The 56,632-nt window shown below is 68.2% G+C and carries 51 protein-coding genes (1 of these 51 cut by a window edge); 29 read left to right on the plus strand and 22 right to left on the minus strand.

The window, feature by feature from the left end:
- Positions 1-142: 142 nt before the first annotated feature.
- Positions 143-826 carry a hypothetical protein gene (locus ACH34W_RS13155; RefSeq protein ID WP_395961085.1) on the minus strand — a complete coding sequence of 228 codons (684 nt, stop codon included), beginning with the start codon at positions 824-826 and terminating at the stop codon, positions 143-145.
- A 238-nt stretch (positions 827-1,064) separates the two neighbouring features.
- On the opposite strand from ACH34W_RS13155, the gene ACH34W_RS13160 reads away from it, so the two are divergent.
- The 3 genes from ACH34W_RS13160 to ACH34W_RS13170 all read left to right on the plus strand — a co-directional run bounded on the left by ACH34W_RS13160 (position 1,065) and on the right by ACH34W_RS13170 (position 5,925).
- Positions 1,065-1,859, plus strand: a complete 795-nt coding sequence (locus ACH34W_RS13160) for a helix-turn-helix domain-containing protein (protein ID WP_395961086.1) — start codon at positions 1,065-1,067, stop codon at positions 1,857-1,859.
- A gap of 196 nt (positions 1,860-2,055) precedes the next feature.
- A complete protein-coding gene (locus tag ACH34W_RS13165; RefSeq protein WP_395961087.1) occupies positions 2,056-4,836 on the plus strand; it encodes an ATP-binding protein in 2,781 nt (926 codons plus the stop codon).
- Positions 4,837-5,001: 165 nt separating this feature from the next.
- Positions 5,002-5,925 (plus strand): phosphotransferase, encoded by a 924-nt coding sequence (locus ACH34W_RS13170; RefSeq protein WP_395961088.1) that lies wholly within the window; start codon positions 5,002-5,004, stop codon positions 5,923-5,925.
- Positions 5,926-5,938: 13 nt separating this feature from the next.
- Here ACH34W_RS13170 and ACH34W_RS13175 read toward each other — a convergent pair whose 3' ends face one another.
- Entirely contained in the window at positions 5,939-7,084 is a 1,146-nt protein-coding gene (locus ACH34W_RS13175) for a Crp/Fnr family transcriptional regulator (RefSeq protein ID WP_395961089.1), read from the minus strand.
- An 857-nt stretch (positions 7,085-7,941) separates the two neighbouring features.
- Between ACH34W_RS13175 and ACH34W_RS13180 the strand changes: the two genes are divergently transcribed.
- Positions 7,942-8,259 (plus strand): hypothetical protein, encoded by a 318-nt coding sequence (locus ACH34W_RS13180; protein ID WP_395961090.1) that lies wholly within the window; start codon positions 7,942-7,944, stop codon positions 8,257-8,259.
- A 101-nt stretch (positions 8,260-8,360) separates the two neighbouring features.
- Here the strand turns inward: ACH34W_RS13180 and ACH34W_RS13185 are convergent, their stop codons facing one another.
- Complete coding sequence (locus tag ACH34W_RS13185) at positions 8,361-8,621, minus strand: hypothetical protein (RefSeq protein ID WP_395961091.1); 261 nt, start codon at positions 8,619-8,621, stop codon at positions 8,361-8,363.
- A gap of 610 nt (positions 8,622-9,231) precedes the next feature.
- Here ACH34W_RS13185 and pfkB point away from each other — a divergent pair.
- The 8 genes from pfkB to ACH34W_RS13225 all read left to right on the plus strand — a co-directional run bounded on the left by pfkB (position 9,232) and on the right by ACH34W_RS13225 (position 16,055).
- Positions 9,232-10,170 (plus strand): 1-phosphofructokinase, encoded by a 939-nt coding sequence (gene pfkB / locus ACH34W_RS13190; RefSeq protein ID WP_395961092.1) that lies wholly within the window; start codon positions 9,232-9,234, stop codon positions 10,168-10,170.
- A 51-nt stretch (positions 10,171-10,221) separates the two neighbouring features.
- The gene (mtlA, locus tag ACH34W_RS13195) at positions 10,222-11,367 is read left to right on the plus strand and encodes a mannitol-specific PTS transporter subunit IIC (protein ID WP_395961093.1); all 1,146 of its coding nucleotides are present in this window, start codon (positions 10,222-10,224) and stop codon (positions 11,365-11,367) included.
- A 31-nt stretch (positions 11,368-11,398) separates the two neighbouring features.
- The gene (locus tag ACH34W_RS13200; protein WP_395961094.1) at positions 11,399-11,710 is read left to right on the plus strand and encodes a PTS lactose transporter subunit IIB; all 312 of its coding nucleotides are present in this window, start codon (positions 11,399-11,401) and stop codon (positions 11,708-11,710) included.
- Positions 11,703-12,185, plus strand: coding sequence for a PTS sugar transporter subunit IIA (locus ACH34W_RS13205; RefSeq protein ID WP_395961095.1), 483 nt, complete (start codon positions 11,703-11,705; stop codon positions 12,183-12,185). The genes ACH34W_RS13200 and ACH34W_RS13205 overlap by 8 nt, the downstream gene beginning before the upstream one ends.
- On the plus strand, positions 12,182-13,219 hold the full coding sequence (locus ACH34W_RS13210) for a zinc-dependent dehydrogenase (protein WP_395961096.1): 1,038 nt from the start codon (positions 12,182-12,184) through the stop codon (positions 13,217-13,219). The genes ACH34W_RS13205 and ACH34W_RS13210 overlap by 4 nt, the downstream gene beginning before the upstream one ends.
- Positions 13,220-13,230: 11 nt before the next feature.
- A complete protein-coding gene (locus ACH34W_RS13215; RefSeq protein ID WP_395961097.1) occupies positions 13,231-13,518 on the plus strand; it encodes an HPr family phosphocarrier protein in 288 nt (95 codons plus the stop codon).
- A complete protein-coding gene (ptsP, locus tag ACH34W_RS13220) occupies positions 13,511-15,196 on the plus strand; it encodes a phosphoenolpyruvate--protein phosphotransferase (protein ID WP_395961098.1) in 1,686 nt (561 codons plus the stop codon). The genes ACH34W_RS13215 and ptsP overlap by 8 nt, the downstream gene beginning before the upstream one ends.
- Before the next feature lie 97 nt (positions 15,197-15,293).
- The gene (locus tag ACH34W_RS13225) at positions 15,294-16,055 is read left to right on the plus strand and encodes a DeoR/GlpR family DNA-binding transcription regulator (protein ID WP_395961099.1); all 762 of its coding nucleotides are present in this window, start codon (positions 15,294-15,296) and stop codon (positions 16,053-16,055) included.
- Between the two features lie 19 nt (positions 16,056-16,074).
- Here ACH34W_RS13225 and ACH34W_RS13230 read toward each other — a convergent pair whose 3' ends face one another.
- Positions 16,075-17,553: a GntP family permease gene (locus ACH34W_RS13230; protein WP_395961100.1), complete on the minus strand. Its 1,479-nt coding sequence runs from the start codon at positions 17,551-17,553 to the stop codon at positions 16,075-16,077.
- Positions 17,550-18,098: a gluconokinase gene (locus tag ACH34W_RS13235; RefSeq protein WP_395961101.1), complete on the minus strand. Its 549-nt coding sequence runs from the start codon at positions 18,096-18,098 to the stop codon at positions 17,550-17,552. Before ACH34W_RS13235 ends, ACH34W_RS13230 begins: the two co-directional genes overlap by 4 nt.
- 136 nt (positions 18,099-18,234) lie before the next feature.
- Between ACH34W_RS13235 and ACH34W_RS13240 the strand changes: the two genes are divergently transcribed.
- From ACH34W_RS13240 to ACH34W_RS13255, 4 genes are all read left to right on the plus strand, one after another.
- Positions 18,235-18,957 (plus strand): FadR/GntR family transcriptional regulator, encoded by a 723-nt coding sequence (locus ACH34W_RS13240; protein ID WP_395961102.1) that lies wholly within the window; start codon positions 18,235-18,237, stop codon positions 18,955-18,957.
- 285 nt (positions 18,958-19,242) lie between these two features.
- Positions 19,243-19,485: a hypothetical protein gene (locus ACH34W_RS13245; RefSeq protein WP_395961103.1), complete on the plus strand. Its 243-nt coding sequence runs from the start codon at positions 19,243-19,245 to the stop codon at positions 19,483-19,485.
- Between the two features lie 179 nt (positions 19,486-19,664).
- Complete coding sequence (locus tag ACH34W_RS13250; protein ID WP_395961104.1) at positions 19,665-20,159, plus strand: hypothetical protein; 495 nt, start codon at positions 19,665-19,667, stop codon at positions 20,157-20,159.
- A 613-nt stretch (positions 20,160-20,772) separates the two neighbouring features.
- The gene (locus ACH34W_RS13255) at positions 20,773-21,615 is read left to right on the plus strand and encodes a hypothetical protein (protein ID WP_395961105.1); all 843 of its coding nucleotides are present in this window, start codon (positions 20,773-20,775) and stop codon (positions 21,613-21,615) included.
- 57 nt (positions 21,616-21,672) lie between these two features.
- On the opposite strand, the gene ACH34W_RS13260 is transcribed toward ACH34W_RS13255, so the two are convergent.
- The gene (locus ACH34W_RS13260; protein ID WP_395961106.1) at positions 21,673-22,557 is read right to left on the minus strand and encodes a helix-turn-helix domain-containing protein; all 885 of its coding nucleotides are present in this window, start codon (positions 22,555-22,557) and stop codon (positions 21,673-21,675) included.
- 246 nt (positions 22,558-22,803) lie between these two features.
- Here ACH34W_RS13260 and ACH34W_RS13265 point away from each other — a divergent pair, with 246 nt between their 5' ends.
- From ACH34W_RS13265 to ACH34W_RS13275, 3 genes are all read left to right on the plus strand, one after another.
- On the plus strand, positions 22,804-23,868 hold the full coding sequence (locus ACH34W_RS13265; protein ID WP_395961107.1) for a hypothetical protein: 1,065 nt from the start codon (positions 22,804-22,806) through the stop codon (positions 23,866-23,868).
- Between the two features lie 237 nt (positions 23,869-24,105).
- On the plus strand, positions 24,106-24,558 hold the full coding sequence (locus tag ACH34W_RS13270; RefSeq protein ID WP_395961108.1) for a hypothetical protein: 453 nt from the start codon (positions 24,106-24,108) through the stop codon (positions 24,556-24,558).
- 85 nt (positions 24,559-24,643) lie between these two features.
- Positions 24,644-25,552, plus strand: a complete 909-nt coding sequence (locus ACH34W_RS13275) for a helix-hairpin-helix domain-containing protein (protein WP_395961109.1) — start codon at positions 24,644-24,646, stop codon at positions 25,550-25,552.
- 3 nt (positions 25,553-25,555) lie between these two features.
- Here the strand turns inward: ACH34W_RS13275 and ACH34W_RS13280 are convergent, their stop codons facing one another.
- The 3 genes from ACH34W_RS13280 to ACH34W_RS13290 form a co-directional block, all read right to left on the minus strand.
- Positions 25,556-25,831 carry a hypothetical protein gene (locus ACH34W_RS13280; RefSeq protein WP_395961110.1) on the minus strand — a complete coding sequence of 92 codons (276 nt, stop codon included), beginning with the start codon at positions 25,829-25,831 and terminating at the stop codon, positions 25,556-25,558.
- Positions 25,832-25,935: 104 nt separating this feature from the next.
- Complete coding sequence (locus ACH34W_RS13285; RefSeq protein ID WP_395961111.1) at positions 25,936-28,596, minus strand: BTAD domain-containing putative transcriptional regulator; 2,661 nt, start codon at positions 28,594-28,596, stop codon at positions 25,936-25,938.
- A 447-nt stretch (positions 28,597-29,043) separates the two neighbouring features.
- Positions 29,044-29,808 (minus strand): DUF6081 family protein, encoded by a 765-nt coding sequence (locus ACH34W_RS13290; RefSeq protein ID WP_395961112.1) that lies wholly within the window; start codon positions 29,806-29,808, stop codon positions 29,044-29,046.
- 154 nt (positions 29,809-29,962) lie between these two features.
- Here ACH34W_RS13290 and ACH34W_RS13295 point away from each other — a divergent pair, with 154 nt between their 5' ends.
- Positions 29,963-32,140 carry a glycoside hydrolase family 15 protein gene (locus ACH34W_RS13295; RefSeq protein ID WP_395961113.1) on the plus strand — a complete coding sequence of 726 codons (2,178 nt, stop codon included), beginning with the start codon at positions 29,963-29,965 and terminating at the stop codon, positions 32,138-32,140.
- Positions 32,141-32,258: 118 nt separating this feature from the next.
- On the opposite strand, the gene ACH34W_RS13300 is transcribed toward ACH34W_RS13295, so the two are convergent.
- The 6 genes from ACH34W_RS13300 to ACH34W_RS13325 form a co-directional block, all read right to left on the minus strand.
- Positions 32,259-32,930: a cutinase family protein gene (locus tag ACH34W_RS13300; RefSeq protein ID WP_395961114.1), complete on the minus strand. Its 672-nt coding sequence runs from the start codon at positions 32,928-32,930 to the stop codon at positions 32,259-32,261.
- A 198-nt stretch (positions 32,931-33,128) separates the two neighbouring features.
- Complete coding sequence (locus tag ACH34W_RS13305; RefSeq protein ID WP_395961115.1) at positions 33,129-34,460, minus strand: alpha/beta fold hydrolase; 1,332 nt, start codon at positions 34,458-34,460, stop codon at positions 33,129-33,131.
- 115 nt (positions 34,461-34,575) lie between these two features.
- The gene (locus ACH34W_RS13310; protein ID WP_395961116.1) at positions 34,576-35,796 is read right to left on the minus strand and encodes a PucR family transcriptional regulator; all 1,221 of its coding nucleotides are present in this window, start codon (positions 35,794-35,796) and stop codon (positions 34,576-34,578) included.
- 85 nt (positions 35,797-35,881) lie between these two features.
- Positions 35,882-37,147 (minus strand): PucR family transcriptional regulator, encoded by a 1,266-nt coding sequence (locus tag ACH34W_RS13315; protein WP_395961117.1) that lies wholly within the window; start codon positions 37,145-37,147, stop codon positions 35,882-35,884.
- 177 nt (positions 37,148-37,324) lie between these two features.
- The gene (locus ACH34W_RS13320; RefSeq protein ID WP_395961118.1) at positions 37,325-39,199 is read right to left on the minus strand and encodes a class I SAM-dependent methyltransferase; all 1,875 of its coding nucleotides are present in this window, start codon (positions 39,197-39,199) and stop codon (positions 37,325-37,327) included.
- Positions 39,200-39,633: 434 nt separating this feature from the next.
- Positions 39,634-41,496, minus strand: a complete 1,863-nt coding sequence (locus ACH34W_RS13325; protein ID WP_395961119.1) for a cellulase family glycosylhydrolase — start codon at positions 41,494-41,496, stop codon at positions 39,634-39,636.
- 103 nt (positions 41,497-41,599) lie between these two features.
- Between ACH34W_RS13325 and ACH34W_RS13330 the strand changes: the two genes are divergently transcribed.
- Positions 41,600-42,238, plus strand: a complete 639-nt coding sequence (locus ACH34W_RS13330) for a TetR/AcrR family transcriptional regulator (protein WP_395961120.1) — start codon at positions 41,600-41,602, stop codon at positions 42,236-42,238.
- Between the two features lie 21 nt (positions 42,239-42,259).
- Here the strand turns inward: ACH34W_RS13330 and ACH34W_RS13335 are convergent, their stop codons facing one another.
- Positions 42,260-43,174: an oxidoreductase gene (locus ACH34W_RS13335; protein ID WP_395961121.1), complete on the minus strand. Its 915-nt coding sequence runs from the start codon at positions 43,172-43,174 to the stop codon at positions 42,260-42,262.
- 80 nt (positions 43,175-43,254) lie between these two features.
- On the opposite strand from ACH34W_RS13335, the gene ACH34W_RS13340 reads away from it, so the two are divergent.
- Entirely contained in the window at positions 43,255-43,854 is a 600-nt protein-coding gene (locus ACH34W_RS13340; RefSeq protein ID WP_395961122.1) for a TetR/AcrR family transcriptional regulator, read from the plus strand.
- A 41-nt stretch (positions 43,855-43,895) separates the two neighbouring features.
- Here ACH34W_RS13340 and ACH34W_RS13345 read toward each other — a convergent pair whose 3' ends face one another.
- Both ACH34W_RS13345 and ACH34W_RS13350 read right to left on the minus strand, forming a co-directional pair.
- On the minus strand, positions 43,896-44,933 hold the full coding sequence (locus ACH34W_RS13345) for a zinc-dependent alcohol dehydrogenase family protein (protein ID WP_395961123.1): 1,038 nt from the start codon (positions 44,931-44,933) through the stop codon (positions 43,896-43,898).
- Entirely contained in the window at positions 44,930-46,177 is a 1,248-nt protein-coding gene (locus tag ACH34W_RS13350; protein WP_395961124.1) for an MFS transporter, read from the minus strand. The genes ACH34W_RS13345 and ACH34W_RS13350 overlap by 4 nt, the downstream gene beginning before the upstream one ends.
- Positions 46,178-46,361: 184 nt before the next feature.
- Between ACH34W_RS13350 and ACH34W_RS13355 the strand changes: the two genes are divergently transcribed.
- On the plus strand, positions 46,362-46,955 hold the full coding sequence (locus ACH34W_RS13355) for an AAA family ATPase (protein ID WP_395961125.1): 594 nt from the start codon (positions 46,362-46,364) through the stop codon (positions 46,953-46,955).
- Positions 46,956-47,013: 58 nt separating this feature from the next.
- Here the strand turns inward: ACH34W_RS13355 and ACH34W_RS13360 are convergent, their stop codons facing one another.
- Positions 47,014-48,267: a hypothetical protein gene (locus ACH34W_RS13360; RefSeq protein WP_395961126.1), complete on the minus strand. Its 1,254-nt coding sequence runs from the start codon at positions 48,265-48,267 to the stop codon at positions 47,014-47,016.
- 231 nt (positions 48,268-48,498) lie between these two features.
- Here ACH34W_RS13360 and ACH34W_RS13365 point away from each other — a divergent pair, with 231 nt between their 5' ends.
- The 3 genes from ACH34W_RS13365 (at position 48,499) to ACH34W_RS13375 (ending at position 51,124) form a co-directional block, all read left to right on the plus strand.
- On the plus strand, positions 48,499-49,584 hold the full coding sequence (locus tag ACH34W_RS13365) for an S-(hydroxymethyl)mycothiol dehydrogenase (RefSeq protein ID WP_395961127.1): 1,086 nt from the start codon (positions 48,499-48,501) through the stop codon (positions 49,582-49,584).
- Positions 49,584-50,219, plus strand: coding sequence for an MBL fold metallo-hydrolase (locus ACH34W_RS13370; protein WP_395961128.1), 636 nt, complete (start codon positions 49,584-49,586; stop codon positions 50,217-50,219). The genes ACH34W_RS13365 and ACH34W_RS13370 overlap by 1 nt, the downstream gene beginning before the upstream one ends.
- 119 nt (positions 50,220-50,338) lie before the next feature.
- On the plus strand, positions 50,339-51,124 hold the full coding sequence (locus tag ACH34W_RS13375) for a hypothetical protein (protein WP_395961129.1): 786 nt from the start codon (positions 50,339-50,341) through the stop codon (positions 51,122-51,124).
- A gap of 44 nt (positions 51,125-51,168) precedes the next feature.
- Here ACH34W_RS13375 and ACH34W_RS13380 read toward each other — a convergent pair whose 3' ends face one another.
- Positions 51,169-52,752, minus strand: a complete 1,584-nt coding sequence (locus ACH34W_RS13380) for an adenylate/guanylate cyclase domain-containing protein (protein WP_395961130.1) — start codon at positions 52,750-52,752, stop codon at positions 51,169-51,171.
- Between the two features lie 180 nt (positions 52,753-52,932).
- On the opposite strand from ACH34W_RS13380, the gene ACH34W_RS13385 reads away from it, so the two are divergent.
- Both ACH34W_RS13385 and ACH34W_RS13390 read left to right on the plus strand, forming a co-directional pair.
- Entirely contained in the window at positions 52,933-53,265 is a 333-nt protein-coding gene (locus ACH34W_RS13385; protein WP_395961131.1) for an SPW repeat protein, read from the plus strand.
- Between the two features lie 70 nt (positions 53,266-53,335).
- Positions 53,336-53,911, plus strand: a complete 576-nt coding sequence (locus ACH34W_RS13390) for a TetR/AcrR family transcriptional regulator (RefSeq protein WP_395961132.1) — start codon at positions 53,336-53,338, stop codon at positions 53,909-53,911.
- A gap of 65 nt (positions 53,912-53,976) precedes the next feature.
- On the opposite strand, the gene ACH34W_RS13395 is transcribed toward ACH34W_RS13390, so the two are convergent.
- A complete protein-coding gene (locus ACH34W_RS13395; protein ID WP_395961133.1) occupies positions 53,977-54,471 on the minus strand; it encodes a winged helix-turn-helix transcriptional regulator in 495 nt (164 codons plus the stop codon).
- Between the two features lie 107 nt (positions 54,472-54,578).
- On the opposite strand from ACH34W_RS13395, the gene ACH34W_RS13400 reads away from it, so the two are divergent.
- The gene (locus tag ACH34W_RS13400; RefSeq protein ID WP_395961134.1) at positions 54,579-55,988 is read left to right on the plus strand and encodes an MFS transporter; all 1,410 of its coding nucleotides are present in this window, start codon (positions 54,579-54,581) and stop codon (positions 55,986-55,988) included.
- Here the strand turns inward: ACH34W_RS13400 and ACH34W_RS13405 are convergent.
- Positions 55,976-56,632, minus strand: partial view of a hypothetical protein gene (locus ACH34W_RS13405; protein ID WP_395961135.1) — the 3' portion only. It continues 198 nt past the right edge of the window; the window shows 657 of its 855 coding nt (coding positions 199-855); its start codon lies off the right edge, out of view; the stop codon is at positions 55,976-55,978. The two genes, ACH34W_RS13400 and ACH34W_RS13405, sit on opposite strands and share 13 nt — an antisense overlap.

The following is a 56,632-nucleotide window of genomic DNA, read 5'->3' on the forward strand; positions in this document are numbered from 1 at the left end:
ATCCATGCCTGACGTCACATGCCCCAGCCGTGGAAGGCACATCGCCAGCATCAAAAGGGGTCGCCGATCTTGAGTGAGCCGATCGGGCCGTTGGTGCTTCGCGGCCGATCGGGATCTGCATGGGAACGCGACCGCTTTATGGTCATTCGGAGCACGGTTGTGGCGTAAATTTCCCGGGTGAAAGCCACACCCGAGCCAGTGCCCGTGTTTCCTTACAGTTGATTCGCAGAGTTTGGTAAGAACCAGGGTTGACGAAGCCCCCATAATTTACTGCGTCAGTGTAGAGCCGTTCGGCAACTATGAGACCAAAATCCGCGTCGGCGTCGGCGTCGGCGATGGACTGCTTGAATTCAGCTGCTTCCAACAGTCGGAACAGATGGATGAGCGGGCGACCTGCAAACCCGTGGTCGTCGCGATAGACGTAGCCGAAGTTGACGGCCAGGCGAAGTTGGAGGCGTGCGGCCGCTGAGGCGAGTCGATTGTATCGACGTAGTACCGCAGTCAGGTGGTGTGCCAGTGGGTCGAGAAGGTACTCGGCGGGTACGTTCGATGGTGCGACGATGAGAGCGCCGTCGCCACGGTCTTCCAGGTAGCACTCCTGCCACGGGATCTGTGTGATCTCGAACGCCTCGGCCATATGCTCGTACATCTCACGACGCTGGTGCAGCTGGATATAGTCGTCGCCTTTGCCGAAGGAACAGATATCGACCGCAGCCAGGGTGGCGAGCAGCGGAGAGGGTGGCACGCGTGTTCGGAGCTCGGGCCCTGTTTCCGACTGAGGGCGTTCCTCAGTCCGGATCAGGCGCAGATTAGGGGCAGCAGACATGACGTTTTGGGTCCATCCTCTTCTAGGGGCGCGCGTCTCCTGCTGAGTCTCCAGCCGATCTCCCCCACAGACTCAAAGCGTTGACAAGGACGTATGGCTGCCTCGCAAGGACGTACGTCGACGGATCTCGGCAAACTCTTACGACAAGCCTTGACGATCGCTGACAATGACGGGCAAAGACGCTGTCGTCGCGGAGGCCCGAGTGATGCCCCAACGTCCACGCCGCTTGGACCCTGCGGTGCCCACCGAACGCTTCGCACTCGCGTTGCGCGAGCTCCACCGTGATGCCGGTAAGCCCAAACAGCAACTGCTGGCCGCTGCGATGCACTGCAGCCATGCCACCGTCTCGGCCATACTCAATGGCCGCCGGTTTCCTTCCTGGGCGCAGACAGAAGCCTTCATACGGGCCTGCAGCGGGGACATCCGAACTTGGAGGTCCAAGTGGACGGAAGTGGATAGGGAAATCAACGCCGAGCTGCCACTGCCAACGGTTCGGGAAATGTTGCCAACGCTTCCGGACTCGCCCGTCTACCACCTTACTGGTCGCGAACTCTATACTTCCTTGGTCACGCAGGTACGGCAGTCCAAAAACCGGATTCTCACAACTTACATGCGGGTGACTCCACCCCCGTACCTTGAAGGATTCACGGACCAAGAAACTGGGCGAGCAGCATCCGAGTATTTTAAGGAGGTCCTCGCCTGGGCGGCCCGGCCAGGAGCTCATTCGGCGCGTCGCGTGATCTGTCTCCCCAATGACGAAATGCTTGAATGGGCAAAAACCTTCTACACGCATACCAGGAACATATCCAGATACGAAGTGCGTGTCTTAAATTGGCAGATCACTACTGACGCCATAAACATAGCTATTTTCGATGATGTGACAACTTTTCTCACCTTCGACGCCGGGAGCTCTCTGGAAATGGGTGGATTTCGGATCGACGATCGAGATTTCGTTCGGGCTTCGATCGGATACTTCGGTCGACTCTGGTCCAGTAGCACCCGCCTGTCCGACCACCTCCAGCCGCCCGTCTAGACCCGTCTCTCCTCTCAGCGTTCAGGCAGCTGGACGATCGCTGCCTGCCGCAAAAGGCCAGTACATGTCCGGCTTGGCGACTAGCCCGTCGACGGCCGGTGGCTCGGGACGCCAGCCAAGTGTGTCGCGCTACACGGTTCCAGTGACGGGAGCGCGGTAGGTTCTCGGCAAACCAACGGGCAGGCGAGGGTCTCAGGTGGCGGCCTATCCGGGCAAAGCCAGGTTTGCGGGCGATTCGGTCGCCCGCGACAAGATCATCCACGTTGGCGGTTTGGCGTGCGGACCTTCGCAGCCGCCCCCACGGCAACTCCCGCTCGACATCCACGGGTTCTCGGGGCGAGCCGAGGTCCTCGCCAAACTGAACGCCCTGATCGAGATGCAACAGCACTCGCTCTCGCCGCTCATCATCGCCATCACCGGGATGCCAGGTGTCGGAAAGACGACGCTGGCCGTGCACTGGGCCCATCTCATGGCCGACCGCTTCCCGGACGGGAACATCTTCATCAACTTGCGGGGCTACTCGGATCGGGCCTCGCTCTCCTCACGCGAGGCACTCGGGCAGGTGCTCCGTGCGCTGAACGTCCCTGCCAGCAGGATTCCCGTTGACGAAGACGAACTCACGGCTCTCTACCGGTCACAGCTTGCGAAGAAGGACTTGCTCATCGTCTTGGACGACGCGGCGGGTTCCCAGCAGGTGTACCCGCTGCTTCCCGGCAGTTCATCGTGCGTCGTCGTCGTGACCGCGCGCGACGACCTCGCCGGTCTCGTCGCACGTGGGCATGCCCGGATGATTCCGCTGGATCTGATGCCCCCGAGCGAGGCGGTCGAACTCGTTCGCACGGTCGCCGGGCACGAGCGGATGGACGCCGAACCCGAGGCGACCACCGAACTGGTCCGGATCTGCGCCCGGCTGCCCTTGGCACTGAGCGTGGCCGCGGCAAATCTCGCGACGAGGCCGCAGCAGTCGGTGGCCGACACCGTGGTGGCGCTGACGAAGGGAGACCGGCTCTCCAACCTCACCCTGGGCCAGGACCTGGACGACGCCGTCGGAGCCGCTTTCGACCTGTCGTATCGCGGGCTCAAACCAGACCTCGTCGCGACGTTCAGGCTGCTGGGCCTGATCGAGGGCCCGACCTTTACTCCTGAGGCGATCGGGGCTCTGTGTGCGGTCACCCCGGACGCCGCCCTCCACATGCTCAACGGCTTGGAGGCCTCGAACCTCGTCCAGGCCATTTCCTCAGGCCGCTACCAGCTCCACGAGCTGCTCCGGGAATACGCGCGGGGACGCGCAGAGGCGGAGGACGATCGTCTGATCCGTGAGGCAGCCCTCCAGCGCCTGGCCACGTGGTACCTGACCCGGGCCCAGCAGGCGGGTCGCTTCCTGGACCGGTACAGGCGAACCATCGGCCAGGAACTGACTGCACCGCCGGTGGACGCCGCCCCGGCCGAACGCACCCGCCAACTGGAGTGGTTCAATGCCGAGTACCGCAATCTCGTCGAGATCGTCCGCCAGACCTCGCAGCTGCGGTGGGACGAGCTCACGATCGGGCTGGCCGACGCTGTCTACGACTACTTCGAGCTGCGCAGATACGGTCACGAGAACATCGAGGTGCATCGCCTTGGGCTCGAGGGGGCCGAACGGCGCGGACACGTTCCGTCCCAGTTCTTCATGCATCATCACCTCGCAGTGGCCTACCGCGAGATGGGCCAGGTGCGGGCGGCGTTCGCTGAGGCGGATGTGGCATGTCGGCTCAGCCGCCAGGTCCGCGACCGCTACGGCGAGGGCGTCGCCCTTGACAACATCGCACGCATCCACCTGCACCTCAGTGAATACCGCGAGGCTCTCGCCGTTACGCGGGTCGCGCTGGCGATCCGCCAGAAGATCGAAGACCGGCATGGCGAGGCCACGACCCTCGACACCATGGCGCGCGGTTACCAGGGGTTGAGCGAATACGAAGAGGCCTACCTCAAGGCCAAGTCCGCGCTGAAGATCAGACGCAGGATCGGAGATGTACGCGGCGAGGCCGAAACTCTCGACAACATCGCCCACATCTACCACGCCTGGGGTCGCGCCTCACCGGCTCTCGACTACGCTCAGCAGGCTTTGAGACTCCGCCATGAGATCGGTGATCGTCATGGCGAAGGGGAGACCCTCGCCTTCATCGGCCACCTCCACATGTGGCTGGGAAAACACGAGCAGGCGCGCGACTTCGTCGAGAGCGCCCTGCAAATTCGCCGGTCAATTGCCGATCGCCATGGGGAGGGGCAGGCCCTCGTCTACCTGTCGACCATCCTGCGCAGGATCGGCCACGAGGGTGAGGCGGTTTGGGCCGGTTTGGAAGCCCTCGACATCCTCCAAGAGCTGGGCGACCGTCACGGCGAGGCAGAGGCGCTCACGAGCCTGAGCCGCAGTTACCGTCGGTTGCAGACGTACGACCCAGCCGGTGAGGACGCGGTACGAGCCCTAAAGATCAGCCGCTCGATCGGCGACCGTTTCGGTGAAGCCGCAGCACTCAGAGCTCTCGCCCTCGTCGAACGCGATCTCGGCGATCTGAACGCGGCGAGGAAGGGCGCGACACGCTCCATGCGCCTCTGCCGGCAAATCGGGGACAGGCGCGGTGAAGCCGATTCTCTCGACGTTCTCTGCAAGCTCTTCCACCGTCTCGGACTGCTGGAGAAGGCCCATCGGACCGCAGTCCGATCTTGCGCCATTGCCGCAGAGGTCAACGACGGCCACGGCAGAATGGCGACGATGGTGGCATTGGCCCAGATCCTCCGCGACATGGGAAACCTGAAGGACGCCGCATCTCACATAGACGAGGTCCTACGGCTCGGTGAGGAACTCGGCCAGCAGCGCCGCCGGCACGAGGCGTGGAGGCTCTGTGGCGAGATCCGCGCCCAGCAGGGAGACAAAGAGGCCGCCGAGAAGGCATTCGCCAAGGCCGTCCTTCTTGAGGAGGGCCATGGCGGCGATTGATCGCGGACGCCTTACGCCGGCTTGACCGAAACCTGCCGCAGGCCCAGTAGACACTGTGTTCTCATAGACCCCACTCATGGGCGGCCAACGCCCAAGGTCCAACTGCCTTGCGCCTCGACAGACGACTGACGACCGGTGGCAGGCACCTGCCGCCGGAGATGCAGCTTGGTCGAACGATCGTGGCTAGAGGTTCTGGCGTCTCACTACGACCACCATCCCGCCCCCGCCTCCACTGACCGGCTGAGATGCCACAGCCTCCACTTCATTTATCGTTGGCTGGGTCGCAAATACGTACTCTCGAAGGTCCAGAAGGACGACCGGAGAGTTCCATTCCACTATCAGTTCGCGCTCATTGCGTTCCTGAGCGAGCAGACCCGTACGGTCAAACCCGCGCATGCTCCGGTCGGCCGCGATAAGACTCCTTGGATCGAGCATCGCTCGCACTACTGGTTCGTAAGGCCGTTTGCCGACCATGCCCCTTCACCTGACTGGCGTGACCCGCAGCTCATCGAGGACTGGGCCACGAAGCTGGCCGAAATCCATACGATCGCGCAAGGCCACCGTCACCCGACCCAAGTGTCACCCGAAAGCCTCGCGCCCTACCATTGGCCACTCCTGGCGGTCCTGACCAGGCGCGACGAGTTCGTGGCCGACATGACGGCCCGGCTGCGGGTGGAGCAGGACGCGGCGGTCGTGCGGGTGGGGCTCGAACAGCTGGCCAAGGAGGCGAGCCATCTTGACCTCGGCCCGGTCGGGATCACACACCAAGACCTGAGCCCTGGAAACATCCTGGTCAAGGACCGTGAGGTGGTCGCGGTCATCGACTGGGACCGGGCACAAGAAGACCGCCTGCTCTACGACGCCGTTCTCGCGGCGCTGCACTTGGCCAGGCACCAGCCCGCCAACGACCGCTTCGGCGCCGCGGATCGGTTCATCAAGACCTACCAGCGCACGTGGGACGTGGATGACCAGGCAGTCGGATGGATGTTCCGCTATGCAGTGCTGCGAAATCTTGCGGTGAGCCGTTCCCCAGAGAAATGGCGGGCGATCCAGTCAGAGGTGGAACGTCACTGGGGCGCCGAATACTGAGCGGCACTGGCGCTCAATCGCGGATAATGATCTTGTTCCCCATGACCAGGTCACCCTCGACCCTCAGATCGCCCTCGAAGAACGGGCCATTGGAAGTCGGAGGCTTCGCGGAGGGTCGTGCGCGCAGGTCGGGTGTGCGCTTTCCCATTTCGGCGCTGAGGTAGATCCACGCTCTGGTCTTGGTCTCCTTCACACGGACCTTGACGCGGCGGTAGGCGAGCGGATCCACCGGACCAGGGGCATGCTTGACCACCGAGTCATAGACGAAGTCCGAGACGACGAACCCGAGATCAGCTCCAGTTCGGGCCATCTCGGACTTGAGGATGGGCGCGTCGAGCAGCCGCGCGGCCTGGCTGACGGCCTCACCTGAGACCCCCTCCCCGTCGCTCGTCACCGGGCCGACGTGGAGGGCGGCTCGCAGTTGGAGCCGGACGACGTCGCCAGCCCGGCGGTTGTGCGACCTCAGCCGTACAGCCAACTTTGAAACGAGCGGATCGACCAGCCGGGTGGTCGGGACGGTCGGCGGGACGACCAGCAGCGCTCCGTCGCCGCGGTCCTCGCGGTGGCAGCCAGACCAGTGCACTTCCGACTCCGCAAACGCATCCCTGAGCACTTCGTACATCACTCGCTTCACGATCCGCCTGTCCTCGTCAGTGCGGCCTGGATCGTTGAACGAGGCGATGTCGGTGTAGAAGATCGAGCAATTCTGTCCCGCCCATTCGGCGTCTTGGGGACCGATTCGTTCGAGCGGGCCGGAGACGCGGTTCTCGTTAAGCCGACCGTAGAGTTGCTGCTCGAGCAGGGCGGCAGCCCTCGGGCGTTCCTCAAGGAACGCGGCGAACCCTTCGGCCGGCACAACCAGGGTCTCCACCGTGTCGTGCGTGACGACCGTGGCCGAGCGGGAACGAACCATCAAGGCGGCGCGCTCCCCGATGAGGTCCCCCGGGCCGCGCAGGGCGACGATCCGTTCCTCAGAGCCTGTGCCGCTGCACACCTGCGCCCAGCCGGACAGGATCACTATGACATCGGTCGCGGACGCGTCCTCACGGCACAGGACCGTTCCCGGTGGATGGCTTGCCCGTTGGCCCAGCTCCAGAAGTTCTTGCTGCTCGACCTCGCTCAGCGAATGCCAGAACCTCCCATCCGCGGTTCGCTTCACCGGATCCCCCTAACAGGGTCGTCCGTCATCGCCCGGTTCATGACTACCAGTCGCGCGATGCCGGAACCGCGGCGCACGACACATGATTGGTTCGCGACGAGGCGTGGACGGGATCCGCGCGGGCCAGGGAAGGTGTTCGGTCGGTGCGTTGGCTGATCCGATACAGCGGGGCCGGGTGCTGGTCTACCACTTCTTCGGAACGCAGGTTCGTTGGGGACGCTGCGCCGACCGAGGGAATCTGTGCTCTGACCAGGGCGATTGCCACGTTGTGCTGGCGTCGGCGGGTGCCTCTGCCGTCGCTGGTAGGGGATTTGCACTGCGGAAGCGTTCGAACGGTGAGCCTTTGGACCGGTCGGAGCCGTTCTATCTAAAGGAGGTGAATCAGGTGGCTTCGGCGGCCTGATGAGGCAGAAGGGGCGATCGGCACCGTGAGAGGTCGGCATCAGGGCAAGGGACCGTTCCAGCGCACTCTCGATCGTTCCGGCAGGTTCCTCGGAGCCGCCGCTCGGCAACCACCGGGGCGGCAAGTGCTCGCAGTGGGGGTCGCCATCGCTGTGGTGCTGGCTGCGGCGACCATGGCGCAGGCCCGTTTTCGCGCTGATGGACGACCGTCCGCTGCGCCTGTTTCGCCAAAGGCGAGGGAGAGCGGTTACCGCTCTCCCACTCCGATGGGGTCGATGTCCTCGCCCGCACGGCCGACACCCACTCGGTCCAGTCCTCCTGCGCGTTCCAGTCCGTCCACGCGCGCCCGGCCAAAAACCACTGCGCTTTATGAGGTCGTCGGCAGGGTTGACGCAGCCGGCCCCTCGGGCGTGCGGCGGACAGCGACTCTTGCGGGACGCAGGTCTACGAGCAGCATGAGCTTCTGGGTGGGCTGCCAGAAGGCGCCTGCCGTCACCACGTTCAGGCTGGGACGGGCCTTTACGCGCCTATCCACGGCGCTGATGCTCGACTCGGCAACCCCGGCTGCACTGAAGGTTCGTGTCGTTCTGCGAGGGGACGGGGTGGTGCTCGAACGGCGGGTGGTGACATCGCGGACGGCGACCGCGATGCTGGTCCGGGTCACCGGGGTGCGGACTCTTGCACTGGAGGCGACCGCGATCGCGGGCAGGTGCGGGACGGCCCCGGTGGGATACGGCATCGCGTACGAACCCACCCTCCAGTCAGGCGCATGAGCCTGAGGCCGGGCGCCATCGAGTCGGAGGGCAAGGCTGCTCGCCATGGCGGCCACTCACCCGCTACTCCATCTCGGCTGAACTGAATCCCGTGCCCTGGGTCAGCGGCACTCGTACTTGTTGACGGCGTCGAAAGCGGCTCGGTTCCGGTCTCCGTACAAGGGGTCGACCACCTTTCGCGTGCTGCCGCCCTGCTTGAGCCCGCGCGCTGAGGTGGCGATCGCATCCAGGACGGTCTTGAAGTGCTCGGCGATGTCCGGCGGTGCGCTGGCCTGCATCCGCTTGCCGGTGAGAGCGATGAGAGCCGCCCTCTTGCGCAGGTCGGAGAAGTCCAATGGCTGGCCTCTGATCGCCTTGCCCACATCGGCACGGAAGACAGTGACCCCAACCTGGAAGGTCGAAAGGTCCAGGCAGAACGCCGAAGTGTTCTGGGGGGACGGCGTGGATGGAGTGGTGGAGTGCGCCGAAGAGGGCGAAGCCGAAGCGGATGTGGAGCCCGACTCTGAACAGCCGGTTGCGGCAAGTGAGGCAGTGAGGGCGCTCGCAACCACGAGCGTGTGCCTGAAGGGAGCGGTCACAGGGGGACTGTACGTACCTACTGTACGTATTTCCATGATTTTTTACCGCTGAATCCGGGCGAGTTCGAGACAGGTACGGCGCTGGCTGCCGGCTTGGCGGCCCCGTTGCCCTGTGGTTCGGCGTGGACGTCCACAGGTCAGCGCACGGCCTGATCGTGACAGGTTTCGGCGGTGCATACACCCAGGTCCGCGTTCTGTGGCGCTTCCGGTCCTCGCGCCCTCCCTGGTCGATGACCTGCGTCGAACTATGTTTTGGTCCCGGGAGAACCGTTGACAATCCAACCAAACGGGCGTAAACAAATGTAAAACAACATGAAGCGGAGGGAATCAACATGAACGTGCGGGATCGGCGAGGCGAGGTCCTCCTTACGGGCCAGGCCCGGACGGGCCCGGCATGATCGTGACCCTGACGCTGAATCCCAGCCTGGACCGGACCGTCGAGGTGGACGCGCTGACCCGCGGCGCCGTCATCCGCACCCGGTCGGCACGCCTCGATCCGGGTGGCAAGGGCGTGAACGTCTCGCGCGCCTTGCTGGCCAACGGGGTGGCCTCCACGGCGGTGATCCCGGTCGGCGGTCCGGACGGCGACCAGCTGCACCGGATGTTGCTGGCCGAGGGCCTGACCGCGCACGCGGTACCGGTGGCCGGGCGCACCCGTTCCAACGTGACCATCGCCGAGCCCGGCGGCGTGGTCACCAAGCTGAACGAGCCCGGCGGGCCGCTGTCACGCGCCGAGCTGGACGCCGTCGCCGAGGTCGTGGTGACCGAGGCCGAACGGGCCAGCTGGGTGGTCGCCTGCGGCAGCCTTCCGCCCGGCGTCCCGGACGGCCTGTACGCCAAGCTGTGCAGGGCCTTCTCTCCGGACGGGATCCGGGTGGCCGTCGACACCAGCGGCCCCGCGCTCATGGCGGCCGTCGCCGCGGGACCCGACCTGATCAAACCGAACCGGGAGGAGCTGACCGAGGCGGTCGGCCGGCCGCTCGACCGGCTGTCCGACGTGGTCGAGGCCGCGGAGAAACTGCGTGCGCTCGGCGCCAAGGCCGTCCTGGTCAGCCTGGGTGCCGACGGGGCGTTGCTCGTCGACGACGACGGGGTCATCGCGGGCACGGCCCCGGTGCACAGGCCGAGGGGCTCGGTGGGCGCGGGCGATGCCCTGCTCGCGGGTTTCCTCTCCGCGGGTGCCCGTGGACCGGACGCGCTGGCCGAGGGCCTGGCATGGGGCGCCGCCGCCGTCCGGCTGCCCGCCAGCCGCATGCCGGGCCCTTCCGACATCAAACGCGACGACGTACGACTCCACCCGACACCGGACCTGGACCGTCCCCTGCTCACCTAGGCCATTCCTATCCCAGGCTCCCGACCACACCCCGATCGACAGGAGGCCACGATGGCCACTGCGTACACCCCCAAAGTCACCGGTGACGGCCTACGGGCGCGCATCCAGCGCATGGGCGGCTACCTGGCAGGCATGGTGATGCCCAACATCGGCGCGTTCATCGCCTGGGGCCTGATCACCGCGCTGTTCATCCCGTCCGGCTGGCTGCCGAACAAGGAGCTCGCCGAGCTCGTCGAACCGATGATCAAGTACCTGCTGCCGCTGCTGATCGGCTACACCGGCGGCCGGATGGTGCACGGCCAGCGCGGCGCGGTCGTCGGCGCGGTCGCCACGGTCGGCGTCGTGGTCGGTGCCGACGCGCCGATGTTCCTGGGCGCGATGATCATCGGCCCGCTGACCGCGTACCTGCTCAAGTTGTTCGACGGGCTCCTGGAGGACCGGGTGCGGCCCGGCTTCGAGATGCTGGTCGACAACTTCTCCGCAGGCATCCTCGCCGGCGCGATGGCGGTGGTGGGCCGGCTCGGGATCGGCCCGGTCATGCGGACCGTCACCGACTGGGCGGGCGAAGCGGTGGGCTGGCTGATCGACCACGACGTGCTCCCGGCGGCCTCGCTCCTGATCGAGCCGGCCAAGGTGTTGTTCCTCAACAACGCCATCAACCACGGCGTCCTCGGGCCGCTGGGCGTCCAGCAGGCCGCCGAGCACGGCAAGTCCATCCTGTTCACCCTGGAGTCGAACCCCGGCCCCGGCCTCGGTGTGCTGCTGGCCTACCTGTTCTTCGGCCCGCGCCGGCTGCGTCCCACGACGCCGGCCGCAATGATCATTCACTTCTTCGGCGGCATCCACGAGATCTACTTCCCGTACATCCTGATGAAGCCCCGGATGATCCTGGCCGCGATCGCCGGCGGCGCCACCGGAGTGGCGATCTTCCTGGCGTTCGACACCGGCCTGGTCGCCACGCCCTCGCCCGGCAGCATCTTCGCCTACCTCGCGCAGACCCCCAAGGGCGTGTCCAACTGGATCGGCATCTACACCGGCGTGATCGCCTCGACCGCCGTCTCGTTCGGCGTCGGCGCCGCACTGCTCGGCTTCGGCAAGCTCGCCGAGCCGAGCGAGGACGGCGACGCACCCACCAGCGAAGGGAAGGACACCGGCGAAGGCAAGAGCGAGCCGGCGTCGCAGCCGACCGCGTCCTAGACACCTCCTCCCCCACCTTGGAGATCCGATCATGGTGACCAGCATCAACGGCAAGGACATCCACAAGCTCGTCATCGCCTGCGACGCCGGCATGGGCAGCAGCGTCATGCTCGCCGGCCAGCTGCGCAGGGCACTGAAGAAGCAGCCGGTCACGGTGGAGCACACCCCCGTCGACTCCATCCCCGCCGACGCCGACGTGGTGGTCTGCCACACCGGACTGGCCGACCGCGCCCGCCATGGCGCACCGGACACCCTCATCGTCCCGTTCGAGGTCTACATCGGCGACCCCGCGGTCAACAACGTGATCACCGCGATCAAGGACGGCGGCGATCTGAGTGTCTGAGCCCGCAGCCGTGCTGCTCCACCCGCGCGCCGTCTGGCTCGACGCCGTGGCCACGGACCGCGACGACGCCGTCCGCCAGTGCGGCCGGCTCCTCGCCGAGGTCGGCGCCGTGACCAGCGCGTACACCGACAGCATGCTGGAACGGGAACGGTCGATCTCCACCCACCTCGGCGAGGGTGTGGCGATCCCGCACGGCACGGCATCCGGCAAGGACGCGGTACGCCGGGACGCGCTCGCCGTCCTGCGGTTCCCGAACGAGGTCGACTGGGACGGCCACCCCGTCACGCTCGCGATCGCCATCGCCGCCCGGGGCGACGGGCACATGGCGATCCTCGCCGAGCTCGCGCAGATCCTGCTCGACCCCGACCGGGCCCGGGGCCTGCGCGAGGCCACCACCGCCGACCAGATCATCCGGCTCCTCCAGCCCGCCGAAGAACTGGACAAAGAACCCGAGGAAGAAGGTTCCGCACTGTGAAGGTCGCTCGTTTCTACGCCCCCGGCGACATCCGCCTGGAGGACTCCGCCGAGCCGGAGCCCGGCCCCGGCGAGCTCAAGCTCCGCATCCGCAACTGCTCGACCTGTGGCACGGACGTCAAGATCTCCCGGTTCGGGCATCACCACATCGCGCCGCCGCGCGTGATGGGCCACGAGATCGCCGGCGAGATCGTCGCCGGGGACGCGCCGGGCTGGGAACCCGGCGACCGCGTCCAGGTCATCGCGGCCGTTCCCTGCGGGGAGTGCTCCGAATGCCGGCGCGGCCGGATGACCGTGTGCGCGCGGCAGGAGTCGATGGGCTACCACTACGACGGCGCGTTCGCCGAGTACATGATCGTGCCCGCCAAGGTCCTGGCCGTCGACGGGGTGAACCGCGTTCCCGACAACGTCTCGTTCGCCGAGGCGTCCGTGGCCGAGCCACTGGCCTGCGTGCTGAACGGGCAGGAGCTCGCGAACGTCCGCGACGGCGATGACGTCGTCGTCTTCGGCTCCGGCCCGGTCGGCTGCCTGCACGTGCGGGTGGCTCGCGCCCGCGGCGCCGCCCGGGTGTTCCTGATCGACGTCAACCGGGACCGGCTCGACCAGGCCGCCGCCATCGTCAAGCCCGACGCCGCGATCTGGGCCACCGAGGACACCGACGTGGTCGAGGCCGTCCGCGACCTCACCGAGGGCCGCGGCAGCGACGTGGCCATCACCGCAGCCGCCTCCGGCGCCGCCCAGCTCACGGCGATCGAGATGTCCGCGCCGGGGGGCCGGATCAGTTTCTTCGGCGGCCTGCCCAAGGACGACCCGATCATCGCGTGCGACTCCAACCGGGTGCACTACCGCGAGCTGACCCTCGTCGGCGCCAACGGCTCCAGCCCGTCCCACAACGCCCGTGCCCTGGAGATGATCGGGTCCGGCCGTGTCCCGGTGGAGGACCTCATCACCCACCGTCTTCCGCTGACCGCCGTACACGACGCGCTGGAGCTCGTCGCCCGCGGTGAAGCGATCAAAGTGACCATCGAGCCCTGACGGAGGTCCTCGTGCCCGAACGGACCGTCACCATCGCCTCGGCCCAGGGCCTGCACGCCCGGCCGGCCAAGATCTTCGTCGAGGCAGCCGCGCGGCAGCCCGTCGCCGTGTCCATCGGCGTCGGCGACCGCGCGCCCGTCCCCGCCGCCAGCATGCTGAGCGTGCTGACTCTCGGAGCCACCCAGGGCACGCAGGTCACCCTGCGGGCCGAGGGCGACCAGGCCGACGCCGCCCTGGACGAGCTCGCCGACCTCCTCTCCCGCGATCTGGATGCGGAAGAGGAACCCGACCATGCCTGAATCCCTCCGGGGCCTCGGCGTCAGCCCCGGCCTCGCGGCCGGTCCCGTCCTGCCGATGGGCCGCCCGCCCGACCTCCCGTCCCCACGCCCGGTCACCGATCCCGACCGCGAGGTGTCGGCAGCCGTACGCGCCCTTGATGAGGTGCGCGCCGACCTCGAGCAACGTGCCGCCGCCGCATCCGGCACCGCCCGCGACATCCTCGACGCACTGGCGATGATCGTGGCTGATCCCACGCTCCCGTCCGATGTCGGCGCCCGCGTCAAGGACGGCGCGGACGCCGTCCACGCGCTGCGCGGCGCCTTCGACGCGCATCGGGAGCTGCTGCTGGCCGCCGGACCTCGCTTGGCCGAGCGCGCCGCCGACCTCGCCGACCTCGCCGACCGGGCGGTCGCCGCCGCGCTGGGCGAGCCGATGCCGGGCGTGCCCGCGCCCGGCCACCCGTTCATCCTGATCGCCGAGGACCTCTCCCCCGCCGACACCGCCGACCTCGACCCCGCGATGGTGCTGGCCCTGGTCACCGAGAGAGGCGGCCCGACCAGCCACACCGCGATCCTGGCCCGCGCGCTCGGACTCCCCGCGATCGTGGGCTGCGCCGGGCTCCTCCGGGCCGCCGAACCCGGACACCTCGCCACGGTCGACGGCACCACTGGCGAGGTCCGGATGGGAGTCGGGGAGGCCGAAGCCGCCGGGCACCGAGCCATTGCCGGATACCAGGCCGCGGCCGGGCACCGAGGTGCCGAACGGCACGCGCCGGACGATCCGGGCGGCCCCGGACGCACAGCGGACGGGCATCCGGTCGAGCTGATGGTCAACATAGGTTCCGCCGCCGACCTGGCCGGGCTCGACCTGACCGGCATCGCCGGGGTCGGGCTGTTCCGCACCGAGTTCCTCTTCCTCGGCCGTCACGAGGAGCCCGGCCTGGACGAGCAGGTCAGCGCCTACACCAAGGTGTTCCAGGCCTTCGAGAACGGAACCGTCGTCGTACGAACGCTCGACGCCGGAGCCGACAAGCCGCTGCCGTTCCTCGGACTGCCCGGCGAGCCCAACCCTGCGCTCGGCGTGCGCGGATACCGCACCGCCCGGGTACGGCCGGAGGTTCTCGACACCCAGCTGGAGAGCATCGCGCTCGCGGCGGCGTCAACCAGGGCGGACATCGCGGTGATGGCACCCATGGTCTCCACACCGGACGAGGCCGCCGAGTTCGCCGAGCGCGCGCAGGCATATGGCTTGCCCAACGCCGGGGTGATGGTCGAGGTGCCCGCCGCGGCCCTGAGCGCCAGGGCGATCCTGCGGCACGCCCGTTTCCTCAGCATCGGCACCAACGACCTCAGCCAGTACACGCTGGCCATCGACCGCCAGAGCGGCGACCTTCCCGAGTTGCTCGACCCCTGGCAACCGGCCGTACTCCGGCTGATCTCCCTCTGTGCCCAGGCCGGCCGCGAGGACGGCAGGTCGGTCAGCGTCTGCGGAGAAGCCGCCGCCGATCCGCTGCTGGCCCCGGTTCTGGCTGGTCTCGGTGTCACCCGCCTGTCGATGTCCGCGCGCGTCCTGCCCGCCGTTCGCGCGGCCCTCACTCAGCACACCCTGGCCGAATGCGAGCGCCTGGCCGAGGCGGCGCTGGCCCGCTACCTACGCCCGGTCGAACGCGCGCAGGCGATCGACGCGCTGGGCGGATGAGCAGCGAGCGCTACGGCGGTGGCGTCCTGCAGACGGACCGACATGAATGAGAATGGGGCCCACATGAACGAAGCCTCGAAAAGGACGGACCAACACGATGTACGCCGAAGAACGGCAGCAGGCGATACTCGGACAGGCCCGCGCTAACGGGCGCGTCGACGTGGTCGCCCTCGCCGAGGAGTTCGGCGTGACGACCGAGACGATCCGGCGTGACCTGACCGTGCTCGAGCGCGCCGGGACGGTCCGGCGAGTCCACGGCGGCGCCATCCCGGTGGAACGGCTCGGCTTCGAGCCGGAACTCGCCGCCCGCGACGCCGTCCTCACCGAGGAGAAGGAACGGATCGCCAAGGCCGCGCTGAACGAGCTGCCCGCCGACGGCTCGGTCATCATCGACGCCGGGACGACGACCGCCCGCCTGGTCCAGCTGATGCCCGCCGACCGCGAGCTCACCGTCATCGTCAACTCGCCCCCGCACGCCACCACGCTGGCCACCCGCCCCAATCTGAACGTCATCATGCTGGGCGGCCGGGTCCGCGGCCGCACCCTGGCCACCGTCGACGACTGGGTCCTGCGGCCACTCGCCGACCTGTGGGTGGACGTCGCGTTCATCGCCACCAACGGCTGCTCGGCCGCGCACGGCCTGACCACGTCCGACCAGGCCGAGGCCGCCGTCAAGCGCGCCATGATCACCTCGTCCCGGCGCCGGATCCTGCTCGCCGACCACACCAAGATGGGCAACGACTATCTGGTGCGCTTCGGGACGCTGGACGAGATCGACGTCGTCATCACCGACACCAGGCTGGACACCGAACTCGCGGCCGGGATCGCCGCTGCCGGCCCAGAGGTCGTCCGCGTCTGAGCAGCTGATCGCCGCCCGTCTAAATGATCAGGCCTAGTGCGAGGACGAAGACCAGCCCGCTCACCGAGATGACCGTCTCCATGATCGACCAGGTCTTGATGTTCTGCCCGACGCTCAGCCCGAAGTATTCCTTGACCAGCCAGAACCCTGCGTCGTTGACGTGGGAGAAGAACAGCGAGCCGGCGCCGATGGCCAGCACCAGCAGCGAGGTCTCGCCGTCGTTGAGCGTGGTGACCAGCGGGGCCATGATGCCCGACGCGGTCACGGTCGCGACGGTCGCCGAGCCGGTGGCGAGGCGGATCAGCACCGCGACCACCCAGGCCAGCAGCAACACCGACATGCCGCTGCCGTCCACCCAGTCGGCGACGAGCTTGCCGATCCCGGTGTCGACCAGCGTCTGCTTGAAGCCGCCGCCCGCGGCCACGATGAGCAGGATGCCGGCGATGGGCGGCAGGGATCGCTCCAATGACGTCGAGATCTGCCCACGGTCCATGCCGGAGCCGAGGCCGAGGGTGAACGTCGCCACGATGACGGCGATGAGCAGAGCCACCAGCGGAGTGCCCAGGTTGTCGAGCACAGTGCGGACCCTGGTGCCCTCGTCGGCGAAGATGTCGGCCAGCGCCTTGCCCATCATGAGCACGACCGGCAGCAGCACCGTCAGGAGGGTGAGGCGGAACGAAGGCCGTGAACGCTCAGGTGCGTCTGCCGTTGCCGCGTCCCCCGTGGTCACGTCCGCCGTGGGCGAATCCCCGCCCGTCGCCGGCGAGTCGGTCTCTCCGGCCTTCGCGCGTACTTTCTCCCTGGTCGTGGCCGGGGTCTCGTACAGCTCCGGCGCCGGCACGTTCACCCAGCGGGCGGCATAACGCGCGAACAGCGGCCCCGACAACGCGATGGTGGGCAGCGCGACCAGCACGCCCAGGCCCAGAGTGACGCCGAGGTCGGCCTTGAGCGCGTCGATGGCCACCAGCGGGCCGGGGTGCGGGGGCACCAGGCCGTGCATGGCCGACAGCCCCGCCAGCGCGGGTATCCCGACCTGGATCAGCGACAGCCCGGAGCGGCGGGCGACCAGGAAGATCACCGGCATCAGCAGCACCAGGCCGATCTCGAAGAACATCGGCAGGCCGATCAGCGCGCCGACCAGGGCCATCGCCCAGGGAAGCGCGCGCCGGCCGGCGCGGCCCACGATGGTGTCGACGATCTGGTCGGCCCCGCCGCTGTCGGCCAGCAGCTTGCCGAACATCGCGCCGAGCGCGATGAGCGCCCCGACGCTGGCCGCGGTGCTGCCGAACCCCTCGCCGAACGCGCTGACGGTGTCGGCCATCGGCAGCCCCGCGACGAGACCGACGGTCAGCGAGCCGAGGGTCAGGCTCAGGAACGGGTGCACCTTGAGCCAGGTGATGAGCACGACGATCAATCCGATGCCGAGGAGCGCGGCCGCCACCAGCTGGCCGCCGCCGGCGATGGGTTGTTCGGGTGGTGCGAGGGCGAGGAGATTCATTGGCCGGCCTCCGGGATGCCGATGGTGGGGTGCGTCATGGCGAGGTAGGTGTTCGCGAGGTCGTCGAGGGATGCGTCGAAGTCGAGCACGACCCCGCGCTCGTCGGGTTCGAGGGGTTCGAGGGTCCGGTACTGCGAATCCACCAGTGAGGCGGGCATGAAGTGACCTGGGCGGCTCGCGACACGCCGCCGTACGACCTCACGTTCGCCATGCAGGTGTACGAAGCCGACACCGGGCGCACATTCCCGCAACAGGTCGCGGTATGCGCGCTTGAGCGCTGAGCAGCCGACCACTCCGCCGCTCTCCGTATGCCCGGCGAGCCAGGTGCCGATGGCCCGCAGCCATGGCAGCCGGTCCGTGTCGTCGAGGGGGATGCCTGCCGACATCTTGGCGATATTGGCAGGGCCGTGGAAGTCGTCGGCGTCGGCGAACGGCACGCGCAGCCGCTGCCCGAGCGTGACGCCGAAGGTCGTCTTGCCGGATCCCGAGACGCCCATGACGACGAGGAGCGGAGCAGCCAGCGTGGGATCGGGGGTGGGAGACATCACTGAGATCCCTTCAGATGACGTTTGGCCGAGTGTGACATGAATCATCATCTCTAAACAAGCTTGTCAGCCTATTAATCAGATCTTTAGCTCGCCATCGCCCCTTAGCTGCCCAAATGTGTGATGATTGGGCATCGTGGCGGACAACGACCAGGCCGGGTTGCACGGCAGCGTCCTCGATCAGCTCGGCTTGCTGATCACCTCGGGAGAGTTCGTGCCGGGCCAGGTGCTCCGCATCGAGCAGCTGGAGTCCCGCTTCGGGGTGTCCCGTTCGGTGATCCGCGAGGCGATCCGGGTGCTGGAGGCCATGGGCATGGTCAGCAGCCGCCGCCGGGTCGGGATCACCGTCGCCCCGCGCGCGAGCTGGAACCTGTTCGATCCCCAGATCATCGGCTGGCGGCTCGAGGGCGAAGGGCGTGACGAGCAGCTGCGGTCACTGAGCGAGCTGCGCCGCGGCATCGAGCCGGTGGCCGCCGCGCTCGCCGCCCGCCGCGCGACGCCCGGCCAGTGCGGCACCCTGACCGGCGCGGTCATGCAGATGGCGGTGCACGGCAGGTCAGGGGATCTGGAGGCCTACCTCGACGCCGACATCGTCTTCCACCGCACGCTCCTGGAGGCATCCGGCAACGAGATGCTGGGAGCCCTCGGCGACGTGGTGGCCGCCGTGCTGACCGGCCGCACCCATCACCACCTGATGCCCACACGTCCCGAGCCGAAGGCGATCAGCTGGCACGCGGAAGTCGCGCAAGCCGTGCAAGCGGGAGACGCCGCATCCGCCGAACGCGCCATGCGCGACATCGTCGAGGAAGCGACCCAGGCGATGCTGAGCAGCGACGCCCCGCCCCCCGGCACGCATTGACATCACGCTGAACGCGAAGCCCCAGGCGCACTGACCACCGGGGCCGCCACCTCCGCAGGCGCAGGCGCCACTGCCGCGGCCGCGGGCGCTCGTTTAGGTAGGCGATTTTCTCTTCGGTATGGGTGAGGCGAACCAGGTTGTCCCGATTCGCCGGGTGTGGTCGCCGAGCACGTGGCGAGGTGGCGTACTTGGTACCCGACAGACGACGATCGACGAAACGGCGGGTTCATGGCGCGGATTGCGTTGCCCCTCATGTGTCGCAGGCGGGCCCGGCATCCCCAAACGGTGCCGCTGGCGGAGCCCTGCATCAGCGCGATCACCGATTCAACGGAGGCGGGCTCGCCGTGCCCGCCGTCCACGGCCCCGCCCGCCGCAGCCCCGCGCACCGATGATGAGGTGTGCGCCTGCCTGTTGATCACGGCGTGGACGTTGCACACGGGCAGGCAACTGCGACAGGCCCCGGTGGAGGAGCTGTCGCAGCAGGAACTCCTGGACTTCTGGGCGGACCCTGCCTGGGAGCGACTGTGAGCACCGACCCGATGCCTACGGGCGGATTCCCTTTGTGGAGCATGCACCCCCCATCGCCGTACCCGATGTCCACGGGATGGAGTCGTGGTCGGCGCGATGCCCCTCCGACGGGGCGGTCGCGAAACGTCATCGCCAGTGTCGACATCGTCAGCTTCAGTGACCCACGCCGCAGCGACGACGTGCAGTTGCTTGTGCGGCGCATGTTGTACCAGGCCCTCGAAGAGGCGTTCGCGATGACGTCGCTTCCCTGGGAGAGGTGCTACCGCGAGGATCGCGGTGACGGCGCGCTGATCGTCGCACCGCCGGACGTCCCGGCCTACCTCTTCATGGACCCGCTGGCACACCACCTCGCAGCAGTGCTGCGGTATGGAAACAGGCTGACCAGCGACCTCACCCGGCTGCAGGTGCGGCTAGCCGCCCATGTCGGCTTGGTCCACTGTGACGTGCACGGCGTCACAGGCAGAGCACTCAACCATCTGTTCCGCCTGATCGAGGCCGACGCGTTCAAATCACTGCTTGCGGCACGTGGCAGCGACATCGGCCTGATCGTCTCCGACCAGCTCTACACAGAGGTGACCGGCGAAGGTGGGCTGGTCAACGCGGACGCCTATCAGGCGCTGGAGTGTGAGACCAAGGAGACGAAGGCTCGCGCCTGGACGTGGTTTCCGTCGTGACGCGGTAGACGCTCGGCGTCACGCCAACCGTTGGCCTTCCGGACCCTGCGCAGTTGGTCGAGGCTCAGCAAGCCGGAGTCCTGCCGCAGGGAGCCGCGGGAATCCTTGATCGCAGGGATAAAGCCGTGTTTCATCTCGCTCACTGTTACCGAATTACATTCAATACCCAGTCTTGTGATCAGCGAGGTTTGCGTCACCTGACACAAAATCCGAGACCGTGAGTAACGGTCAGGGTGTCGAGGTCCCATTTCAGTAATCGGCGACCGCGGTCGTCTTCACATAAGGGCTGGCCATAGCGGCTTCCAGCCGGGCCCAGGCGATCCGGGATGCCGAAAATCTTGCTCATACCCACCTGCGCCATGAATAGCTGGCACGATGTGAACGAACCGTCGGCGACGGCCCGGAACTTCACCATCGGATGGCACTGCGAGTGTGATCGTCAATGGACATTGACCCCGCGGGGAATCTGGACTCCTACGAGGAGTTCGTGGCTGCTCTGGCTGCACTCAAAGTGGAGTGCGGCATGCCGTCTCTTCGCCGGATGTCCAAACTCTCAAAGCGGCTGTGCGCTGAGTACCGAGATCACTATGAGCTGGATCCCCTGTCCACGACGATGGTCAGCGACGTGCTGAAAGGAGAGCGTAAGAAGCCGCAGCGGTGGCCCTGGGTCGCCTGCTACGTGCTCACATGTGTACGGCACGCCGCCACCCAGCCAGGTCAGCCCGTACGCGACGAAAAGGCTGTGCTCAGGCAATGGAGTGACAAGTGGCAGGCGTTGTTCGGAGACATTCCCCCGGTCGGCCTGGATGCCTCCGGCGGAAAGGCCGCTGTCGAACTCTCTCCGCTGTGGGAAGACAATGTCGCCAGCCCCGCTGAGTTGCCGACCATCGAGCGAGAGATCTTCGATCGCTGGGGCCAGCACGGCGTCGCCCTGTACCGTGCGGCCACGCTGCATCAGGATGGTGATGCAGCTTACAGGCTGGGCGTCCTGGCCTACCTCGACGGCCGTCGGCCAGATGCCAACGCGTGGCTCACCCAAGCCGCGGACGAGGAGAACCAGGACGCCGCCGAGTTGCTCGATGCGCCCAATCCCGGGCGGCTGGCCGTCAAGCACGCCACCAGGCTCGGATCTGAGGCCGCCGGTCAGGCAGAGATGTTCGTGGCCTGGCTCTTCCTCAAACGCGCCGCCAACTTCGGTGACCCGGAGGCAGAGTTCCAACTGGGGGAAATCTGCCACGAACTCGGGCACAAGGACAAGGCCCGTCAGTGGTTCAGACTTGCGGCCGACCATGGCCACGATCTCGCGATCGAGCGGCTGAGACAAGACGCTCGGGAGGCAGCGCGCAACGGCAAAGCTCTGCCCGGCCCCGCATCGCCGGACGGTGCGGACCGGTGGTCAGAGCGTCTCGACGGAGACCATCCCGCCAATTCCGTTCCTGAGTGGCCGGCCTGGTGATGATCACGCCGGCCCACGACCGGCGGCCGGACAGCCGACAGAGCGAGAAGGACCATGTCAGGCGCCGAGCCCGCCAGAGGCCTCACGTAGGCGATCAATACTGTCCTGAGGTGACAGAGCCTTGACCGCGATGGCGTTCAGCAGATGCCAGTACCGAACGATGTCGTCAGGCCGTGCGGGATAGTCCGCGCCCGTGAGCCGTTCGCGATACACCACGTCTGGCAACTCCCATCCGGGCAGCCGGAGCATTGTCAATGGGCCGGCCGCGGCGCTGTTCCCCGCGGCGCCAGAGGGAAGCACCTGTACGGTGATACGCCCCGCTCTTCTACTGGCAATGTCGATCACATGCCGAAGTTGAGCGCGCATCGTGGCCGCCCCGCCGAACCCCTTGTGCAAAGCGGCTTCATCGATCACCGCCCAGAGCCATGGCGGCTCAGGCCGTCGAAAGACCTGTTGTCGCAGCATTCGCAAGGCGACCCGTCGCTGGATCTCATACTCGGAAGCGTGCGGATGACCTTGACGCATGACCGCGCGGCAGTAGTCCGCCGTCTGCAGCAGGCCCGGCATATAGTCCACGTCATAGGAGCGGATGTGAAGCGCGAACGGTTCCAAATCCAGATACGCCTCGAACCAGGGCGGAACGACGTCTCGATAAGGCTTCCACCACCGTGAGCCGTCCGCCTCACCTGCCAGCGTCAGCAGCATCTGCCGTTCCATGCCTCCGGGCACTCCGTACAAGGCCAGCAGGCATTCCACGTCCGGCGGCCGGATTCTCGCACGACCGAGCTCGATCCGGCTGATCTTGGCGTGAGACGCTTGGATCACCGCTCCGGCACGCTCGCGGCTGACGCCTCGCGCTTCCCGCAAGCGCCGAAGATGGGCGCCGACAAGCATCCACGCGACCGACGGCCCGACCAGGTGGTTCGCTCGTTGAAGATCCACGCCAGAACCGTCATTCAGATCGCATGAGTCGATTCCCTCTATCTACCCGAATCGTATACTCTCCGTATTCTTCAGCGGCTGCAACTGCTTCAACGGCGTCTCTCCCATGCTCGCGCTGGTCGTATCCAGCGAGGTGGGGGAGCACGCTGAACCCATGGGGCCGGGCATTCGTGATTCCTATGAAGGCCGCTTCGATGTGGAGCGGCGTCGGGGGGATGTCACCGTTCTCCTGAAGGGTTCACGATCATGCGCGGTCTCCGTGCGATTCTGGCCTCGACGACATCCATTCTCACGCTCACGGGGCTCGCCTCCCCCGTCCAGGCGGAATCCGCAGCCGCGGAGCTTCCGACCCCGGCCCAGGCCTTGGGGGTGTTCCGCGACCGGTGGGGGCCGTCCGACTTCGCGTTGAAGGGCACGAGCAGCTGGGCCCCGCACTCGATGTGGCACCGCGTCGCGCCGCAGTACATCTTCAACCCGGGAACGAACGAGTTCACCACCGAGCCGATCATCAACCTGGAGCCCAAGCCCTTCGATTCCACGCTCTTCCAGCGCACGGTGCACGGACGTCCCGAGTACCAGACGATCCAGACGGCCCACGAGCCGAACGGGACAGCCACCAACAACTACTTCCCGGTCTTCCGCGGAACACCGAAGGAGTACACGGTCTACGGCTCGGTCGGCGTCCACATGGATCCCCAAACCGAGATCGTGACGAACTGCCGCGACCGGGTGAAGGGCGGGCAGCACTTCCAGCTCTGCAGGAACATGCGGAAAGACGGCTTCATCTTCTACCACGTGCAGGTGAGGGACGGGGAGCCCGAGACCGATCTGCCCACCCAGCAGGAACTGCTCGGCGCACACCGCGACCAGTGGGGGCAGGCGGGCTTCGAGTCCCCCGGGATCAGCGGCTGGGCACCCGCAGGAACGTGGCGCGCGGAGCTGGCGCTGGTCTTCGCGGACGGCGAGAACGAGCTGACCGGCACCCCCACGGCGCTCACGCCCGGTCAGGGCGGCACGGTGGTGGTCGACTGGCTGTTCCAGAAGCGCACCGTGAACGGCGAGCCCGACCAGTACCAGGTCATCCAGCGAGTGAACGACGGTCAGCGGTTTGACTACTTCCCTCCCTTCTTCAAGGGCACGGCCCCCGAGGTGGTCTTCCAGTTCGAGAACCCGCGGACGTACCCCGACCCGCGTACCAACGAGCGCGAGGAGACGCGGATCCTGCACGTGAACGGCACGGACTTCCTGGTCAACCGGGTCGTCCATGCAGGCGGCCGGGTCAACTACTGGGTAGCCCGCAAGACCTCCTGACAAGTGACTGCGCCCCCGTTCGCCGTTCAGGCCGTGCGGAAGCGCCGCCTTAGCGCCCAGCAGCACGGCTGGGTTTTGGACGTTGCCGGAACCGGTCACACACCGGCGCGCTACCGCTCCCTGACCTGGCTTTCACCTGCGATTAACCCCGGCGGACGCGTGCGCTAAGCGAATGGGACACACGGATTAAGCGGTCGGCGCTACTCCGGTGATGTCGTCTACGAAAGGACGGTCCCCATGGTTGCGCGGGGAGAGCCAGAGCAAGCCATCAGGCCGACCGACTCGATCAAGGTCTTTGATCCCCAAGGTCAGCCGTCGGAGCTCATCATCAGGAGGTCGGACGACTTCCAGGTGGCGATGGAGTTCGAAATCCTGACACCGCTGCTCAGAGCCTTTCTGGGAAGCTTCTCCTACCAGGTGAAGTACTTTGCCGAGGGTTTCGGCCCAGGCCCTGAGTACGTGCTCGGCGTAGCGGGGTGGCTACAGACCGCCCCGGGCCAGTCGATCTACAACGGCACCAGCCCACCGAATGCCAAGACCCTGGTGCAGGTGAACCGCAACACGCTCGATGTCGGCGTGTACCGGCTGGCAGCGATGGTCACGTTCAGGGCCGGCTGTCCTGGCCAGCCGACGAGGCCGATCCCGCTGACGGCGTTCGTCGAAGGCACCGTCATCGAGATCTACAACTGACCTCTCCATCTCGAGTGTTCCTCCCGGGGCTCCGCCCCGGGAGGAACCCATGGGTCCCAGGCGAGACAATGATGGAGGCGATGGCATGGAGCACCAGGACGATCTCACTCGAATCGACGGTATCGGGCCCAAGAGGCAGGCACGGTTTCGCGACGTGGGCGTGTCCACCTACAAGGAACTGGCGGACCATTCCCCTATCGAAATCATCGGACTGCTGGCCGAGTCACCGGGACCGTCACCGGAACGCGCCGAGGCATGGCGACGCCGCGCACGCGAACTCGCGGAAGAGAATGTCGATCCTGTTTCGGACGCCCAGCGGTCTGAGAGCTTCGTGGTCCGGGTGCTTCTGAACGAGGACGACTCGATCCAGAGCACGACGGTTAAGGATGCGAGAACCGGGGACGAGGAACGCTGGCCGGGATGGAAGCCAGAAGCCGTCATCGAGTTCGTCGAAGGAAGCCTGAGGGTCGCGGCATCGCACGAGTCGACGGCCGGGTCCGTTCCTGCGTGGCCGACCGCCGAAGCAGCCGACGGGCCAACTGCGGAAACAACCGCCGAGCCATCGGAAGCGCCGGATGCCGAGGTGTCGTTGCAGGATGCCGGAGACGGCGAACGGGCCGACGATCAGCCGCGGGCTGCCACCGAACCTGTCGCCGCATCCTTGGCTCTCGCACCCGAACCGCTCCACGCCAGGGAACCGTTCACGATTAACGTGACCCTGCATCTGGTGGGCTCCGCCCTCACTGAAGACCGTCTCGCCTACAGCGCCGTGATAATCGCCAGGCCAGTGGGAAGCAGCCAGAAGGTGCTCGTGGCGCGCAAGGACGGAGTGCTATCTGTCAACGCTCCGACCATCGACCTGGTCGGCGAGGGACTGCCCCCGGGAAGCTATCGCCTGGACGCAGCCATCACCTTGCGAAGCCCGGAAGCGGAACGCCCGTTGGCGCTGGCCTCCGCCGTTGAGGGTTTGATGTTCATCGTTCCGGCCGCTTGAGCATCAGGCCGAGGCATCCCAGTCGATGCCGGACTCCCGGAGCCAGGAGCGTTCGCTCTCGTCGACCTCTTCGGGCGCCGGTGTGACCTCAACGGCTCCGATGCGCACGCCACCATTGCCGCCGACGTGGATGGCCTGCTCATCTCCAGGAACGACCACTACCTTCTCGTACTGCGGCGGCCAACGAAACAGGAGCCGCCTGCCGCAGCTGGGGCACTCCCATGCCTCCATGCCGGATCCGTCGGTGCCGACCACGATCATTTCGTGTGTCGTCTGCACAGCTCGGTCCTCCTTGGCGCGGCCCTTAACGCTCGAGCCACATGGACCGGTGATTGCCCCTCTGCAGGCACATAAACGAATCCAGTGGACAGGGAACCGTTTCCCTAGAGGTTCTCGTGGCCACGGATCCGTTCGTACAGTTCCTGCGTACTCGCCCCCGGTTGGACGCCCAGCTCCGTGGTCAAGAGCCGTGCGCATGTCTGGTACTGGAACAGCGCCAAGTGGGGCTGACCTTGTCGGCTGTAGGACCGCATCAACGTGCGATGCGCGTCCTCCCGGCAGGGATCGATCGCAATGGTCCGCCGGCACAACTCGGCGCATGCTGCATAGCGGCCCGCCGAGAAGTGGAGTGCGCTGAGCCGGTCGAGCGCGTCAAGACCAGCCAGACGGAGCCGCTCGCGGATCAGGACGGACCAATCCTCGTAGGGGACATCGGAGAGAAAATCGCCGCGGTAGAGACCCAGGGCACGTTCGAAGGACTCCGCCGCATCGACGGTCCGCCCTGCGGCCTCGAGCCGTCTGGCCTGTTCCACCGCGCCTTCGAAGTCCTCCACATCGAGCCAGAGAGTGATTCCCGGATGCAGCTGATAGCGGTCGTCGGCGAGCACGATCACTGGAGAGTCGGTCGCCGTACCGAGGACCTTACGCAGCCCGTGGATGGCGACATTCAGGCTGTTGCGCGCGGCCTTGGGGGAAGCACCCGGCCAGTACTCCTCCATCAGAGTCTCGCGCCTTGGCCAAGGATTGCGGTGGGTGAGCAGGTACGCCAGAAGCGAGCGGCTCCGTCCGCCCGGCCACCGCTTCACAAGGCGGGCACCCACGTTCACCTGGAGAGAACCGAGCAGATGCACCGAAAGCTGCAGATCTGCTTGGGTGGAAGCGCCCTGACCGTCGATGGCCGCCGCCGTGAGCCTCGCCCTGGCCACCGCCGTCATCGGAGCGGCGACCTCGGCTGTGAGGCGCGGCCGCCAGCCGGCCTCCGGGGCTGCCCGGTACACCTGGGATGACCACTGGGTCAGCCGCGTGCGCAGTCTTGCCAGCTTGCCGACGCCGAAGCCCTGACCATAGAACTTTGCGGGCGGCGGCATGTTCGACCAGCTCTCCGCCGAAACCTGGACCCGATGCGGCCAAGCCTTCAGATATGCCAACAGCTGGTCTACGAACTCCTTCTCCGCCCGTTCCAGCGAGACCAGGTCCGCCCGATGCGCCTGACACTGGCGTCGGAGCTCCCGCAGCTGCCGTACGAGAACACCTGCTTCACCGGCCAGCTCGGCGGGTGCGTCCTCCCCCTCGACGGCACGGGCGAACGCGGTCAAGGCGGCCTCGACGTCGCCGGTTCGAAGGGCCAGCCGTCCTTGCTGCCATGACGACCACGACCGGAGCGGCCCCAACCCTGCCGCATCCGCGACCGCGAGGGCCGCACCAGCGCGCGCCTCCGCCGTGCCGAGATCGCCGGCACCGTCGCTGACAACGCTCTCCGCCAGCATGCTGCGGCACGCCCCGAACGCGTTCCCGGCTCCCCCGAACTGGGAGGCCGCGACGGAGAACCAGCGGCGGGCCGTCCTGGAATCACCAGAGACGGCGGCCATCTCTGCTCGGCTGGAGGCGAGTTCGGGATACGCGACGACCAGGTCTTCGGGCAGCCGATGAAGCCAGGTGCGCACCGTCCCCCATTGCCCGAGGTCCATCAGCCGGTCCAGTTGGTCGTTGATGGCCCACGCGGCCCGTTCCTCCTGCCCCAACTCGAAATAGAGATCTACCGCTTGTTCCAAACCCCCGGAGCACAGCAGCCGGTCTGCCGCCCCGCTCAACGCTTGCGGATCGGGCGACCACGCTGGAAGCGACTCACACCAGCAGGTCCGTACCCGCGCCCACTCGCCATCGAGACGTTGCAACCACGGTCCCCGGGGCGCCGAGTCCGGTGTCAGGCCGACATGGCCGTACTGCGTCCGCATGACCAGGCCGAGTGCCTGGCGTGCTTCTGCGGTGACGCGGTCGAGCAGTGCCTCGCCGAACGGCGCCAGCGGGTTGCGGGAACGGCACGCCCGCAGGATGGAGGGCAGCACTTCCTCACCACCGAGTGAGGTCTTCACCGCACGAACGGCATCGATCACCGCCGCCCGGCCATGGGCCAGGACCGACATCCGGTCGCGTTCCCTGGCAGGCAGATCCGGGGCGATCTCGCGCAGCGATCGCTGGATCCTGGCCGAGGGCATACGCAGATCAGCCGGTCCGCGATACAACGCGCCTTTCGGCAGCAGGGTGAGCGGAATTCGCCCATGTGAGACCAGCACGCACGTCGTCCCGGCATCAAGGACGGGGAACAGGTGCGCCCCGGCAAGTGCGAACACCGGGGATTTCCCGTTCAGATGGTGAACGTTCTCCAGAACGATCGCTCCGGTCTCGCACAGATGTTTTCTGAGTTCGCATCCAAGTTGGTTGAACAGCGGAGGCCACCCCTCCACCGGCCCTGGACAGCGACGCATCAAGGTCAGGGTCTCCTGCCCGAACTCCGGCTCGTGACGCTGCGCCCCTGCGATCACGGACAGGAGGAAACTGGCTGGATCGCGGTCCTCCGACCCCATGCGCGACCAGATCACCTGATCGGTTCGCCTCGCCAGGACCGTCGCCAGGCCCTCGGTGAGGAGGCAGCCAGGAGGCGCATCCAAAAGGGTGACGCCGCCGAGGGCTGCCCTTTCGAATGCCTCGTGAGCGGCGTCCGGTCCTGCGCCGACCGGTACCGCGCTTTTGGCGACAAGCGTCATCGGAACCCCCTTGCCATGACGATGTTCCGCCAATTAACGATCGCTGAGAAAACCTCAACGCATGCCTCCCCCACTACGGCCGTTTCATCTCTCCCGTTCCGGATTCCCCTCTCGCACCTGCAGCACCGAAGGATGTACGGACGCTAATCACAATCAACAAGTCCGGCAATCCAGAGTCAAGCAAATGAGACACCCGGCAGCGATCCGCCCTGACCAAAAAGGCTTCCACGACTAGACCCAAATATGGACAATCCACATACCGGGAAATGGACTTCCATAATTGGCGGCACCACACCTTAGATAGACCATGACCTTTTCCGGGAACACCGAACTCAGCAACGCGACCTTTTCCGGGAACGCCGCGAAAAACGGCCCTTCCTGTGAAGGTCGCGCCGAGGAAATCAACGTCCTCAGTGAAGGTCGATGGGGCCGATCAGAGCCTCGACCTCACGCCTGGGCGCCGCGTACGCGGAATCGGCGCCAGCGCGCATTCATGCCCTGCCCCTCCAGGGAGCGGCTGCGACCGTCCCGGACCGGCAGCATCGTCCACATCCCGAAGCCGATGCGAACGCGTTCGGGGATCAGCGTGCCGTACGTCTCGTACACCTTTCGGCCATCGACGCGCCACGTTGCGGTCGACGTGCCCCGGTCGAGCGTGATCTCGCACGTGCGGAGCCGGGTGAAGTCGTCGTCGAAGTCCTCGTACGGCGACTCGACCACGTGGTAGAACGGCTCCGCTGCTCCCCACGACCCGAGTTGCTCATGCAGCGCGAGCACACGGGTGGAGGTGCCGGTGACGGCGAACACGCGCTTGCTCACCTCGAAGTCGAAAGCGTGGAAGGCGGCTATTCCCCGGCGGTAGTCCGCCGGTTCCCCGCCGATGTTGCCGACCGCGAGGTCGACCGCGAACGTCGCGGGCCCTTCAGGCGCCAACCCAAACTGGTGCGTCGAGAAGATGAGGTACTTGGCGCTGTCGGCAGGCTGGAACGTGTCGTGCGACGCCGAGAAACGCGGGATCGTCACGCGCACCTCCCCCTCGCTGACGGTCACCTCGGCGTTGGGATCCACTGGGATGTGGTCGCCGCCCGTCGGAAGCGGCAGGCGCGCCGGGGCCCAAAGCTCGGCGTCCAGGTCCGGCCCCCGGAGTTCGTCGTAGGTGATGAAGTCGCTGGCCGGGTTCCTCTCAGCTGATCGGCTGCGGTACGTCGTCATGATGGGTCTCCCTTCACCTGCCCTCTCAAGGGAAGTGCTCTTCTACCTCTAAGGGTGTAACGCGGCCGGAAGCGGACATTAGCTTGAGCAACCTTTGATGCGGCAGAGGATTGTGGGTGCCACCCGGGTTCCCGTTCAAAGAGAGGGAATTGCAATGCGCCGTCGCTCTCCGGCCCTCACCCGCAGCCGTACGAGCTTGATGGCGGTGAGCTTGGCCCTGGCGGCAGCCGGGATGGCGTTCCCGAACGCCGCGCGGGCCAACCAGCCCCCAGCGGCTGCGCCCGGTGCCCCCGGCAAGGCCGCGACCTGGGCGGCGGGTGACAAGGACGGATTCAGTACGGCCAAGAACACCCAGAGCAAGGTCTGGTACACCCTCAACGACGGCGCCCTAACCGAAGTGTTCTTCCCGCGAATCGACACGCCCGCGACCCGCGATACCCAGCTTGTGGTGTCGGACGGCGCCACGTTCACCGATCGCGAGGACCGCGACATGGTGTCCCGGGTACGGCTCATGGACTCGCGCAGCCTGATCTACCAGCAGGTCAACACGGCCAAGTCCGGCAAGTACCGGATCACCAAGACCTACGTGACGGACCCGAGCCGGTCTGCGGTCCTGGCCGACGTCCGGTTCGAGTCACTCACGGGCCGCCCGTACACCGTGTACGTCCTGCACGACGCCGGTCTGGGGCTCAACGCCAACGACGACACCGGCCGTACCGAACGCGGCGGACTGGTGGCCACCGACGGCGTGATCAGCAGCGCAGTCCTCGCGTCACCTGGCTTCACCAAGACCTCCAGCGGCTATGCCGACCGCAGCGACGGCTGGACGGATCTGCAGGACAACCGCATGGACTGGTCTTACAGCGCAGCCCAACCTGGAAACGTGGTGCAGATGGGCCGGACCCAGCTCACCGGCCTGCGTGGAGCCCAGCAGCTGACCCTGTCCTTGGGCTTTGATCCCCAACTCGAGGCGGCGCTGGCTACAGCCCGCGCCTCACTAGGGCGCAGCTTTGCCTCGGCCCGGTCGGCCTACTCGGCTGAGTGGCACAACTACCTTTCCTCCCTCCGCCCGGCCCCCTCGGCAGCCAAGGCTTGGCGTTCGACCTACCGCGCATCAGTGATGTTCTTGGCCGCGCACGAGGACAAGACGTTCCGTGGCGGGTTCGTCGCCGCCCCCTCCCGACCCTGGGCCTGGGCGAACGAGCTGCAACATCTGCCGGTCTACATCGCGGTCTGGTCCCGGGACCAATACCAGATCGCGACGGCGCTGCTCGCGGCCGGTGACCGGGCCGCCGCCAACCGCGCCTTGGACTACCTCTGGACCGAGCAGCAGCGTCCGGACGGGTCGTTCCCGCAAAACTCGCGGCTCGACGGCGAACCGGTCTTCGGCGGGCTGCAGATGGACGAGGTGGCCTTCCCCATCGTGCTGTCCCACCAGCTCGGCCGGACCGGGCGCGCCGAGTGGGCACGGGTCCGCCGGTCGGCAGACTTCCTCCTCGCCCGCGGGCCCCGTACCGACCAGGAACGGTGGGAGAACATCGGCGGCTACTCACCGGCCACCATCGCCGCGGAGATCGCAGGGCTGGTCAGCGCGGCCGACATCGCTCGCCGCAACCAAGAAACCGACCTGGCCACCCGCTATCTGCGTACGGCCGACCGGTGGCAGCGCGACCTCGACCGCTGGACGCTGACGCGCAACGGGCCGCTGGCGCGCGAGCCCTACTACCTGCGGATCACCGACAACGGCGACGCGAACTCCGGCGCGCAGATCCAGATCGCCGACGGTGGCCCGCTGGTCGATCAGCGCCGGGTCATCGACCCGAGTTTCCTGGAGATGGTCCGCCTGGGCGTCAAGTCCGCCAAGGACCCCGGCATCCTCTCGACCCTGCGGGCGATCGATGAACGGCTGATGTACCGGACGCCGAACGGCCCGTTCTGGCACCGGTCGAGCTTCGACGGCTATGGCGAACGGCGGGACGGCACGCAGTGGGAGCCGGTGCCGTCCGGATCCGGCGAAACAATAGGTCGAGGCTGGCCGCTGATAACCGGTGAACGAGGCGAGTACGCCCTGGCCGCCCGCCAGCCCGCCCAGCGCTACCTGGACACAATGGGCCGGGTGGCCCTGGCGTCAGGCAGCCAGGTCATAGCCGAGCAGGTCTGGGACCACAACCCGCCGGCAGGGCGCTTTACCCCAGGCGAGAACACCTTCTCCGCCACCCCGCTGGCTTGGTCGCACGCACAGTTCATCCGTCTCGCACACTCGATCGACTCCGGCCGCCCAGTGGAAACCCCCCGCATAGTCGCCTGCCGCTACAAGACCACCCTCTGCTGAACCGCCAAGACCACAGGATGTGGGCGCAAGACATCTGCCCAGCAACCTGACCTCACCGCCCCTGGCTCGGCGGACGTGGCGTCTCGGACTCTTGGGGAGAGTCCGAGACGCCTTGTCGTCAGACCTTGCCGGCGGCGAAGTTGGCGGCTTGGTTGGCGTTTCCGCCGTAGCCCAGGTGCGCCAGGATGTTGGCGCCCCCGCCGCAGATGGGGTCGCCGTTCGCGCAGATGTCGAGCGTGCGGCTCTCGTACGTGCCGGTGATGCGCCGTCCTATGGCCCGGATCGGGTTGCCGAAGACCAGGATGGCGGCGACGCGGGGCTGGATCGAGGCGGGGATGGTCTTGGTGATGGGGCCGCCGACGAGGGCTCCGTCGCTGCTGATCCCGATGGAGTTGGCCACCACGTTGGCGCCCTGGGAGTAGCCGACGAGGATGAACTTCTGGTTCGGGCAGGACGAGGCCTGGGCCGTCACATGGTTGACGAGATCGGTGTTGCCCTGGGAGGCCGAGCCGGGGATCACGCTGGCCGGGTAGTTGACCGGGTAGCTCGTGAAGGTCTTGTTCCGGATCCTGCTCTTGAGCGCGGAGAAGACGGGGTCGCCGACGATCCAGCCGAGGGTCCCGGGCTCACCGGTGCCGCGGGCGCTGACCATATCGAGGTCGGTGCACGGGGCGGCCGAGGCGGGGGCAGCCGAGGCAGGGGCGGCCGGGGCGATGACGACGCCGCCGACGGCGACGCACGTCACGGCAACGAGTTTGGCGGTGAATTGCCGCCGAGTGGGGAAACGCATGGGGGGCCTTCTTTCTCGCAGACGGCATCCGCGATCGGGTGCTGTGATGGTCGGCCCTCAGAGAAGCCCCGGAAACGCGCTTTTCTATAAAATTCGGCGGCATTCCACTCAGCCAGGTGATTGTCTTCATAGGGGGATTTATGGCAGCAGAACGGCCGCCACCTGGGCAGGTGGCGGCTGTTCCTCGCGAAAAAAATCCTAGGTGTAGTCGTCGAAGAAAACGGTGATTGTGTTGGAATCCGACGGCCAGTTCGGCACGACGATTCTTGCGGTTTGGCCGTTTCCACCCCGTTGCCGGGTCTCCATCGTCACGGTGCCGATCGGCGGATTCGCGGAGGGCATGAAGATGTCGACGCCGCTCATGAACGGAAGCGCGGGGAACAATCCGATCGACACCGAGGTATTGGTGGCGCGGTCGGACCTCCAGTCGTAGGCGAAGAGCCCGATCGCCCGCTTGCTGCGCGGGGTGGTCGTCGCGTTCAGCACGCTGGTGCCGTTGATGGTGAGCGTGTCGCCGCCGGCGCCCTGGTCGCCCCACCACTCCTTGTTCCGGTAGGCGAGCAGGGCGACGTGCCGCTGGTTGCGCTCGATGAGCCAGTCCACCAGGCTCCCCGGCTCGCTGCTGAGCAGCCGGATGCCCAGGTCGGTGCGGCGGAACGGCTGGAAGTACAGGTGTTGCACCTGGGTGCTGCCGGTCCTGCTGATGAGGAATTCGTAATGCGCCGTGCCGCTGCCGTTGAACGGGCCGAACGAGCCGTCCCCGGAGAGCTGGTACGTGGCCACCGGCTGGCTGCTGGTGCGGCGCCCGGTGGCCGGGTTGACCGTGAAAACGTCGAGCCGCGCGCTGGTGGCGCCCACGTTGTAGGGGAACAGCACCGCCCGGCCGGCCAGCTGGATCTGCCCAGACTCCGGGACGACGGCGGTGGTCTGCGGGTCCGCCCCGGTGAAGAACTTGTAGACGGCCTTGAACGTGGCGACGGAGGACGTCGTCTCCACGTGCGACTCATTGAGCTGGTACACGTTGGTCGCGCCGGTGATCGTGCGGTTCTGGGCGCCCTCTCCCCAGATCGCCATGGTCGGGACGCCACCGGGCAGGGAGGTTGCGGTCCCGCCGTCGATGTTGACGTAGTGCGCGACGTTCGCCGCGCGTGCCGCCGAGCTGTTCAGGTACTCCTGGGAGATGCTGGTGCCCAGTGAGTGCCCCAGCAGCTCGACCTTGTCGGCGCCGGTGGCCGCCTTCAACCGGGCGATGCGCTGGTCCAGGGCGGTGTGGACCTGCTCTCTCGTGTTGTTGGCGAACGTCGAGTCGTACTCCAGGAACTCGATGTGGGTGGCCGGGTAGCCGTTGCTCGCGAATCGTTTTGCCTGCGTCTGGAACTGGCTGCCGGAGCCAAAGAACCCGTGTACGAAAATCATCGGGCGCGGTTCGGCCTTGGCATTCGGCGCACCGGATGTGGCTGCGGTGGACGCCGCCGGGAACATCCCGAACAGCAGCACCACGGCGGCCAGCAACCCCAATAGTCTTTTCATGAGGTGCGTTCCTCCGTTCTCGTCCGTCGCAAGCTACGAGCCAGAGACAGCACCACCTATAGCGCTTTATATAAAGTCGCGCGTGCTCTCTTTGCGGTGACCTCATAGATTCGCTCTAGCTTGTCGCGGGAGACTCGGGGTGGCTTGCGATGACGAGCGAGGGTGCCCGCGCGGGCCCGGTGGACATGAGGCCGAACTCCACGGCGGCATGCAGGATGAGCAGGAGTTCCGTCCGGCGCTCCGGATCGTGGATCTCCTCGCCCATCAGTTCCCTGAGCCGGCGGATCCGGTAACGGACGGTCTGGTCGTGCACCGTCAGCCGTTCGGCCGTGTCGACGGCGTTGTCGCGGCACTTCATGTACTCCAGCAGGGTGTGCGCGAACACGGCCCGCTGGCGCGGTGGCAGTTCGTCCAGCGGACCGAGGCGCGCGTCCACCGCGAAGGTCAGCAGTTCCTCGCCCTGGGCGACGATGTGCGCGGCGACATGGTCCATGCAGCGCGCGACGTCGCGTTCGGCGATCACCTCACGGTCGATGAGCGCCAGCGTCCGCCTTGCCCAGCGGAACGAGACCGCGCCCCGGTGCGGCGGCACGGCGGGCCCGATCGCCGCCCGCACCCCCGAGGACAACGCCGCCAGGATCTCCTCGGTGGCCTGGGCGGCTGACGCGGGCACGACCAGGAAGGGCTCGGGACCGTACCATCCGGCCAGGACCGTGGCCGGCAGGGCGGGCACCTCCCGTTCAGCCGGCCTCCGCACGGCGACCACGGCGATGGCGGTCGGCACCGGCCATCCCGCGGCGGCGGCCAGCTCGGCGATCGCCTCACGGCTTGCCGGAGGATCCGACACCAGCAGGTCGCACAACCGGCCGCGGAGACGTTCGCGTTCTGTGGCGATGCGCTCGTTGGCGTCGGCGTACCCCTGCGAGACGGCGCCGGCGAGCTTCTCCAGCAGCACGAACAGCGACTCGATCAGCTGGCCCAGCGTCCAGAACGACCAGCCGAGCTGTTTGGCGGCCTCGATGAAACGGCGGCACGCCACCTGACCGCCCACCCGCATGGCCGTGTGGAGCCGTTCGATGCTCCGGCCCTGCTGCGCCTCGTACATTCCGGTCGCGGCGTAGATGTCGGTCAGCCGTTGCCAGTCCATCTCCGCATGGCCAAGCGAATCGGTGAAAGAACGCGCCGTCTCCATGACCACCCAATGCAGCTGGCGGCTATAAGCACTGTCCGCCGGACGCGCGTACTCGGGCACAACATGCTGGATCTCCAGCACGATTTCCGTGGTGCACGCCTGCAGGTCGGCCCGCAACTGCCCGGCGACCTCGTCCATGGTCATGGTCGACGACCCATCGTCATTGCGGAAAAGACCTCTCAGGCATTGTGTCTCTGTTGGAAATGGACCTCGGTTGAAAATGGGCTGGCTAACCCGCTGCCGCATCGGCGAAAGGGTCATCGTTCGGTCGTGTTCCCGCAGGGAGAACGGGGTCTTCGGGCGGGCTGATCCGCACCCACGAGTGGAGCAGGAGCATCAGTTCCGTTCGATGGGCGGAGTCGAACGGCAGGTCGCCGAGGATCTCCTCCAGCCGCCGGATCCGGTAGCGGACGGTCTGCTCGTGCACCAGCAGCTGTTCGGCGGCGGCCACGGCGTTGTCCCTGTTCTCCATGTAGACCAGCAGGGTCCGGGCGAGCGGCTCCCGGCGCTGGGGCGGCAGTTCGAGCAGCGGCGCCAGCCGGACGCGCAGCGCGACGTCGATCAGCTCCTCGCACATCGCGCCCGCCAGCGTGGGGATGTGGTCGACGCAGCGGACGGGCTCCTTGGCGGGGAGCACCCCGCGTTCGACCAGCGCGAGCGCGTGCCGCGCCCACCGCAACGACATGCCGGCCCGGGTGACGGCGACCGTCGGGCCGATCGCCGCCATCTGGCCGCGAGCGAGTGAGTCCAGCAGGCGTTCCTGACCGGGTCCCTCGGGATCGGGGACGATCAGGTAGGGGTCGGTGCCGTGCCAGTCCGCCAGGATCTGCGGCGACAGCACGGGCACCGGCCGCGTGCCCGTCCGCCGTATCGCCACGAGCGCGAGCGAACGCGGCACCTCCCAGCCGGCCCCGTACGCCAGATCGCTGATCGCCTCCATGCTGGCGTGCGGCTCCATGATCAGCAGATCCCGCAGCCGGTGCCGGGCCCGCTCGCGTTCGGTGGCCATGGCCTCCTCGGCCCGGGCGTAGCCATGGCCCGCCGCACCGGCGACCTTCTCCAGGAACACGAACAGCGAATCGGTGATCTGCCCGAGCGTCTCCAGCGGCCAGTCCAGGCGCTGGGCGTCCTTGATGAACCGGCGGCACGCGACCTGCCCGCCGACGCGGATCGAGGTCTGGAGGCCCTCCAGACCGCGGCCCTTGCGCGCCTCATAGGCCCCGATGCCCGCGAAGATGTCCGACACGGCCTCCCACGACGGGTCGGGCCGGCCGATGGCATCGATGAACGCGCTGACGCTCTGCTCCGCCGCCCAGCGCATCCGTTGCCCGTACCGGCTGTCCTTGGGACGCGCGTACTCGGGCACCTGTCTCTTGATCTCCCGGATGATCTCCGCCGCGGCGGCCTCCAGGTAAGGCCGCAGGGGGACGGCCAGATCGGGCGACACCCGCGACAGCGGGACGCTCCCGGCGGCCCTGGCAACGTGCGCAACCACACTGTCCTCCAGAAGCTCGTCCCCCGATGCCTACGACTGGCCCTGGCCTTCAAGCCCGGCCCGGCCCTGGTTCCTCAGGCCAGGGCCGGGCCGGACGGCCGGGCCGGGGGTCCTCAGGGTCCGCTCTCGCTCGACGCTTTCCTAGCAAGAGTCAGACAAAGCCTGGCCCGCGACTCATCAGCCAGCATCCAAAGTGCGTGCCGTCGCGGAGTCATCTCCCTCGCCGGGCAGCCGCCGGGCCAGCACCCGGTACGTGTTGGACCGCGGCCCGCGCTTGATCAGCGGTGCCAGCAGCTGATCCGCCGAAGCCGCCGCGAACATGGCGGGACCCGCGGCCAGATACACGCCCGTTCGCAGGGCACGCCGCAACCGGGCGTGCCGCTCCGGTTGCCACGGCTTGGCGGGATCGGGAACGACGCGGTGCGCCAGCATCATCACGATCATGAGGAAGTCCACCGGCTGGTGCGCCGGCCCGCGTTCGACGGCCACGGTCTCCAGGCCGCGATCCGCCAGCGCGGCGACGAGGTTGTCCAGCGGAACGAAGTTCAGGTGCTGCGGCTGGAACCAGGCATGCCACCAGCGCCCGGCCACCCGGCCGATGATCCATTCCGGGTCGGGGACCTCGATGAGCAGGTGCCCGCCCGGCGGCAGCACGGTGGCCGCCGCGTCCAGCTCCGAGTACGGATCGACGGTGTGCTCCAGATAGTGGTGCATGCTCACCACGTCGTACGCCCCGGCCAGCTTGTCGGCCAGATCGGGGAAGAAGCCGAGGTGACCGCCGTCGATCCAGCCGCGCTCCTCGGCCTCCTTGATGCTCACGCTCATGTCGAGCGCGTCGAAGCGCGTCTCCGGCCAGACGTCCCGGGCGGCGTTGCAGAAGTGGCCATGGCCACCGCCGACGTCCAGCCACGCCTCGGGCTTCGCGTGACCGCGGAGCATCCGCGCCCGATCCCGGTAGTGCGGAGCCGCCAGCCGGAACCCGCGTTCGACCTCCGGGCCGCCAGGGCCGTCGTAGAAGTCGCGGTAGTGGAACTCCAGACCGGCCGAGCTCAGCCGGGGGTTCTGGAAGACGTGACCGCAGTCCTGGCACTTGTCGAGGATGAAGACACCTGGGCGGTGATGCTGGTGATCCCCGCTGGTGACGAGCCGGCGCAGGGCCGTGCCGCCGCACCAGGGGCAGTCCGTGCGGCGCGGCTCAACGAAGCTGTCCGCCCTCTCTGCCACCTCGGCAGCGTATTCGCGGCGGAGGCGGGGCAGCTCGGGGTCGGGCTCCTCCCTCTGGGCGGCGACGCGGGCCCAGCGGGCCAGTGCCGTCGCCGGGCGCATGAGCGAGAACCCGAGCAGGTCGCGCGGATGGAGCGGTGTCCCGAACGTCGCGAGGCTGGGCTGTGCGCAGGTGGCGGCGACCACCGCCGCAGCCGCTGCAACGTCACCCTTGCGGCGGCTCGCGAACGCCCAGGCAACCCCCGTGCTGAGCACGCTCAACCCGATGAGGTTGCCGGTCAGGTATTCGGGCAGGTCGCTCGGCCAGCGCCCGCGCAGGATCGTACGGCGGTCCGCAGGTGAACAGCCCACCGGAGCGATCCTCTCGGCCACGGCCAGGTCGGTGCCGACGGGGGCGTACGTCTTGAGCTTGACGGAGAGCTCCTCCAGCTCGGCCACATTGAGGCCGGCGAACCGGGTGAGCTTCGCGCGTTCCGCCACGTCCGCGGTCACGAGGATGGCGTGCCCGCCCCCGATGCCGCGCGCGAGCCGGGCGCTGCGGTAGGTGTCGGGCTCCACGCGCCGGGCCAGTTCCAAGGCGCGCGCGCAGTCGAGACCGGCGGGGACGAGGTCGAGCACCTGCAACCGGTGGGCGGTGGCGTACGCGCTGGCAGCTCGGCGAGTCTCATCGTCCAGGACGACGCCGGCCACGGTGACGAAGTGATGGTCCTCGGCGACGGGCTTGTCCGAGGGCGGCAGGGGCCGCAACCGGGCCGCCCGTGTCCGGCGCCACACGGCATCGGCGGTAAGACCGAACGCTGTGGTCAGCAGAATCGATCGAAGTCGCATCAGGATCCCTTCGCAGCGGGGGGCGGGAACCAGATCGGATCCCGAGATCCGCTAGCGATGATCGACTACCGCATCACTTCTGGACACGTCTCCAGCGTCAAATTCCGTCCCACTCACACTCACCTAACTGAGTAGTCGGCGAGCATAGGACTCTACGCGGCCGGAAACTTTGCTCGCCGACAAACAGGCAAGCGCCGATTAAGCAATTTCCGCAAAGCGGAGCCGCCTGGGTGGTCCTACCAGTGCGAACCCCTCCCTATCGGGTCATCCAGGGTCAAATTCAGCATCCCGGTGATTGCGGACTGTTGTAATTCACTCACGGAAAGATTAGGTGCGGCCATAGACAATTCGTTCGCAAATAATCACTGGGTGCCACATATGCAGCCGCCACCAGGTACGGGACACCTGGTGGCGAAAAAGCTGCGGGCTTCCTATTAGGAGGTGGGGAACTTCTGGGCGAGCCAGGACCCGAGCTGGGTACGGGCCGCGGTGAGCTGGGCCGCGGTGGGCGGGGTCCCCGTGCCGGTGTTGACGATCAGTGCGACGTGGACGCCGGAGGACGGCGGGGCGGTGAACCGCAGCCGCTTCGCCGTGGTGGAACCAGGCTCGGGCGCGGCTGAGACGGCACCGGAGCCAGGCAGGCCCGTCAGGGTGGCCAGGTCGCTGACGACCGTGGTGGTGGCCGGGGCGAAGGACTGCGGGAGGTGCAGTTCGGTGGGGGCTCCAGATGACCCGCTCCGCCAGACGAGGACGCCGTACTGCCGGTTCTGCACCAGGGCGGAGAGATCGGGCATCGAGGCCGGGGCGATCAGCCAGGGTTGCTCGCGGCCCGTTCCGCCGTAACCGGAGCGTGCAAGGTCCTCGTAGGCGAAGGCCAGGGAGTCGCCGCTGATGGCCGAGGGGTAGAGGCGATCGAGGACGCGCTGGTCGAGACGGAGTTTGACGGCGCCCGCGTCATCGGTGGCGGCGACGGAGTGGTCCTCGTCGTTCCAGGCGTCGCCTTCGGTCTGCACCTTGTCGGGGTTGCCGTTCATCAGCTCGCGGTGACGTCCGCTGTAGGTGTCCCAGTGCCACTGGGTGGAGGAGAGGACGTTGCCGCCGGACGCGGGCGTGCTCCACCAGTTCTTCCCGGCCACGCCGGCGTCCATCGACTGGTACATGGAGCGGATCATCCACGGCGTACGGTCGCTGCCGCCGCCCGACAGCTTGTGTCCGAACTCCGAGACGAACGGAGCGGTCCCCAGGGACGCGGCTCGCTGCCGGATCTCGTTCATGGACTCGGCGTAGGTGCCGTCGGTGGCCGGCGAGGGGTCGATCGTGATGCGCGCGCCGTCGTAGTAGTGGGAGTTGAACACCATCCGGCTGCCGAGAGGCCCGACCGTGGTCATGCCGCCCTCTTCGAAGAACGCGGTGTTCCAGAAGACGAGGGGTTCGACGTACGCGGGCTTGGACGTCCAGCCCGCCCGGTCCATGGCGGACCGGAAACGCTGGTAGAAGGGCATCAGGTGGGTCTTCTCCCAGTCGACGCCCTTCTTGCCGTCGAGCCCTCCGTCGAACGGCTCGTTCAACGGGTCCATGCCGATGACGGCGTTGAACGACTCCGGGGGGAGCTTCTGCTTGACGTACGTCATCATCGCCTCGGCCTGCTGCAGGTAGGCGCTCTGAACGCCGACGGGCCCGGCCGGGGTCGTCAGGACCCGGTCACGCCAGAAGTCGTACATGGCCTGGCGCACCGCGCCGTTCGTCTGCATGTTCTGGCCCCACAGGATGCAGATGCCGCAGGACTCCTTGGGGTAGCCGCCGGCCTGGATCACCCATTTGGGGGCGCCGTCCCCCGTGTACCAGCTCCCCTTGTTGAACAGGTGGGCCGAGTAGAGGTCCTGGTGGTAGTCCAGCAGGACGTTGATGCCGCGGTCGGTGAAGGCCTTGATCTGGGCGATGGCCTTGTCGAGGTAGGCGTAGTCGATGCGGTCGGGCGCGGGCTGGACGCCCTCCCAGCTGATGAGGAACCGCACCACGTTGGCGCCGGTCAGGTCGCGCATCGCCTGGGCGGACTTGACGGCATCGGCGGTGCTGCGGAACGGCAGCAGGTTGTTCTCGTAGAGCTTGGTGCTTCCCGAGACGTTGAAGCCTCGCAGCGTCACCTCCCGGCCCTGGGCGTCCCGGAGCACCCAAGCCTGCTGCTTGGGAGAGACGGTGACGTCCGCGCGAGCGGGTGCGGGTGCGGCGACGAGAGCGGCCGCGACGAGGGAGGCCGCCGTGGCGGTTCGGAGGAGCCGGCCAGAGAGTCCTGTCATGGGGGGTGGGTCTCTCTCATCCAGAACGCAAGAATCTTCTTGCATCACGAGGGACTTCAGTATGCAAGAACCCTCTTGCGCGGGCAATGGCTACTTTTCTCAGGTGGCATCCCCTACGCGCGAGCGCATCCTCGACGCGACCCTGGCGCTGGTCCAGGAACGCGGTTTCGGCGGCACCACGGTCACGGACATCGAGGAGCTCGCCGGCCTCTCCCCCGGCAGCGGCAGCTTCTACCGCCACTTCCGCTCCAAGGAGGAGGCGGTGCGCGAGGTGTACGAACGCGAGCTGGAACGTGCGCAGCAGTACCGCGAGACGTTCGAACGCGGCCCCGTCGACGACCCGCCGCAGGACCTCACCCGCCGCATCGCCCAGCAGCTGGACTACATGGAGCAGATCAAGCCGCTGATCACCCTGCTGGCCCGCGAACACGGCAGGTTCCCCGACCTGGAGGCGAAGATCGGCCGGTCCCTCCTCGACCAGGGCATCGCCGAGGAAGCCGACCATCTCACCCGGGACCTGCACGACCAGCCCGCCCACGGCGACGCCCGCGACCTCCTGGCCGTCGTCATCTCGGCGATAACCGGCTACCACCTGGCCAGGACGTTCTTCGGCCGCTCCCCCGCCGACGTCACCCCGGAACGTTTCGCCGCCACCCTGGCCGACCTGATCATCACGGCCACCCTCGAACACCCGGACACCCCGAACGACCACCCGGACGCCCCAAGCGACGAGACCCCATAGCGGCCGGGGCCGGGGCTGGGCTCAGCCGCCGGCCGCCGCAGCCAGCTTGGGGAATGTGACGCCGGTCAGTTCCTCTGAGACGGTCCACAGGCGCCGGGCGGACGCCGGGTCGCTGGCCGCCACCGAGCGGCCGACCAGGGTCGGGGCGCCGCGCACCTCGCCCAAGCCGGCGGGGCCGACGTAGCTGGCGCCGGGCAGGTCCTGGACGGCGGCATACAAGGTCGGGAGCGCACCCGCCCGGTTGTCCTGGGCGATGAACCTGTTGCCGATCCGCGCGAGGAGGCGCCGGATGGCACTGGCGTCGTGCCCCTGGAGATTGGTGGCGGCCCAGCCTGGATGTGCGGCCGTCGCGCGTGCGGGCGAGCCCGCTTCGGTGAGCCGCCGCTGAAGCTCCAGCGTGAAAAGCAGATTGGCCAGCTTGGACTGGCCGTAGGCCTTGAGGGGCGTGTATTCGCCGGCCAAGTCGAGATTGTCGAAGTGGATGCGGCTGCCCGGCATGCGGTGGGCGCCGGACGACACGGTCACCACGCGGTCGGTGACGTGCGGCAGCAGCAGGTTGGTCAGGGCGAAATGACCCAGGTGATTGGTGCCGAGCTGCATCTCGAAGCCGTCCGTGGTCATGGTCCGCGGGACGTTCATGACACCGGCGTTGTTGATGAGCAGGTCCAGATCGCCACGCCAGCCGGCGGCGAACTCGCGGACGGAGGCAAGGTCGGCCAGGTCGAGCCGGCGCACCTCCACACTGCCCCGCACGGTCGCCGCGGCCGCCTCGCCGCGCTTGGGATCCCGCACGGCGAGCACGACATGGGCGCCAGCGCCGGCCAGCGCCTCGACGGTGGCGATGCCGAGCCCGCTGTTGGCGCCGGTGACGACGGCGGTGCGACCTGACTGGTCGGGGATGTCGGTGACGTTCCACTTGCTGGATGAGTTGGCCATGACCCCAATGTAGGCACCGACAACAATGATGTCAATGACAACAATGTAGACAGCGATCACATCTCGGTACACTGGCGGCCATGCCGACCCGTCCACGCCGCTACCACCACGGAGACCTGCGCGCCGCGCTGCTGACCCGCGCCGAGGAGACGCTCAGGGAAAAGGGGCCGACCGCCCTCTCGTTGCGCGAGCTCGCCCGCGACCTGGGCGTCAGCCATGCCGCGCCGAGCCGCCACTTCAAGGACAAGCAGGCCCTGCTGGACGCGCTGGCCCTGGCCGGCTTCGAGCGGCTGGGAGAGATCATGACGGCGTCCCAAGAAGGGGTCGGAGAGTCGTTCGCCGAACGGCTGGACGCCATAGTCCGCGCCTATGTGGGATTCGCCACGGCCAACGCCGCCCTGCTGGACCTGATGTATTCGGTCAAGCACGATCCGGAGGCATCGGAGGCGCTGAGCGCCTCCGTCCAGCGATGGTCCACGCACATCGTCGAGCTGATCGCCGAGGGCCAGCGCCGCGGCGAGATTCGAGAGGGGCCGGTGGAACGCATCGGCCTGCCGGTCTTCACGACCCTGCACGGCTACGCCGAACTGGCGATGAGCGGGATGCTCCCACCAGAGGCGACCGAGCACGGACTGGACGACGTGATCGCGTACATCCTGCGGGGAAGTGCGCCCGACTAGGGCTAGACGAGTGCCGGACTGGTGCTGGACGAGGGCGTGTCTTAGGGGACGATCATCGTGACGCCTGGGGTGTTCATCGCGGCCAGGGCTGCGGGGGCCTCGCCTAGTCCGATCGTGCGGCTCACCAGGAGGTCGGGGCGGAGGGTGCCCGCCTGCACCATCGCCATCATCGGGCCGTAGGCGTGGGCCGCCATCCCATGGCTGCCCAGGATCTCCAGTTCCTGAGCGATGACCAGCTCCATAGGGAGATCGGCGCGCCCGGCGGCCGGCGGGAGCAGTCCCACCTGGACGTGCCGGCCACGGCGGCGGAGGCCTGCGATCGACGCGCGGGCGGTGGCCGGGCTGCCCAGGGCGTCCAGCGAGACCTGTACGCCGCCCCCGCTGATGTCGCGAATTGCTGTCGGCACGTCGTCGGAGGCGTCATCCGAGGTGTCGACAATGGCGGCGGCACCGAGGCCGGCGGCCAGCTCCAGTGCGGCCGCCGAGATGTCCACCGCGATGACCCGGGCGCCAATGGCCGCCGCGATCATCACCGCCGACAGGCCGAGGCCACCGCATCCGTGGACGGCGACCCACTCCCCCGGCGCGACGCGGCCCTGGACGGTGACCGCTCGGAACGCGGTGGCGAACCGGCATCCCAGGCCCGCCGCCGTCGTGAAGTCCATCTCATCCGGCATCCCGACGAGGTTGACGTCGGCGTTCTCGATCACGACGTAGTCCGCGAAGGAACCCCAGTGCGTGAAGCCCGGCTGGGTCTGGTTCTCGCAGACCTGCTGGTCGCCGTTCAGGCATGACCGGCAGCGCCCGCACGCACAGACGAACGGCACCGTCACCCGGGCGCCGGGCTTCCACCCGGTGACGCCCGGGCCCAGCTCGGCCACGGTCCCGGCGAGCTCGTGCCCGGGCACGTGCGGGAAGATCTGGATGTCCGCGTCATGGCCCTGCCACCCGTGCCAGTCGCTGCGGCACAGGCCGGTCGCCTCGATACGGATCACCACCCCGCCGGGCGGAGCCACAGGGTCCGGCGCCTCGCGGACTTCGAGAGGCGCACCGAACGCCTCGTACATCACGGCCTTCATCCGCCCTCCTCACGTGATCGGTCTGAGCCTATTCGGCCATCGGCCCTGCGCAGGGCCACGGCGGTGACCAGGGTGACCAGGAGGCCGCCCGTTCCGGCGGCGATGAAGGCGGTGCGCGGGCTGGTGAGGTCGAGCAGCAGGCCGCCGCCCAGATAGGAGAGCGCGGCGGCGACGCCGACGGCGCCGTAGAGGGAGCCGAAGATACGGCCGAGCAGTGGGGCGGGGACGTTGCGCTGGATGAGGGTATTGGTGGCGACGTCCATCGCGGCAAGGCCGATGCCGCGGGTGGCCTGGACAGCGAAGGCGGCGCCCACCGCCCAGGCGAAGCCGGTGAGGAGGTTGCCCGCGCTGCTGATCGCGAAGCCCGCCAGGAGGAGTACGGGGAGGGCCAGGCGAGGGCGGGCGAGCAGGGCGTAGCCCGCGAAGAGGCCGAGGCCGACGGCGGCGAGAAGGAGCCCGACGGCCGCGTCGCCGCCGTCGAGGGTGTCCTTGGCCAAGAAGACGAGCGCGACGTCGTCGATCCCGTTGCAGGCCACCACGGCGATGAAGCCGAGGCCGATGGCCCGCAGCAGCGGGGTGGCCACGATGTGCCGGAGCCCGGCGATCGCGTCGTTCAGGATCGTCGTGGGCTCGTCCGGTACGGATGGCCGGGCGGCGGGTAGGAACGCGAGTAGGGCGGCGGAGAGAAGGAAACTCGCCGCGTCGATCAGCAGGACGCCGCGTACGTCGAGGAAGGGCAGCAGCAGGGCGGCGAGGAGCGGCCCGAGCGCCTCGCCGCCGTTCGTGCCGAAGCCGATCGCCGCGTTCGCCCCCTCAAGGTCACGGTCGCGGACGAGGGCGGGCACGACGGCGCGCGATGCGGGCTGGAAGATATGCCCGGCGATCGACCGGAGCGCGACCAGGGCGAGGATCAGCGGCAGCGGGAACACGGTGATGCCGAGCGCGATCACCGCGATCAGGGCGGCCTGCGCCAGCTCAGAGACGATCATGACCCGCCGCAGCTCGAACCGGTCGGCGATCACGCCGGTCAGCGGGCCGAGCAGGGCGGGCGCGAAGTCGCCGACGAGCAGCAGGAGCGCCACCGCGAGCGCCTGGCCGGTGGTGTCGGCCACATAGACCATCAGGGCCACGAGGCTGAGCGAGTCGCCGAGGAAGGAGATCGCGCGGGCGGTCCAGAGCCGGCGGAACGGCGGTACGGAACGGACAAGGCGCAGCGCGCCCATGCCCTCCTCGTCGGTGACCATGAAAGGGAGTTTTCCGCATGTTGGGACGTCCGTGTCGGTGATCTCCGATACGGTGGCGCATTCCCCGCCGGAACCCCCGGCGCCGGGTGTTCGTTTTCTCACCACCGCCGACCCTCGGGGGCCGAGACCAGGAGAGACAATCCGCGAACTCAACGAAAGGGCCATATCCGCGCAGGTCACAGAGTTGCACTATCCGCCCGGATCGCTGGTGCTCGTCGCCGGGCTGCCCGGCGCGGGGAAGAGCACCCTGCTCGACCGGCTGTACGGCCTGCGGGGCGATGAGACGCTGCCGGTGATCTCCGGCGACACCCGAGTGATCGACTCACGGCAGTCCCGTAACTGGTGGGCTCGCTTCCTCGGCCCCCTGCCACACCGGGCCCGCGTCCCCTTGGTGCAGGCCAGCCATGTCTGGCGGATCGCCCGGGCGATGTCCCAGGGCCACGCCGTCGTCGCGCACACCCGCGGCACCTGGCCTCATATCCTGCGCGGCTTCGCCTGGATGGCACGGCGGCGCGGCGGCGAGGTGCATCTGATCCTGCTCGACGTGGACGCGCGCACCGCACGCGAAGGCCAGGTCGCCCGGGGCCGGGTCGTCACGACCACGGTCTTCGCGCGGCACGTCCGCCGCTGGCGGCCGTTGATGGAACGTGCCCGCAGCGGGCATGTCCCACCGGCCGACGGCGTCACGGTGCTGGACCGTGACGCCGCCGACCGTCTCAAGGCCATTCGCTTCGACGAGATCCCGGATGCCGAGGGGCCTGCTCCGGAAGCCCTCTGAAGCGGCTGAGCCGGTTACTTCAGAGCTGGTTTCTTCAAGCTGGCTACTTCAGAGCTGGTTACTTCGAGAGCCCGCTGAACCAGCGGACGACGCGGGCGGTCCCCGCCACATTGGCGCCCAGGTGCCGGGAGTCGTCGTAGGCGTGGTCGCCGAGGTCCACAACCGGCACGTTCACCCCGCGGGCGCTCAGTGAGATCCGGCAGTTATCGGTGTTGAGCGTCGAGGCCTGCTCGTCCTTACTGACCTTGTAGAGCCGCATCGGGACGCGCGGTGTCCAGGCCTTGCACACCTCGCCGTCCACGTCCAGCGCCCGGGCGAACGAGCCGCCCGGCTTGCGCAGGAGCTCGAACCCGCGCGGCGTGAGCAGCTTGTCGATCGTGTCGGGCAGACCCTGGATCATCTCCTGCCCGGGGGTGGTGCTGTCGAAGTACTTCTCGACCTTGCTCGCGTACGGCTCCTGGAAGACCTCGGCAGGCCTCTTGTAGAGGCCGTGCTGACGGTTCCAGGCGGTGAGGAGGTACGAGGTGTACGCCACCGTCATCTTCGGGTGCAGCTCGCCGCGGAGCATGGCGGGGATCTGGGCGCCCTTGAAGTCGTATCCGCCCGCGATCGGAGCGACCGCCCGCACACGGAACCACGGGTCCTGTCCCTCCTGCAGCGCCCGCGCAAGCCCCAGGGCCGCCGAAGCCCCCTGAGAGAACCCGGTCGCGAGCACCTGACGTTCCAGCGTCCGGCCCGTACGCGGCACGAACTGCTTGGCGGCGCGCAACATGTCCAGCGAGGCAGTCGTCTCGGACGGCACGTCCTTCCACGGGTGCACGCCGGGGCCGAGCCCAAGGCCGAGGTAGTCAGGCACGACAGCGGCAAATCCGGCGGCTGCAAAAGTCACGCCGGGTGCAGGGCCCCAAACCTCCTGGTCAATGGAGGGTGCATCGGGCTTGTAGCTCGTGGTGCCGTGGCCGTACGAGACGGTCCGCAGCTTCCGGGAGTCATTTCGGGGCAACACGAGGAGGCCGCTGGCGGTCGTCATCCGGTTGCGGGTGTCAACGGTGCGGAAGACCAACCTGAACGTGTCCACTCCATAGCGGACGGCCTTGGCGTCGAATCCGTCGCTGGCCAGCCACGTGCGCGTCCCCTGTGCAGTCATGCCCCGGAGGTATTCGGCGGAGACGAGCTCACCCCTGGCGGGTGCGGTCGCGGCCGGCTGGGCGCCGGCGGAGTCCGAAGCGGAATCTGAGGCGGCGGCCACGGCGCCGCCCGTCAGCGCGACACCGGTGGTGGCGATCAGCGCGGTGGCGGTGAAGCGGGTCATGGGGTGGGCCATGTCGGTCCCTCTCAAGGCGTCGTGTCGATGTGCCTCAAGCGTGTTGCACGGCACACCGGACCCGCATCGCCCGCCCTGGTGATCTAGTTCGTGCTACCTGAGAGCGAGGCGTTCCCGACCCGCCAATGTTGATCGAGATATTCCCATTTTGGAACGGTCCCGAGGGCATCGGTCGGTAGGGTCTGGGGGCATGGTCCGAGTAAGAGGACGGGAGCGGCAATGGCGCAGCAGGTACGCGGAGTCATCGCACCGGGCAAGGGCGAACCGGTGCGGATCGAGACCATCACGATTCCCGATCCCGGGCCGGGCGAGGCCGTCGTACAGGTCCAGGCCTGCGGGGTCTGTCACACGGACCTGCACTACCGGGAGGGCGGCATCAACGACGAGTTCCCGTTCCTGCTCGGGCACGAGGCCGCCGGGATCGTCGAGTCGGTGGGCGCGGGCGTCACCGAGGTGGAGCCCGGCGACTTCGTGATCCTCAACTGGCGGGCGGTGTGCGGGCAGTGCCGGGCTTGCACGCGCGGACGTCCCTGGTACTGCTTCAACACCCACAACGCCAAGCAGAAGATGACGCTGGCCGACGGCACCGAACTCTCCCCCGCGCTGGGCATCGGCTCGTTCGCCGACAAGACCCTGGTGGCCGCCGGGCAGTGCACCAAGGTCGACGCGGCCGCCTCACCCGCCGCCGCCGGGCTGCTGGGCTGCGGCGTCATGGCCGGGATCGGCGCCGCCATCAACACCGGCAACGTGGGTCGCGGCGACAGCGTGGCGGTCATCGGCTGCGGCGGGGTCGGTTCGGCCGCCGTCCTCGGCGCCCGTCTCGCCGGCGCGGCGAAGATCATCGCCATCGACCTGGACGAGCGCAAGCTCGCCGCCGCCTCCGGACTGGGCGCCACGCACACCGTCAACGCCAAGGACACCGATGTCGCCGCGGCCGTCCAGGAGCTGACCGGCGGCTTCGGCGCCGACGTCGTCATCGAGGCGGTCGGCCGCCCGGAGACCTACAGGCAGGCCTTCTACGCCCGCGACCTGGCCGGCACGGTCGTGCTCGTCGGTGTGCCCACGCCCGAGATGAAGCTGGAGCTGCCACTGCTCGACGTCTTCGGCCGCGGCGGCTCGCTCAAGTCCTCCTGGTACGGCGACTGCCTGCCCAGCCGCGACTTCCCCATGCTCATCGACCTCTACCTGCAAGGGCGCCTCGACCTGGACGCGTTCGTGTCCGAGACGATCCCGCTGGACGGCGTCGAGGCCGCCTTCGACAAGATGCACCACGGCGACGTGCTGCGCTCGGTGGTGGTCCTCTGATGGCGTCGAACGCGCGCATCGACCATCTCGTCACGTCCGGCACGTTCTCCCTGGACGGCGGCACGTGGGAGGTCGACAACAACGTCTGGATCGTCGGCGACGACACCGAGGCGATCGTCATCGACGCCGCGCACGACGCCGACGCCATCGCGGCGGCGGTGGGCGACCGGGAGCTGCTGGCGATCGTCTCCACCCACGGCCACGACGACCACATCGACGCGGCGCCCGCACTCGCGGCCCGCACCGGGGCGCCGGTGCTCCTGCACCCCGACGACCTCATGCTCTGGAAACAGCGGCATCCCGAACTGAGCCCCAACGGCGAGCTCGCCGACGGCCAGGTCATCTCGGTCGCAGGAACGGACCTGAGAGTGCTGCACACACCCGGCCACAGTCCGGGGGCGGTGTGCCTCTACGCTCCCGACCTGGGCACGGTCTTCTCCGGCGACACCCTCTTCCAGGGAGGCCCCGGCGCGACCGGCCGGTCGTTCTCCGACTTCCCGACCATCATCACGTCCATCCGGGAACGGCTGCTGAGCCTTCCGGACGAGACCGTGGTCCGCACCGGGCACGGCGACAGCACCACCATCGGCGACGAGGCCCCGCATCTGGAGGAGTGGATTTCACGCGGGCACTGATTCACCCGTAGCGCCATCTCCGGCCGCACCGAACCGGACACATCGGACGCACCGACGGGATAGAGTCCACACTCGGTGCTTCGAGGCCACGGATGTGAGCCGCTGAGACGGGAGATGCGATGCGGGGCAGAGCACGGCCCGTTCCGGCCGCCCTGCTCGCATCGTGTGCCGTCGCCACCGCGGGCTGCGGCTCCGGCTCCTCCGCCTCGGCGGATGCGCCGCCGGTCGCCATCCCGCCCGTGGCCACCGCACAGCCGACGCCGTTGGCGGCGCCCTCGGCGCCCGCTCCGGATCCGCCGCGTGCGAGCGCACCTCCGCGGCCGCTCTCGCCCGGCCCCGGCAGCAAGCCGGTGGGCAAGCCCGGGCGCTGGCGGGTCACGGTCTACTACACGCTGGTCGAACGGTTCCACGGCGGTAAGCCCAAGGCCGTGCGGGGTTGCACCGAGTTCCACTGCAAGTGGGGGAAGACGCCGCTCGGCTCGTACCCCGAAGACTTCATCAAGGCGGTGAAGGTCGAGGGCAGCGGCCGGATCACTGCGGGACCGCAACGCGGGCGCTACCTCAACTGGTCGTCCAGCGTCGGCTGGTGGCTGGACGACACGACTCGCGACTCGGCGGGCAAGCCGCTGCGCCCGTGGAGCACGGCTGCCGCCGACCGGGATGTGCTCGACCGGGGCAGTAAGTTCCTCATCACCGAGTGCGGGAAGAGCGGCGCCGGACGCCGGGTCAAGGCGGCGACCTGCGCGAAGTTCCGTTCCCACGAGTGGACGGTGACCGACGTCTTCCGGCCGGGGTGGGGCGGCGACCACCACGCCGACATCTACATCGGCGAGGAGACCGGCCCGGGCTTCACCAAGTCGCCGTTCTACACCGAGCTCCACGGCGCCACGCTCTACACGCGCTGAACGTTCGGACACACGCTGGGCATTCGGACACGCGTGTTGAGCGTTCAGGATTCCTTGCGCGGCTCGGCCAGGCGCGTCGCGGCGGCCCGGCCCCGGAGGGTGACCTCCTCGCCGAGCCACCACCGCGCGGCCTCGTCGGGGTCGGCCGACTCGACGACCGAGCCGGCGGCGAGAACGCGGCCGGCCGTCGACTTGGCGAGGTCGGTGAGGCGCGCCGCCTCGTTCACGGGGTCGCCGATCACGGTGTACTCGAACCGTTCCTCGGCGCCGATGTGCCCGGCCACGGCCTCCCCCGCCGAGACCCCGACGCCCGCCTCCACGGCGGGCATCTCGGCCCGCAGCCGCTCGGTCAGCTCGCGCGCCGCGGCCAGCGCCCGGGTGCCCGCGCCGTCCAGATCCAGCGGCGCGCCGAAGATCGCCAGAGCGGCGTCGCCCTCGAACTTGTTGATCCACCCGCCATGGCGTCCGATCACCTCGACCACCACGGCGAAGAAGTCGTTGAGCAGCTTGACCACCTCGGTGGGCGGCCGGTCGGCGGCCAGCCGGGTGGAACCGACGATGTCCACGAAGATCACCGCGACCTCGCGCAGCTCGCCGCCGAGGTCGATGCCGCGTTCCAGCGCGACCCTCGCGACGTCCTCCCCCACCTGCCGGCCGAAGAGATCCTGGAGCCTGGCATGCTCGCGCAGCCCGGACGCCATGTGGTTGAACCCCGCCTGGAGCAGGCCCACCTCGCTGGCGTCGTAGACGGGCACTTCCACATCAAGGTCGCCGCGTTCGACGCGGGCCAGGCCCAGCCGTACTGACTCCACCGGATCGGCGATGGCCCGCGCGGCGCCATAGGTGACGCCGAGGCCGACGACGAGCGCGATGCCGCCGAGAGCCAGGACCGCCAACGCGAAGTCCCGGACGGTCACCTTGGCGATCAGGAACGAGCCGACCGCGAGCACGATCAGGCCGAGAATGGGCACCGCCGTGCCCAGTGCCCAGGCCAGCACGGACCTGGCCACCACACCCGGCAGCCCGGTGTGCTGCGGCATGCCGGTCCGCAGCGCGGTGGTCACCGCCCGCCGTAGCAGGCGCTCGGTGAGCAGGTAGACGACGGTGCACGTGGTCAGGCCGCCCAGCAGGCTCGTCAGGCCGAGCTTGACCGCCAGCAGGCTGTGGAACGGGGCGTTGATGACGACCCAGCCGACCGTGCCGATCCCCCACAGCGTCAGGTGGACGGCCATCAGGCGCAACGGCCCGTACAGCAGCAGGAGGCGCTCACGTTTGTCGGGCGCGCGGTCGGTCTCCACCAGCCGCCGGACGCGCCGGAAGAAGCGTTCGCCCAGCACCAAGCCGACCGGCACGGCCAGGACGACGTACGCGCCGAACACCAGGAAATTGGTCAGGCGCAGGCGGTCCGAGACCAGGTCGTCGGGGTTGGGGACGAGGACGGTGAACAGGAGCACGACCAGGGCGCCGACCAGGTTGGCCAGGCCGGTGGTGACGGTCACCAGCAGCCGGGCACGGCGGACGATCTGGCTGCGCGTGTCGTCGGGACGGCCGTCGAACAGCCTCCACAGTGGGCCGAGCAGGCTTCGCTGCGGGCGTACCGCCGCCGCGTCCACCTCTTCGATCCCCATGAGGGTGCAGATTATCCCGTTATTTCCGATGTTCCGTCCGGGGGCGGGCCGCCGGGGCTTGACGAATCTCACCCCGGCGCCATCAGGGACGACCGTGCCCGGCAGATTGACCGACCGGTCGATCAGGGAATCCCCAAATTGGACAAAGAGGTCCAAACGTGATCCCCCTGGAGGTGGGGCATGGACAAGTTCGCATGGCAGGACGCCGTCACCTTCGTCGCCGGCGTCGCCGCTCTCCTCGCGCCCGAACTGTGGGCGGACGACCGGGGCGAGCAGCCCCTCATGGTGCTCGGCGCGCTGCTGGCCCTCGCCGGCCTGTACGCCCTCCTCGGCGCGGCCGGCCCGTCGGCGTGGACGGCCACCGCGTTCGCGCTGCTGCTCTTCGTCTCCCCGTGGGCGTTCGGCTTCACCGGTGACGACGCTGCAGCCTGGACGGCATGGATCGCCGGCGGCGTCGCGACTATCGTCGGCCTGTGGGGAGCCACCCGGGCACGTGGCGCCGCCACGGCCTGAACGAAGGCCCCGAGGTGGTCCCTGGCGCGTGCGCGCCCGGGGCCACAAGCCTTTTCAGGAGGCGCCGACCATGAGGGCCTCGAAGAACGACGGCGAGGTCGATGCCCGCACCCGCATCCTGGACGCGGCCGAGACCCTGTTCGCCGAGCGCGGCTACGACGCCAGCTCGACGGCGCGCATCGCCAGGCTCGCCCATGTCCCCAAGGGCCTGGTCTTCCACTACTTCCCGCAGAAGATCGACGTCCTGGTCGCCCTGATCGACGAGCGCACGCTCATCGAGGAGCTGCCCGAGGAGGCAGTCGAGGCCCTGCCCGGCGACCCCGCGGGCACGCTCTCCCGGCTGGCGCGCCGCTTCCCGTTGCGCGCCTCCCCGGCGATGCGCCGGATCCTCTTCCGGGAGGCCGACACCCACACGTCCGTCGGCGAACGGCTCGGGCGCCTCAACAGCGAGGTCTTCGGCCGGGCCCGGCGCGCGCTCGAGCTCGCCCTCCCCGGCGCCCGCGGCGACCAGGCCCGCCTGGAGGTCGCCGCCGCCACGTTCGCCGCCGTCCTCATCTACCAGGAGAACCTCTCCCAGCTCACCGGCCAGGCCGTGGACCCCGACGCCGTCGCCGACCTCATCGCCCGCGCGCTGGGCGCCACCTGACGCACATCCGCCAAGGTCAGGAGGCGAATCCGGGCAGAGCCGAATCCATTCAGGGCCGAATCCAATCAGGGGCGGATCGGTTCGAGCATGCGGTGCGGCTCGCGGAGGAGCTTGCTGACCGGATCGTCCCGCCGCTCGGATCCCGCCCCGGGACGCAGCTCCACGTCGTCGGGGGCGACGAGCGTGGTGCATGACGGGCAGCGGCCGTCGGGGTCGATGCGGGTGCCGCAGGCCGCGTGGAAGAAGAGGCGGTACGGAAGCGAGCCGTGCAGCTGCTCGCCCCAGCGGCCGAGGGTGTGGACGACCGGCCACAGGCCCTGACCACGGGGGGTCATGACGTACTCGTGGCCCTGCTTGTCGAGGACCCCCGCCTCGACGAGTTTCTGGAGGCGGTCGGAGAGCACCGCCTTGGGCACGTCCAGGTGGGCGCGGAAGTCGCTGAAGCGGCGGACACCGTAGAACGCGTCCCGGACGATCAGGAGCGTCCAGCGCTCCCCGACGACCTCCAGTGCCCGGGCCAGCGAGCAGTCCTGCGAGGTGTAGTCCTTGCCGAGTGCCATGCCGCAAGACTACCCGCCCTCCAGTTCAATCACTGAACCACGATGTGTTAACGTCCGACCGTGGGTTCGTTCATAGAACTTACAGAACGTGACGAGTTGGAGAGCGCATGACAACCCTGGAATCCCCTCGCGCCGGTTTCCGTGACGGCGGTTCCACCGCGGCGCTCGTCCTGCCCAGCGCGGCCACCCTGCTGGCGCTGATGAACTACACCGCGCCCTTGGCCACGCTCACCGACACCTCCGCCGGGCTCCACGCGGGCGCCACCGCGCAGATCTGGGTGATGAGCTCGATCAGCCTCGGCCTCGCCGCGTCGTTGCTGGCGGTCGGCAGTCTCGCCGACGACCACGGCCGCAAGCGCCTGTTCGTGATCGGCGCGGCCTTGCTCGCCGTGGCGAGCACCGCCTGCGCGACCGCACCCACCGCCGCCGTCTTCATCGCGGGACGGATCGTTCAAGGCGCCGCCAGCGCCGCCCTGCTCGCCGCCGGCCTCGGCATCATCGGGCACTCCTTCACCGGTGGCCCGGAACGTGCCCGGGCCACCGGGATCTGGGGGGCCATGCTCGGGCTGGGCATCGCGCTCGGCCCGATCGCCTCGGCCGGGCTGGCGGCGGCCGTGGACTGGCGGCTCTGGTACTGGGTGACGGTCGCCGCCTCGGCCCTGCTCGCGGTCACGGCCGCCGTCGCCCTCACCGAGTCGCGCGCCGGGCTCCGCCGGGGGCTCGACGTACCGGGCCTGGTGACCATGACCGCGGGTGTGGCCGCGCTGCTCAGCGCGATCACCCTGGGCCGCACGGGCTGGACGCGGCCGGGAGTCCTGATCCTCTTCGCGGCGGCCGTGGCCCTCCTGGCCGCATTCGTGGCGGTCCAGGCACGCGGACGGGAGCCGATGCTCGACCTCGCGCTGTTCCGCCGCCCGCTCTTCCTCCTCTCCGTCATCGGCGCGTTCGTCACCGGCCTGGCTGTCATCGGGGTCATGAGTTACCTGGCCACCGTGATGGATCTGGCGCACGGGCTGACCCCGTTCACCTCCGCACTCGTGCTGGGCATCTGGTCGGGCATGTCGTTCCTCGCCGCACTCCAGGCCCGCAGGCTCCCCGCGCGGCTCTCATCGCGCCACCTGCTGGCCATCGGCCTCGCCCTCAGTGCGCTCGGCGACGTCGCCATGCTCGGCCTCGACCCCGGCGAACACTGGTGGCGCCTGCTGCCGGGCCTCGCCGTGGCCGGCATCGGCAGCGGCCTCGCGAACGCCATGCTGGCGCGGCTCGCGGTGGAGAGCGTCCCCGCCGACCGCGCAGGCATGGGTTCGGGCGCCAACAACACGGCCCGCTACGTCGGCGCGTCGGTCGGCGTCGCCATGGTGGTCGCGATCGCCACGAGCGGCGTCCACGAGCACGCTCCGGACGCCGCCCAAGCCCTGACCGACGGCACCGACATCGCCATGCTCGTCTCCGCCGCGCTCGCCCTCGCCGGCGCCGCCCTGGCGGCCCTGATCCGCGAGCTCCCTCAGTCCCGGTAGCCCAGGGAAGCCAGGCGCGTGACCATGGCCTGGGCATTCCGCTCCAGGTCGTCGAGCGTGGTGAGCTTGGGGCCCTCATTGCGAAGGCTCGAGTAGATGGCGATGACGCTGCCCTGGCGGACGGCCACCCCCTCCTGGGTCTGCGGGGTGGGATCGGAGCCGTCACCGGGGTCGAAGCGCGAGAAGCGAACGGCCTGCGAGCCGAGCGCCGGCCGTTCGGACTGCACCGGCTGTCCGCAGGCCTCGACGCCACTGATAAGGAGGTCCATGATGTGCCGGGCTTGGCCCACGTCGGCGAAGGCGATCACCTGCTCCCCCAACTTGCTCGACGTGCGTTCGTTCCCAGACTCCGGGTTGCCGTCGTACTCGATCTCGTAGCGGTTGACCGTGCCGGGAATGTCACCGTCCCATGGATCCAGAGGATCCTTCGCCGCGGCGCCGCATGCGGGAAGGAGGATGGACGACGAGGCGACCTTGTTCCACAGCTTGGACGTGGTGTACCGCTTCCGGGGGTCGTCGCGGTCTTTGAGTTCCTTCTCGGCGTAAACGAGGTCGGCGAGGCCGAGCCCGCGCGGCCGGGTCGTTGGCACGCCGGTGACGGCGGGTGGCGTGACCACCTCGTCCCGCATCGTCCCGGTCTCCTT

Origin of the sequence: Actinomadura sp. 6N118 (genome assembly GCF_044326415.1) — a bacterium.
GTDB lineage: Bacteria > Actinomycetota > Actinomycetes > Streptosporangiales > Streptosporangiaceae > Spirillospora.

Bases quoted from the DNA above. Each gene is read 5' to 3' on its own strand.
- ACH34W_RS13305 (WP_395961115.1), bottom strand. From the start codon at position 34,460: ATGAAAAGACTATTGGGGTTGCTGGCCGCCGTGGTGCTGCTGTTCGGG.
- ACH34W_RS13230 (WP_395961100.1), bottom strand. From the start codon at position 17,553: ATGAATCTCCTCGCCCTCGCACCACCCGAACAACCCATCGCCGGCGGC.
- ACH34W_RS13320 (WP_395961118.1), bottom strand. From the start codon at position 39,199: ATGCGACTTCGATCGATTCTGCTGACCACAGCGTTCGGTCTTACCGCC.
- ACH34W_RS13345 (WP_395961123.1), bottom strand. From the start codon at position 44,933: ATGAAGGCCGTGATGTACGAGGCGTTCGGTGCGCCTCTCGAAGTCCGC.
- ACH34W_RS13235 (WP_395961101.1), bottom strand. From the start codon at position 18,098: ATGTCTCCCACCCCCGATCCCACGCTGGCTGCTCCGCTCCTCGTCGTC.
- ACH34W_RS13325 (WP_395961119.1), bottom strand. From the start codon at position 41,496: ATGACAGGACTCTCTGGCCGGCTCCTCCGAACCGCCACGGCGGCCTCC.
- ACH34W_RS13370 (WP_395961128.1), top strand. From the start codon at position 49,584: ATGGCGTCGAACGCGCGCATCGACCATCTCGTCACGTCCGGCACGTTC.
- ACH34W_RS13295 (WP_395961113.1), top strand. From the start codon at position 29,963: ATGCGCCGTCGCTCTCCGGCCCTCACCCGCAGCCGTACGAGCTTGATG.
- ACH34W_RS13340 (WP_395961122.1), top strand. From the start codon at position 43,255: ATGCCGACCCGTCCACGCCGCTACCACCACGGAGACCTGCGCGCCGCG.
- ACH34W_RS13390 (WP_395961132.1), top strand. From the start codon at position 53,336: ATGAGGGCCTCGAAGAACGACGGCGAGGTCGATGCCCGCACCCGCATC.
- ACH34W_RS13385 (WP_395961131.1), top strand. From the start codon at position 52,933: ATGGACAAGTTCGCATGGCAGGACGCCGTCACCTTCGTCGCCGGCGTC.
- ACH34W_RS13275 (WP_395961109.1), top strand. From the start codon at position 24,644: ATGGAGCACCAGGACGATCTCACTCGAATCGACGGTATCGGGCCCAAG.
- ACH34W_RS13395 (WP_395961133.1), bottom strand. From the start codon at position 54,471: ATGGCACTCGGCAAGGACTACACCTCGCAGGACTGCTCGCTGGCCCGG.
- ACH34W_RS13300 (WP_395961114.1), bottom strand. From the start codon at position 32,930: ATGCGTTTCCCCACTCGGCGGCAATTCACCGCCAAACTCGTTGCCGTG.
- ACH34W_RS13180 (WP_395961090.1), top strand. From the start codon at position 7,942: ATGAGCTTCTGGGTGGGCTGCCAGAAGGCGCCTGCCGTCACCACGTTC.
- ptsP (WP_395961098.1), top strand. From the start codon at position 13,511: ATGCCTGAATCCCTCCGGGGCCTCGGCGTCAGCCCCGGCCTCGCGGCC.
- ACH34W_RS13350 (WP_395961124.1), bottom strand. From the start codon at position 46,177: ATGGTCACCGACGAGGAGGGCATGGGCGCGCTGCGCCTTGTCCGTTCC.
- ACH34W_RS13200 (WP_395961094.1), top strand. From the start codon at position 11,399: ATGGTGACCAGCATCAACGGCAAGGACATCCACAAGCTCGTCATCGCC.
- ACH34W_RS13365 (WP_395961127.1), top strand. From the start codon at position 48,499: ATGGCGCAGCAGGTACGCGGAGTCATCGCACCGGGCAAGGGCGAACCG.
- ACH34W_RS13155 (WP_395961085.1), bottom strand. From the start codon at position 826: ATGTCTGCTGCCCCTAATCTGCGCCTGATCCGGACTGAGGAACGCCCT.
- ACH34W_RS13310 (WP_395961116.1), bottom strand. From the start codon at position 35,796: ATGACCATGGACGAGGTCGCCGGGCAGTTGCGGGCCGACCTGCAGGCG.
- ACH34W_RS13285 (WP_395961111.1), bottom strand. From the start codon at position 28,596: ATGACGCTTGTCGCCAAAAGCGCGGTACCGGTCGGCGCAGGACCGGAC.
- ACH34W_RS13375 (WP_395961129.1), top strand. From the start codon at position 50,339: ATGCGGGGCAGAGCACGGCCCGTTCCGGCCGCCCTGCTCGCATCGTGT.
- ACH34W_RS13225 (WP_395961099.1), top strand. From the start codon at position 15,294: ATGTACGCCGAAGAACGGCAGCAGGCGATACTCGGACAGGCCCGCGCT.
- ACH34W_RS13265 (WP_395961107.1), top strand. From the start codon at position 22,804: ATGCGCGGTCTCCGTGCGATTCTGGCCTCGACGACATCCATTCTCACG.
- mtlA (WP_395961093.1), top strand. From the start codon at position 10,222: ATGGCCACTGCGTACACCCCCAAAGTCACCGGTGACGGCCTACGGGCG.
- pfkB (WP_395961092.1), top strand. From the start codon at position 9,232: ATGATCGTGACCCTGACGCTGAATCCCAGCCTGGACCGGACCGTCGAG.
- ACH34W_RS13270 (WP_395961108.1), top strand. From the start codon at position 24,106: ATGGTTGCGCGGGGAGAGCCAGAGCAAGCCATCAGGCCGACCGACTCG.
- ACH34W_RS13255 (WP_395961105.1), top strand. From the start codon at position 20,773: ATGGTCAGCGACGTGCTGAAAGGAGAGCGTAAGAAGCCGCAGCGGTGG.
- ACH34W_RS13290 (WP_395961112.1), bottom strand. From the start codon at position 29,808: ATGACGACGTACCGCAGCCGATCAGCTGAGAGGAACCCGGCCAGCGAC.
- ACH34W_RS13360 (WP_395961126.1), bottom strand. From the start codon at position 48,267: ATGACCCGCTTCACCGCCACCGCGCTGATCGCCACCACCGGTGTCGCG.
- ACH34W_RS13335 (WP_395961121.1), bottom strand. From the start codon at position 43,174: ATGGCCAACTCATCCAGCAAGTGGAACGTCACCGACATCCCCGACCAG.
- ACH34W_RS13380 (WP_395961130.1), bottom strand. From the start codon at position 52,752: ATGGGGATCGAAGAGGTGGACGCGGCGGCGGTACGCCCGCAGCGAAGC.
- ACH34W_RS13400 (WP_395961134.1), top strand. From the start codon at position 54,579: ATGACAACCCTGGAATCCCCTCGCGCCGGTTTCCGTGACGGCGGTTCC.